The 57,671-nt window shown below is 37.4% G+C and carries 47 protein-coding genes and 1 pseudogene (1 of these 48 cut by a window edge); 32 read left to right on the top strand and 16 right to left on the bottom strand.

Features of this window, described 5'->3' with window-relative positions:
- The 12 genes from obgE to ACFIL3_RS04400 all read left to right on the top strand — a co-directional run.
- A protein-coding gene (obgE, locus tag ACFIL3_RS04455; RefSeq protein ID WP_375681872.1) for a GTPase ObgE crosses the window boundary here: on the top strand, positions 1 to 1,013 show its 3' portion. Its footprint begins 13 nt before the window's first position; only the last 1,013 of its 1,026 coding nucleotides appear in the window; its start codon lies beyond the left edge, outside the window; it ends in the stop codon at positions 1,011 to 1,013.
- A 1-nt stretch (position 1,014) separates the two neighbouring features.
- Positions 1,015 to 2,154: a glutamate 5-kinase gene (proB, locus tag ACFIL3_RS04450; protein ID WP_375627675.1), complete on the top strand. Its 1,140-nt coding sequence runs from the start codon at positions 1,015 to 1,017 to the stop codon at positions 2,152 to 2,154.
- A 45-nt stretch (positions 2,155 to 2,199) separates the two neighbouring features.
- Positions 2,200 to 3,456: a glutamate-5-semialdehyde dehydrogenase gene (locus tag ACFIL3_RS04445; RefSeq protein WP_375627674.1), complete on the top strand. Its 1,257-nt coding sequence runs from the start codon at positions 2,200 to 2,202 to the stop codon at positions 3,454 to 3,456.
- A gap of 29 nt (positions 3,457 to 3,485) precedes the next feature.
- Entirely contained in the window at positions 3,486 to 4,079 is a 594-nt protein-coding gene (locus tag ACFIL3_RS04440) for a nicotinate-nucleotide adenylyltransferase (RefSeq protein WP_375681871.1), read from the top strand.
- 111 nt (positions 4,080 to 4,190) lie between these two features.
- Positions 4,191 to 4,577 carry a ribosome silencing factor gene (gene rsfS / locus ACFIL3_RS04435; protein ID WP_273790636.1) on the top strand — a complete coding sequence of 129 codons (387 nt, stop codon included), beginning with the start codon at positions 4,191 to 4,193 and terminating at the stop codon, positions 4,575 to 4,577.
- A 1-nt stretch (position 4,578) separates the two neighbouring features.
- On the top strand, positions 4,579 to 5,061 hold the full coding sequence (gene rlmH, locus ACFIL3_RS04430) for a 23S rRNA (pseudouridine(1915)-N(3))-methyltransferase RlmH (RefSeq protein ID WP_375611861.1): 483 nt from the start codon (positions 4,579 to 4,581) through the stop codon (positions 5,059 to 5,061).
- Between the two features lie 133 nt (positions 5,062 to 5,194).
- Positions 5,195 to 6,439 carry a murein hydrolase activator EnvC family protein gene (locus ACFIL3_RS04425; protein ID WP_375611872.1) on the top strand — a complete coding sequence of 415 codons (1,245 nt, stop codon included), beginning with the start codon at positions 5,195 to 5,197 and terminating at the stop codon, positions 6,437 to 6,439.
- Complete coding sequence (locus tag ACFIL3_RS04420) at positions 6,429 to 7,739, top strand: S41 family peptidase (RefSeq protein WP_273790634.1); 1,311 nt, start codon at positions 6,429 to 6,431, stop codon at positions 7,737 to 7,739. Before ACFIL3_RS04425 ends, ACFIL3_RS04420 begins: the two co-directional genes overlap by 11 nt.
- Before the next feature lie 39 nt (positions 7,740 to 7,778).
- Entirely contained in the window at positions 7,779 to 8,306 is a 528-nt protein-coding gene (locus ACFIL3_RS04415; RefSeq protein WP_375611860.1) for an RNA pyrophosphohydrolase, read from the top strand.
- 99 nt (positions 8,307 to 8,405) lie between these two features.
- Positions 8,406 to 8,966 carry an invasion associated locus B family protein gene (locus ACFIL3_RS04410; RefSeq protein ID WP_273790632.1) on the top strand — a complete coding sequence of 187 codons (561 nt, stop codon included), beginning with the start codon at positions 8,406 to 8,408 and terminating at the stop codon, positions 8,964 to 8,966.
- A 327-nt stretch (positions 8,967 to 9,293) separates the two neighbouring features.
- The gene (locus ACFIL3_RS04405) at positions 9,294 to 9,587 is read left to right on the top strand and encodes a YggT family protein (RefSeq protein WP_273790631.1); all 294 of its coding nucleotides are present in this window, start codon (positions 9,294 to 9,296) and stop codon (positions 9,585 to 9,587) included.
- A gap of 22 nt (positions 9,588 to 9,609) precedes the next feature.
- A complete protein-coding gene (locus ACFIL3_RS04400; protein WP_375611858.1) occupies positions 9,610 to 9,924 on the top strand; it encodes a DUF167 domain-containing protein in 315 nt (104 codons plus the stop codon).
- A gap of 50 nt (positions 9,925 to 9,974) precedes the next feature.
- Here ACFIL3_RS04400 and ppa read toward each other — a convergent pair whose 3' ends face one another.
- The 3 genes from ppa to mgtE all read right to left on the bottom strand — a co-directional run bounded on the left by ppa (position 9,975) and on the right by mgtE (position 15,045).
- Positions 9,975 to 10,505 carry an inorganic diphosphatase gene (ppa, locus tag ACFIL3_RS04395; protein ID WP_375613276.1) on the bottom strand — a complete coding sequence of 177 codons (531 nt, stop codon included), beginning with the start codon at positions 10,503 to 10,505 and terminating at the stop codon, positions 9,975 to 9,977.
- Between the two features lie 68 nt (positions 10,506 to 10,573).
- Entirely contained in the window at positions 10,574 to 12,400 is a 1,827-nt protein-coding gene (gene typA / locus ACFIL3_RS04390; protein ID WP_375613277.1) for a translational GTPase TypA, read from the bottom strand.
- A 1,268-nt stretch (positions 12,401 to 13,668) separates the two neighbouring features.
- Positions 13,669 to 15,045 (bottom strand): magnesium transporter, encoded by a 1,377-nt coding sequence (mgtE, locus tag ACFIL3_RS04385; protein WP_375622953.1) that lies wholly within the window; start codon positions 15,043 to 15,045, stop codon positions 13,669 to 13,671.
- Between the two features lie 549 nt (positions 15,046 to 15,594).
- Between mgtE and ACFIL3_RS04380 the strand changes: the two genes are divergently transcribed.
- On the top strand, positions 15,595 to 17,619 hold the full coding sequence (locus tag ACFIL3_RS04380; RefSeq protein ID WP_375681870.1) for a M3 family metallopeptidase: 2,025 nt from the start codon (positions 15,595 to 15,597) through the stop codon (positions 17,617 to 17,619).
- A 162-nt stretch (positions 17,620 to 17,781) separates the two neighbouring features.
- On the opposite strand, the gene ACFIL3_RS04375 is transcribed toward ACFIL3_RS04380, so the two are convergent.
- Both ACFIL3_RS04375 and ACFIL3_RS04370 read right to left on the bottom strand, forming a co-directional pair.
- Positions 17,782 to 18,858 carry an SGNH family hydrolase gene (locus ACFIL3_RS04375; RefSeq protein WP_375668325.1) on the bottom strand — a complete coding sequence of 359 codons (1,077 nt, stop codon included), beginning with the start codon at positions 18,856 to 18,858 and terminating at the stop codon, positions 17,782 to 17,784.
- Positions 18,859 to 18,872: 14 nt separating this feature from the next.
- Positions 18,873 to 20,129, bottom strand: coding sequence for a lytic murein transglycosylase (locus ACFIL3_RS04370; protein WP_375613280.1), 1,257 nt, complete (start codon positions 20,127 to 20,129; stop codon positions 18,873 to 18,875).
- A 265-nt stretch (positions 20,130 to 20,394) separates the two neighbouring features.
- Between ACFIL3_RS04370 and ACFIL3_RS04365 the strand changes: the two genes are divergently transcribed.
- Together ACFIL3_RS04365 and ACFIL3_RS04360 are read left to right on the top strand one after the other, a co-directional pair.
- Positions 20,395 to 21,285 carry a UTP--glucose-1-phosphate uridylyltransferase gene (locus ACFIL3_RS04365; RefSeq protein ID WP_375613281.1) on the top strand — a complete coding sequence of 297 codons (891 nt, stop codon included), beginning with the start codon at positions 20,395 to 20,397 and terminating at the stop codon, positions 21,283 to 21,285.
- Positions 21,286 to 21,324: 39 nt separating this feature from the next.
- Positions 21,325 to 22,317 carry an SIS domain-containing protein gene (locus tag ACFIL3_RS04360; protein ID WP_375613282.1) on the top strand — a complete coding sequence of 331 codons (993 nt, stop codon included), beginning with the start codon at positions 21,325 to 21,327 and terminating at the stop codon, positions 22,315 to 22,317.
- 277 nt (positions 22,318 to 22,594) lie between these two features.
- On the opposite strand, the gene ACFIL3_RS04355 is transcribed toward ACFIL3_RS04360, so the two are convergent.
- Positions 22,595 to 22,954 carry a hypothetical protein gene (locus ACFIL3_RS04355; RefSeq protein WP_375611849.1) on the bottom strand — a complete coding sequence of 120 codons (360 nt, stop codon included), beginning with the start codon at positions 22,952 to 22,954 and terminating at the stop codon, positions 22,595 to 22,597.
- 253 nt (positions 22,955 to 23,207) lie between these two features.
- Here ACFIL3_RS04355 and ACFIL3_RS04350 point away from each other — a divergent pair, with 253 nt between their 5' ends.
- The 3 genes from ACFIL3_RS04350 to guaB all read left to right on the top strand — a co-directional run bounded on the left by ACFIL3_RS04350 (position 23,208) and on the right by guaB (position 28,217).
- Complete coding sequence (locus ACFIL3_RS04350) at positions 23,208 to 24,593, top strand: sigma-54-dependent transcriptional regulator (RefSeq protein WP_375611848.1); 1,386 nt, start codon at positions 23,208 to 23,210, stop codon at positions 24,591 to 24,593.
- A gap of 402 nt (positions 24,594 to 24,995) precedes the next feature.
- A complete protein-coding gene (locus tag ACFIL3_RS04345; protein ID WP_375613283.1) occupies positions 24,996 to 26,567 on the top strand; it encodes a phospholipase D family protein in 1,572 nt (523 codons plus the stop codon).
- A gap of 150 nt (positions 26,568 to 26,717) precedes the next feature.
- Positions 26,718 to 28,217 carry an IMP dehydrogenase gene (guaB, locus tag ACFIL3_RS04340; RefSeq protein ID WP_375613284.1) on the top strand — a complete coding sequence of 500 codons (1,500 nt, stop codon included), beginning with the start codon at positions 26,718 to 26,720 and terminating at the stop codon, positions 28,215 to 28,217.
- 178 nt (positions 28,218 to 28,395) lie between these two features.
- On the opposite strand, the gene ACFIL3_RS04335 is transcribed toward guaB, so the two are convergent.
- Positions 28,396 to 28,542: a hypothetical protein gene (locus ACFIL3_RS04335; protein ID WP_273722522.1), complete on the bottom strand. Its 147-nt coding sequence runs from the start codon at positions 28,540 to 28,542 to the stop codon at positions 28,396 to 28,398.
- A 466-nt stretch (positions 28,543 to 29,008) separates the two neighbouring features.
- On the opposite strand from ACFIL3_RS04335, the gene ACFIL3_RS04330 reads away from it, so the two are divergent.
- The 7 genes from ACFIL3_RS04330 (at position 29,009) to ACFIL3_RS04300 (ending at position 38,067) form a co-directional block, all read left to right on the top strand.
- Positions 29,009 to 30,295 carry an RsmB/NOP family class I SAM-dependent RNA methyltransferase gene (locus tag ACFIL3_RS04330; RefSeq protein ID WP_375627664.1) on the top strand — a complete coding sequence of 429 codons (1,287 nt, stop codon included), beginning with the start codon at positions 29,009 to 29,011 and terminating at the stop codon, positions 30,293 to 30,295.
- Between the two features lie 132 nt (positions 30,296 to 30,427).
- Positions 30,428 to 31,984 carry a glutamine-hydrolyzing GMP synthase gene (guaA, locus tag ACFIL3_RS04325; protein ID WP_375611844.1) on the top strand — a complete coding sequence of 519 codons (1,557 nt, stop codon included), beginning with the start codon at positions 30,428 to 30,430 and terminating at the stop codon, positions 31,982 to 31,984.
- 169 nt (positions 31,985 to 32,153) lie between these two features.
- The gene (locus tag ACFIL3_RS04320; protein ID WP_375611843.1) at positions 32,154 to 32,876 is read left to right on the top strand and encodes a glycerophosphodiester phosphodiesterase; all 723 of its coding nucleotides are present in this window, start codon (positions 32,154 to 32,156) and stop codon (positions 32,874 to 32,876) included.
- A gap of 965 nt (positions 32,877 to 33,841) precedes the next feature.
- Positions 33,842 to 35,176 carry a sn-glycerol-3-phosphate ABC transporter substrate-binding protein UgpB gene (ugpB, locus tag ACFIL3_RS04315; RefSeq protein ID WP_375618067.1) on the top strand — a complete coding sequence of 445 codons (1,335 nt, stop codon included), beginning with the start codon at positions 33,842 to 33,844 and terminating at the stop codon, positions 35,174 to 35,176.
- A 95-nt stretch (positions 35,177 to 35,271) separates the two neighbouring features.
- Positions 35,272 to 36,156 (top strand): sn-glycerol-3-phosphate ABC transporter permease UgpA, encoded by an 885-nt coding sequence (gene ugpA / locus ACFIL3_RS04310; RefSeq protein ID WP_375627662.1) that lies wholly within the window; start codon positions 35,272 to 35,274, stop codon positions 36,154 to 36,156.
- A 10-nt stretch (positions 36,157 to 36,166) separates the two neighbouring features.
- Positions 36,167 to 37,018 (top strand): sn-glycerol-3-phosphate ABC transporter permease UgpE, encoded by an 852-nt coding sequence (gene ugpE, locus ACFIL3_RS04305; RefSeq protein WP_375650897.1) that lies wholly within the window; start codon positions 36,167 to 36,169, stop codon positions 37,016 to 37,018.
- A 2-nt stretch (positions 37,019 to 37,020) separates the two neighbouring features.
- Complete coding sequence (locus tag ACFIL3_RS04300; RefSeq protein WP_375681869.1) at positions 37,021 to 38,067, top strand: sn-glycerol-3-phosphate import ATP-binding protein UgpC; 1,047 nt, start codon at positions 37,021 to 37,023, stop codon at positions 38,065 to 38,067.
- A gap of 1,924 nt (positions 38,068 to 39,991) precedes the next feature.
- Here ACFIL3_RS04300 and ACFIL3_RS04295 read toward each other — a convergent pair.
- From ACFIL3_RS04295 to ACFIL3_RS04285, 3 genes are read right to left on the bottom strand one after another with little or no spacing between them, the layout of a single operon-like run.
- Positions 39,992 to 40,909, bottom strand: coding sequence for a metal ABC transporter solute-binding protein, Zn/Mn family (locus tag ACFIL3_RS04295; RefSeq protein ID WP_375613291.1), 918 nt, complete (start codon positions 40,907 to 40,909; stop codon positions 39,992 to 39,994).
- Positions 40,910 to 40,919: 10 nt separating this feature from the next.
- Positions 40,920 to 41,789 (bottom strand): metal ABC transporter permease, encoded by an 870-nt coding sequence (locus ACFIL3_RS04290; protein WP_375681868.1) that lies wholly within the window; start codon positions 41,787 to 41,789, stop codon positions 40,920 to 40,922.
- 3 nt (positions 41,790 to 41,792) lie between these two features.
- Entirely contained in the window at positions 41,793 to 42,545 is a 753-nt protein-coding gene (locus ACFIL3_RS04285; protein WP_375613293.1) for an ABC transporter ATP-binding protein, read from the bottom strand.
- A gap of 680 nt (positions 42,546 to 43,225) precedes the next feature.
- On the opposite strand from ACFIL3_RS04285, the gene nrdH reads away from it, so the two are divergent.
- The 4 genes from nrdH to nrdF are packed head-to-tail and all read left to right on the top strand — an operon-like array spanning position 43,226 to position 46,966.
- Positions 43,226 to 43,450 (top strand): glutaredoxin-like protein NrdH, encoded by a 225-nt coding sequence (nrdH, locus tag ACFIL3_RS04280; RefSeq protein ID WP_005774163.1) that lies wholly within the window; start codon positions 43,226 to 43,228, stop codon positions 43,448 to 43,450.
- The gene (nrdI, locus tag ACFIL3_RS04275) at positions 43,450 to 43,848 is read left to right on the top strand and encodes a class Ib ribonucleoside-diphosphate reductase assembly flavoprotein NrdI (protein ID WP_375613294.1); all 399 of its coding nucleotides are present in this window, start codon (positions 43,450 to 43,452) and stop codon (positions 43,846 to 43,848) included. Before nrdH ends, nrdI begins: the two co-directional genes overlap by 1 nt.
- Positions 43,830 to 45,980 carry a class 1b ribonucleoside-diphosphate reductase subunit alpha gene (gene nrdE / locus ACFIL3_RS04270; RefSeq protein WP_375638354.1) on the top strand — a complete coding sequence of 717 codons (2,151 nt, stop codon included), beginning with the start codon at positions 43,830 to 43,832 and terminating at the stop codon, positions 45,978 to 45,980. Before nrdI ends, nrdE begins: the two co-directional genes overlap by 19 nt.
- Positions 45,981 to 45,991: 11 nt before the next feature.
- Complete coding sequence (gene nrdF, locus ACFIL3_RS04265; protein WP_273722534.1) at positions 45,992 to 46,966, top strand: class 1b ribonucleoside-diphosphate reductase subunit beta; 975 nt, start codon at positions 45,992 to 45,994, stop codon at positions 46,964 to 46,966.
- Here the strand turns inward: nrdF and prmC are convergent.
- The 4 genes from prmC to secA form a co-directional block, all read right to left on the bottom strand.
- Entirely contained in the window at positions 46,963 to 47,829 is an 867-nt protein-coding gene (gene prmC / locus ACFIL3_RS04260; protein ID WP_375613295.1) for a peptide chain release factor N(5)-glutamine methyltransferase, read from the bottom strand. The two genes, nrdF and prmC, sit on opposite strands and share 4 nt — an antisense overlap.
- On the bottom strand, positions 47,826 to 48,902 hold the full coding sequence (prfA, locus tag ACFIL3_RS04255; protein WP_375668321.1) for a peptide chain release factor 1: 1,077 nt from the start codon (positions 48,900 to 48,902) through the stop codon (positions 47,826 to 47,828). The genes prmC and prfA overlap by 4 nt, the downstream gene beginning before the upstream one ends.
- A gap of 222 nt (positions 48,903 to 49,124) precedes the next feature.
- Positions 49,125 to 49,616 (bottom strand): Fur family transcriptional regulator, encoded by a 492-nt coding sequence (locus ACFIL3_RS04250; RefSeq protein ID WP_375611830.1) that lies wholly within the window; start codon positions 49,614 to 49,616, stop codon positions 49,125 to 49,127.
- On the bottom strand, positions 49,555 to 52,272 hold the full coding sequence (gene secA, locus ACFIL3_RS04245; protein WP_375675750.1) for a preprotein translocase subunit SecA: 2,718 nt from the start codon (positions 52,270 to 52,272) through the stop codon (positions 49,555 to 49,557). The genes ACFIL3_RS04250 and secA overlap by 62 nt, the downstream gene beginning before the upstream one ends.
- 435 nt (positions 52,273 to 52,707) lie before the next feature.
- Here secA and ACFIL3_RS04240 point away from each other — a divergent pair, with 435 nt between their 5' ends.
- The 3 genes from ACFIL3_RS04240 to mutT all read left to right on the top strand — a co-directional run bounded on the left by ACFIL3_RS04240 (position 52,708) and on the right by mutT (position 55,562).
- Positions 52,708 to 53,661 carry a peptidylprolyl isomerase gene (locus ACFIL3_RS04240; RefSeq protein WP_375611828.1) on the top strand — a complete coding sequence of 318 codons (954 nt, stop codon included), beginning with the start codon at positions 52,708 to 52,710 and terminating at the stop codon, positions 53,659 to 53,661.
- A gap of 129 nt (positions 53,662 to 53,790) precedes the next feature.
- Positions 53,791 to 55,023: a bifunctional glutamate N-acetyltransferase/amino-acid acetyltransferase ArgJ gene (gene argJ / locus ACFIL3_RS04235; RefSeq protein ID WP_375681867.1), complete on the top strand. Its 1,233-nt coding sequence runs from the start codon at positions 53,791 to 53,793 to the stop codon at positions 55,021 to 55,023.
- A 125-nt stretch (positions 55,024 to 55,148) separates the two neighbouring features.
- On the top strand, positions 55,149 to 55,562 hold the full coding sequence (gene mutT / locus ACFIL3_RS04230) for an 8-oxo-dGTP diphosphatase MutT (RefSeq protein WP_375627652.1): 414 nt from the start codon (positions 55,149 to 55,151) through the stop codon (positions 55,560 to 55,562).
- Positions 55,563 to 56,460: 898 nt separating this feature from the next.
- On the opposite strand, the gene ACFIL3_RS04225 is transcribed toward mutT, so the two are convergent.
- Both ACFIL3_RS04225 and ACFIL3_RS04220 read right to left on the bottom strand, forming a co-directional pair.
- Positions 56,461 to 57,324 (bottom strand): NlpC/P60 family protein, encoded by an 864-nt coding sequence (locus tag ACFIL3_RS04225; protein ID WP_375681874.1) that lies wholly within the window; start codon positions 57,322 to 57,324, stop codon positions 56,461 to 56,463.
- A 153-nt stretch (positions 57,325 to 57,477) separates the two neighbouring features.
- Positions 57,478 to 57,671, bottom strand: a pseudogene (locus ACFIL3_RS04220) (leucyl aminopeptidase family protein); the annotation flags it as partial.

Here is a 57,671-nt window from a genome sequence, read left to right as displayed (position 1 = left end):
ATCAAGCTAAAGTTTATATTCGTTCTGGTAATGGAGGTTCTGGAGCAGTATCATTTCGTCGTGAAAAATTCATAGAATTTGGGGGACCTGATGGGGGGAATGGAGGACGGGGTGGTGATGTTTGGGCTCTTGTTGTTGATGGGCTTAACACGCTGATTGATTATCGCTACCAACAGCATTTTAAAGCAAAAACAGGGGGGCATGGCAAGGGGCGTAATATGACGGGTGAAAAGGGTAATGATGTCATCCTTAAAGTTCCGGTTGGGACGCAAATTTTTGAAGAAGATAATACAACGTTAATATGTGATTTAACGGAAGTGGGACAGCGCTATCGCCTTGCAAAAGGAGGGAATGGCGGTTTTGGCAATCTTCACTTTACAACATCGACAAATCGGGCACCGCGTCGTGCAAATCCAGGTTTGTCTGGAGAAGAGCGTGCAATATGGCTTCGTTTGAAGTTAATTGCTGATGCGGGGCTTGTTGGTTTACCAAATGCTGGAAAATCAACTTTTTTAGCTTCTGTAACGGCTGCAAAACCAAAAGTTGCAGATTATCCTTTTACCACTCTACATCCTCATCTTGGTGTTGTACGTATTGATGGTCGTGAATTTGTTTTGGCTGATATTCCAGGATTAATTGAAGGAGCGCATGAAGGTGTGGGAATTGGAGATCGTTTTTTAGGACATGTGGAACGTTGTCGCGTACTGCTTCATCTAATTTCTTCTCAAGAAGAAGATGTAGCAAAAGCATATCAAATTGTGCGTCATGAACTTGAGGCATATGGAAATAATCTAAGTGATAAAACTGAAATTGTTGCTTTAAGCCAGATAGATACTCTGACAATTGAAGAGCGTGAAGCTAAACGGGAAGCTTTGCAAAGAGCAGCGGATCAACCAGTTATGATGTTTTCTGCGGTTAGCCGCGAAGGTTTAGAAAATGTGCTGCGTGCTGGTGCACATATTATTGAAATGTCACGCAAAGAGGAGATCAGTGGGGATAGCAAGGTTGATTGAGATGGCTGTTGGATCGCAAAAACTTACACACTATAAACGTATTGTGGTCAAGATTGGATCTGCCCTTTTGGTTGATCCTCAGGCAGGTTTACGGGTTGAATGGCTTAAAAGCTTGATCAATGATGTTGTTGAATTACACAAAGGAGGCGTAGAGATATTATTGGTGTCTTCAGGTGCTATTGCTTTAGGAAGGACATTGCTACAGCTTCCTAAGGGGGCTTTGAAATTGGAAGAAAGCCAGGCATGTGCTGCTTTGGGGCAAATTGAGTTAGCAAAAACCTATGGTGATGCGCTTGCTCAACATGGGCTCAAAACAGGCCAAATTTTGCTCACTTTATTTGATACGGAGGAGCGAAGGCGTTATCTCAATGCACGTGCAACGATTGAGACGCTTTTATATTTGGGAGCTGTGCCTGTTATTAATGAGAATGATACTGTTGCAACAACTGAAATTCGTTATGGTGATAATGATCGTTTAGCTGCACGTGTGGCAACAATGGTGAGGGCAGATCTTTTAATACTTTTATCCGATATTGATGGTCTTTATACAAAGTCTCCCCATAGTGATCCTACGGCTGAATTTATACCTTTTGTTGCATCCATTACGCATGATATCGAAAAAATGGCAGATGTTGCTGCTTCAGAGTTTTCACGGGGAGGAATGAAGACTAAGCTTGAAGCCGGAAAAATAGCTAATGCTGCTGGAACGGCGATGATTATCACCTCAGGCAAGCGTATGAATCCTCTTGCTGCAATTGACAAAGGTGAACGCAAGAGTTTTTTTGCGGCAAGTAAGAAATCTGTCAATGCTTGGAAAACATGGATTTCTGGTCATTTAGATCCATCTGGTGTTTTGACGATTGATCAAGGAGCCATTAGGGCTCTTGAATCAGGAAAATCATTATTAGCTGCAGGGGTTATTGCCGTTGAGGGAAATTTCCAGCGTGGGGATACGGTTGCAATTGTTGGTACAGATGGAGTTGAGATTGCGCGTGGACTTGTAAGCTATGACAAAGATGAGGCTGTACGCATTATAGGACATAAAAGTGAAGAAATCGAAGCTATTCTTGGGTATGAGGCGCGCTCTGCTATGGTGCATCGTAATGATATGATTGTACGTTTCTTGATCAATTCTGTTTAAAAAAGTTACTTTTGTTTTTATTGTTTTGGCAGAGTGGATGTTACGATGACTTTAGAAGAAAAAATGAAAGATATGGGACAAAAAGCACGCTATGCCGCTGCAGCATTGGCTGTTGCTTCTTCTGAGCAAAAGAACAATGCATTAGAAATGATCGCTTTAAGTTTAGAGGCTCAGTCAGATGAAATTTTACGGGCGAATTGTCAAGATTTAGAGAATGCTGCTCAGAATAATTTGAAAGCTGCAATGATTGATCGGCTAAAATTAGATGATTTGCGTTTACGTGCAATGATAGACAGTGTTCGCCAAGTTGCTCGTTTATCTGATCCTGTTGGACAAGTGATGGATGAATGGACGCGTCCAAATGGGCTTCATATAAGTCGTGTACGAACACCTCTTGGTGTGATTGGCATTATTTATGAAAGTCGTCCCAATGTTACAGTTGATGCGAGTTCTTTGTGCTTAAAAGCTGGCAATGCTGCGATTTTGCGCGGTGGTTCGGATAGCTTTCATTCTTCTCATGCTCTTCATTTAGCTTTGGTACAAGGTTTAGAGCGCTCTGGTTTACCTAAAGATGCCATCCAAATGGTTGGAACGACAGATCGTGCTGCCGTTGGGGAAATGCTCAAAGGGTTGGATGGAGCGATTGATGTGATCGTACCACGTGGTGGAAAGAGCCTTGTTGCTCGTGTTCAGTCTGATGCACGTGTTCCAATTTTTGCTCATTTGGAGGGACTTTGTCATATTTATATTGATAAATCGGCAGATTTAGATATGGCACGCAATATTGTTTTAAATGCAAAGCTGCGGCGAACAGGGATATGCGGTGCTGTTGAGACAGTTCTCATTGACAGCCAAGCATTAAAAAAATTTCTTCCTGTTTTAACTGCTTTACAGGAAAAGGGGTGTGAAATTCGTGCCACAGAAGATATTGTTTTTCTTATGCCAGATGTCAAATTAGCTTCTGAAGAAGATTGGTCGCATGAATATCTTGATGCTATTCTTTCTGTTAAAACGGTTGAGGGTGTTGAGGGAGCCATTGCTCATATCAAGCGTTATTCATCAGGACATACGGAATCGATTATTGCTGAGGATTTGGAAGTGGTGAAGAATTTTTTTAATCATTTAGATTCAGCTATTTTATTGCACAATGCATCTACACAATTTGCTGATGGAGGTGAATTTGGTTTTGGAATGGAAATTGGTATCGCAACAGGAAAAATGCATGCACGTGGTCCCATAGGTGTTGAACAGCTAACATCATTTCAATATCACGTTAAAGGAAATGGTCAGGTTAGAGCTTGAGAACACCATTTTTTCCATGGAAAAATTGTATGCCACATGTTGAAAGATCTAATGTTGTGGGTCTTTTTGGTGGTTCCTTTAATCCACCGCATGCGGGGCATCTTCTTGTTGCAAAAATTGCCATTCGGCGTTTGCATCTTGATCAGTTATGGTGGATGATCACTCCAGGAAATCCTTTAAAGGATTGTACACAGTTGCTCCCTTTAGAGGAGAGAATGCGATTAAGTTTTAAACTTATTGACCATCCGAAAATTCGCTTGACAGGTTTTGAACAGGCTATAGGGAGCAAAGTATCAGTAGATACGATTTTTCATATTCTTACCCATTACAGTGGCGTAAATTTTGTATGGATTATGGGGGCAGATAGTTTTGCGACGATACATCATTGGTATCGATGGCATGATATCGTCTCTATGCTTCCTATTGCGATTATTGATCGTCCTTTAGGCAATTGGTCAGCACTTTCCTCTCCTATGGCACATATTTATCGCCGTTTTCGTTTGGATGAGAGAGAAAGTAAGCGATTACCTTTTATCAAGCCACCAGTTTGGACTTATTTGCATGGACCTTTATCTTTTCAATCTTCAACAAACCTTCGTTTGAAGAAGAATGATTTTTCTTGAACATTTCATAAGATTCTGTTTCTCTTTAGAGAAGTCTCTTTTTTAGATTCCACAACGATAAGAAAGGATATTGATCTGAAAAACATTGCACACAAACACTCTTACGATACTATGCCTTCAAAAGAAAAAAAAGTTTTTTCTGTTAGTGAGAGTCTTGAAGTTATTCTCAAGAGTTTAGAAGATACAAAAGCAGAAGATATTGTTGCTATTGATATTCGAGGGAAGTCATCTTTGGCTGATTATATGGTCATAGCTTCAGCAAATTCGCAGCGTCATGTATCGTCTGTTGCTGATCATTTATTACATACTTGGAAAGATAGTGGGCAGGGGCTTGCGCGTGTAGAAGGGCTTGCTGGAGGTGACTGGGTATTGATTGATACAGGTGATATTATCACTCATCTTTTTCGTCCAGAAATTCGTCTTTTTTATAATTTAGAAAAAATATGGATGACGCCGGATTTAAACGATACGGCTTTGCTTCTCTTCGGAGATCATTAAAATGCAAATTTCTATTTTTGCGGTTGGTCGTATGAAAAGTGGGGCGGAGCAAAAATTAGTTCAGCATTATTTGGATCGTTTTTCTAAAATTTCTGGAGATGTAGGCTTTCATTTAAAAAAGTTACAAGAGATACCAGAAAGTCGTGCTCAAACAGTTTATCAACGTATGGAGGAAGAGGGGAGAAAACTTATTGAATTTTTACCTGAAAAATGTCGATTAATTGTGTTAGATGAGCGTGGAGAATCGATTTCGTCAATTTCTTTTTCTGAAAAATTGAGGCGTTATCGTGATGAGGGCATTCGAGATGTCGTCATTGCTTTGGGAGGACCTGATGGGCATAATGAACAAATAAGGAAGCGTGCTGATTTTCTTTTATCTTTTGGTTTGATGACGTGGCCACATCAAATTGCACGTATTCTTCTTACAGAACAACTTTACCGCGCTGTAACAATTGAAAATAATCATCCGTATCATCGTTTTTAATATTTTTGTTCAATTTTTAGCACTTATTTATATGTTTATTAATATTGTTTTAGCTGACACCATTTAAAGCATCTCTAATGTATACGATGAGGTGTCATGGTTTTTGCAAATGAAAAAGCTTCTTCATAGAAAGATGCTATATTTATATGAGGAGTGCGTCATATTTGTCATTCTGCTCTTGAGTATATTTTTTTGCTTTTCTGTATCGCATGCGGAAGATACAATGAGGAGTACGGAAGTCCATAAAGAATTAGGAGAAATTCGCCAAAATATTTCACTTTCGCGTGAGCGTGTTGCTTTTCTTATGCATCAAGTTGAGCATTTAAAAAAAGATCAACGTGTTTTGAGTGATGCACTCATAAAGGCGGCTAAAGAAGAACGTATAGTAGCAGATGATATTGCTAAAAGGGAAGAAAAGCTTAAAAAAATGATAGAAAAGCGGGTACAAGTCTATCAACGTTTAAAAAATCGTCGTGCTGAATTTGCGGAAGTTCTTGCAATTTTGGAGCGTATGGGATTGAATCCGCCTCCTGCTCTTATGATACAGCCAGAGGACGCGTTGGCTTCTATACGTAGTTCTGTTTTATTAGGTACCGTTATTCCTCAGATGCAAGAGAAAACACGAGATTTAACAGAAAAACTCAAGGAGTTGACCAATTTGAGTAATTCCATTACTACGGAATATAAGGCATTAAAGACAAAGCTGCAAAATCAAGCAGAGCAGCGAAAACGTCTAGAGCTTTTATTAGACCAAAAAAACAAACTACAAAAAAAATCAGAAAAAGAACTTACAGAACAGCAACAAAAAAATATTGCTCTTGCTAAAAAAGCGCAGTCTTTAGAAGAATTGATTTTAGAGCTCGACCGTCAGTCAAAACTTAGCTCTGATGCATCAGTACAGGTACGGAAAAGTTTGCAATTGTTAGAACAGTCCAATTTTGAAAGCCGAAAAGGTTCTTTACTTTTTCCTGTTTCAGGAAAAAGAATACATCACTCTAACAAAAGTTCGCAGATTACGCGCTTTGGTGAAACGATAGAAACAGAGTCAGGAGCTGTTGTTATATCACCTGTGGATGCTTTTGTTGCTTTTGCTGGGCCATTTCGTTCTTACGGACATTTAATCATTCTCAATGTTGGAAATGGTTATCATATCATTCTTACTGGAATGTCGAGAATTAATGTAAAACAGGGGCAGTTTGTTCTTTCAGGTGAGCCTCTGGGTATAATGGAAATGCAATTTATTTCAAACAGTGTTGCATTGGATATAGGAAAAACTTCTCCAATGCTTTACATTGAGTTTAGAAAGCAGGGAAAACCTGTAAATCCAACTCCTTGGTGGCAGACTGAAAAAATAAGAAGGAGCCAAAATGATTCGTAAAGTTATTCTTTTGGTCGCTGGGGTATTGCTCGGCGCCTGTTCAATGATTATGGTGCAGTCTGTTGCTGCGAATAATGAAGATAATGCATATAAAAAGCTAGCTATATTTGGCGATGTTTTTGAGCGTGTGCGTATGCAATACGTTACAGTTCCAGATGATAAAAAGCTTATTGAAAATGCTATCAATGGCATGCTCACATCACTGGACCCTCATTCATCTTATTTGAATGCTGAAGAAGCCAAGGATATGCGGGATTCTACGAAAGGAGAGTTCGGAGGTCTTGGTATTGAGGTCACTATGGAAAAAAACTTAATTAAAGTTGTTTCACCAATGGATGATACTCCCGCTTCAAAAGCAGGTATTCTAGCAGGAGACCTTATTTCAAAAATTGATGATGTACAAACGAATGGTCAAACATTGAATGAAGCTGTTAATAAGATGCGAGGTGCTCCTGGAACACCAATTACCTTAACAATTATTCGTTCTGGCGTTGATAAGCCATTTGAAGTGAAGATTGTTCGTGATATTATCAAAGTAAAAGCGGTGAAATATCGGGTTGAAGGTGATATTGGATATTTAAGAGTTATCCAGTTTTCTGAACAGACATTAAATAATCTTCTAGCGGCAATTAAAGATATCCAATCTAAAATTCCTGAAGATAAGCTAAAAGGTTACGTCCTTGATTTGCGGCTTAATCCCGGTGGGCTTTTAGATCAAGCTGTTAATGTTTCGAGTGCTTTTCTCAATAAAGGTGAAATTGTGTCGACTCGTGGGCGCAAAAAGAGTGATGTGACAAGATTTGATGCGAAGCCAGGTGATGTCATTAATGGAAAACCGCTCATTGTTCTTATTAATGGTGGTTCAGCAAGTGCTTCTGAAATTGTTGCGGGTGCACTGCAAGATCATCGTCGTGCAACAATTTTAGGGACGCAGTCTTTTGGTAAAGGATCTGTTCAAACAATTATTCCTTTGGGTGAAAATGGGGCTTTACGCTTAACAACAGCACTTTATTACACGCCATCAGGCACTTCTATTCAAGGAACAGGGATCACACCTGATATTATTGTAGAGCAACCACTCCCTGAAAAATATAAAGGTTATGATGTAAAAGTTGGTGAGTCTGCATTAAAAGGACATATCAAAGGAAAACGAGAGAGTAATAAAGGATCTGGTTCAGCTGCTTTTGTTCCCAAAGACCCTAAAGATGATATTCAATTGAATGAGGCTTATAAACTGTTACGAGGTGAAATGGCAAATGCAGCATTTCCACCAGATCCCAATAAGGATGTGTTAAAGTGAGAATTGATATCTATAGCTTGCGATTTTGAGGAATATTAAATGGATGCAGATATTAATTTGAAGATTCTTCCATATCGCAAATGTGTTGGGATTGTTGTCTTTAATCATGAGGGGAAAGTGTGGGTTGGGCGTCGTTTAATGATGCCCATTCATGCAGATGCAGATATTGACATATCTCATCGTTGGCAGCTTCCTCAAGGAGGGATTGATGAAGATGAAAAACCATTAGATGCGGCATATCGTGAACTTTATGAAGAAACGGGTATTCGATCTGTAAAGTTGATTAAAGAAGCACAAAATTGGTTCCATTATGATTTTCCACAAGAACTTATTGGGTGCACATTAACAAATAAATATCGTGGGCAAATACAAAAATGGTTTGCTTTCCAGTTTACAGGAAAGCTTTCTGAAATTGCGATTAATCCGCCACCAGATGGCAATAAAGCGGAATTCGATCAATGGAAATGGATTGATCTAGAAACCCTTCCGTTGATTGCTGTTTCTTTTAAAAAGCACGTTTATACGAAAGTTGTCAGCGAATTTCGAGGTAGCCTTAGACCATTATAAAAGCTATATGATTACGAGAAAGCTTTTTTTATTAAGATGCTTTATATTATAATAAATAATAAACATGTTTCTCTTTTATGTAAAGAACAGGAATATAAAATGAAAAAGTTATTTAATTTACTTATAGTTTTTACTCTCTTGAGTATTTCATCTGTTGCATTTGCAACAAGTTCAAAACCTCCTGCATCAAAAGATGCGGCAGCGACATTGCCAAATGGAGCTTCTTCTTTGACTGAAACCTACGGTTTGTGGACTATTAACTGTGGTATACAAGAAGGGAAAAGAATTTGTTTTATGCACCGTCAAGAAGTGAATGAGCAGGGGCGTGTTGTTGTGGCTATGGGCCTTACTCTCGATGCTGAGGGTGTTGTATCTGGTAATTTAACAGTTCCTTTTGGCATTTTGGTTTCTAAGCCTGTTCGTTTACAAGTTGATGAGGGAAAAGCTGTTATCGAAACCGGTATCCGGACTTGTGTACCAGCAGGTTGTGTGGTTCCTGTCGTTTTTGACAAAAATCACGTAGCAGCTTTACGTTCTGGAAAACAGTTAAAGTTGGCGATGACAATTGCTGCTGCAGGTGAACCAGCTTTGAATGATTTATTTGTTCAGCTAGATGGTTTTAGCAGTGCTCTTAATCGTTTGACTGCTTTGCAGAAATAATTTTAAAACTAAAAGCGGCCTTTAAAAGGCCGTTTTTAGTTTGTTTGTTTTTTATATATTAATAATTAAGACGATGAGATTTAAGATTAATCCTATAAGGGATATTCAGATTTTTTGCCGTTTCTTCTATTGTATGTTCTATTTTTAATTTTGATATTTGTTTTCTAACTGCATCGTCATTAAATAGAGAGATGAAGAATTTAGATGTCTGGTTTTTATTCAAGAAAAAAGAGTATTGAAATATAAAACCATTTTTTGATACACAGACCTGCTTTAATGAAGGTTTTCTATACGCTCTTCTGTTTCCTTGATTGAAAGGGATGACGCATGATTTATGCATTGCTTCGAACGATTGATTTGATTTTTGAGATTTATATTGATATTTTAATCGCTAGTGTCATTTTTTCTTGGCTTTATGTCTTTAATATCATAAATTCACGCAATCGCTTTGTTGTTTTGATAGGAAGCTTTCTAGATCGTCTTACAAATCCCGTTCTAAGCCGTATCCGGAAAATTTTACCAAATTTGGGAACGATTGATATTTCACCTATTGTAGTGTTCATTATTATATATTTTATTCGTACTTTTATGTGGCGCGTTTACGCAAACATGTATGTATAGAAATATTACTTGAGGCGAATACATGTTTTATCAAGTTGATAAAAATAACTTGATTTTGTTTGTATATCTCATTCCAAAATCATCTGTTGACAAAATAATAGGGGTTGAATGTAGGGATGGTGAAAAACAATATCTGGTTATACGCCTTCGTGCTGTTCCTGAAGATGGAAAAGCGAATAAAGCTCTCATTAAATTTCTTGCGAAGCAGTGGAGAATCCCATCTTCTTCTATTTCTCTGAAAAACGGTGCAATATCTCGCTACAAACAACTTTACTTTTCAACACATTTAGAAGAGCTAAAACAGATATGGCAATCCTTTAGAGATTACATCTCGTAGAAAAAATAAATAACAAAGCCTATAAAAATAGGCTTTATTTTATTAAATCGTTATATTTTGTTATTGCGCTCAACAGCTTGCTTAATTAATTCATGAGCAAAGTTTTTATCACGCCATCCTTCAATTTTAGCCCATTTTCCAGGTTCCAGATCTTTGTAATGCTTGAAGAAATGTTCAATTTGTTTGAGTGTAATCTCGGGCAGGTCTGTATAGTCATGAATATTGATATAGCGTTTTGTTAATTTTGTAGTGGGAATGGCAATAATTTTTTCATCTTTACCACCATCATCTTCCATCATTAGAGCTCCGATGGGGCGAACATTGATAACACAACCAGGCATAAGTGGACGGGTATTACAGATAAGGACATCAATAGGATCACCATCATCTGAAAGCGTATGAGGGACAAAACCGTAATTTCCAGGATAAACCATTGATGTATGAAGAAAACGGTCAACAAATAATGCACCCGACTTTTTATCCATCTCATATTTTATTGGCTGCCCACCAAGGGAGACTTCCACAATAACGTTAATATCTTCTGGTGGATTTTTGCCTACGGGTATTTCCTTAATATTCATAGAGACATCCTTTCTGGAATATAGTGAGGCTCAATACAATTAAATATTTTACCAAAGAGATTATGAAATTAATTTGAAATTGATGCACGTGTTTTTTCAAAACGTTTACGTTCATTAGGATCAAGATAGAGCTTGCGGAGACGAATATTTTTAGGGGTTACCTCTACAAGCTCATCATCTTGTATCCACGATAAGGCGCGTTCTAACGTCATTTTAATGGGAGGCGTTAACTTTACGGCCTCATCTTTTCCAGAAGCGCGCATATTGGTGAGTTTTTTTCCTTTTAACACATTAACTTCTAAGTCATTATCTCGTGAGTGGATGCCAATAATCATACCTTGATAGACTTTCACACCCGCATCGATGATCATAGGTCCACGATCTTCAAGATTAAAAAGAGCATAAGCGACAGATTCACCGTTGTCATTTGAAATCATAACACCATTAACACGACCAGCAATGTCTCCTTTATAAGGTTCATAAGCATGGAAAAGGCGATTCATAATTGCTGTACCACGTGTGTCCGTTAAAAGTTCAGATTGATAACCAATGAGTCCTCGGGTTGGGGCATAAAAGACAAGGCGGACACGATTACCTCCAGAAGGACGTAACTCCACCATTTCGCCTTTACGTTCAGACATTTTTTGTACAACAATACCGGAATATTCTTCATCAACATCGATAACAACTTCTTCGATTGGCTCAAGAGTTATTCCATTTTCATCTTTTTGCATAACAACACGTGGGCGTGAAACACTAAGTTCAAATCCTTCACGGCGCATATTTTCAATGAGAACTGCAAGCTGTAATTCTCCTCGTCCTGAAACGTAGAAAGAATCTTTATCGGCTGATTCTTCAATTTTAAGAGCGACATTGCCTTCTGCTTCTTTTAACAATCGGTCACGAATGACACGGCTTGTTACTTTATCGCCTTCAGTTCCAGCAAGGGGACTATCGTTGACGAGAAAACTCATAGTAACAGTAGGAGGATCAATTGGTTGGGCAGTAAGGGGTTCATTGACAGTAGGATCACAGAAAGTATCAGCTACGGTACCTTTTTGCAGACCTGCAATCGCAACAATATCACCAGCACTTCCTTCTTCAATAGGTTGCCGTTCTAAGCCACGAAACGCTAAAATTTTTGAAATACGCCCAGTTTCTAAAAGTTTTCCATCTTGTCCAAGAACCTTGACATTTTGATTGGGTTTCAAAGAGCCAGAATGAATCCGTCCTGTAATAATTCGTCCCAAAAACGGATCCGCTTCAAGAATAGTTCCAATCATGCGAAACGGTCCTTCTGCTACACTAGGAGAAGGGACATGCTGCGTCACAAGATCAAATAAAGGACCTAATCCCTGATCTTTTGGTCCTTCAGGGGCTTCCGCCATCCATCCATCGCGTCCAGATCCATAAAGAATAGGAAAATCAAGCTGTTCATCGGTTGCGTCAAGAGCAGCGAAAAGGTCAAAAACCTCATTAATGACTTCATCAACGCGTGCATCCGGTCGGTCAATTTTATTAATAGCAACAATAGGGCGCAATCCTACTTTCAATGCTTTGCCAACGACAAATTTTGTTTGTGGCATCGGTCCTTCAGCAGCATCAACAAGTACAATGGCTCCATCAACCATATTGAGGATGCGTTCAACTTCTCCACCAAAGTCGGCGTGTCCTGGTGTATCAACAATATTAATTCGAGTATCTTTCCAAACAACAGATGTCACTTTCGCTAGGATTGTAATTCCGCGTTCTTTCTCAATATCGTTTGAATCCATCATACGTTCGCTTGTACGCTGATTATCACGGAAGTTTCCTGATTGCTTGAGAAGCCCGTCTACAAGCGTTGTTTTCCCATGGTCAACGTGGGCAATGATGGCAATGTTACGCAATTGCATAAATTTTCTTCTTTTCGTTTAATGAAATTTCATTTGAGGCAAAGTCTTTACATTCTTTGCCTGACTATTAAAAAACCTTTTACATGTTTTTTTATAGTTTTGGAAGATGGAGGCAATATTTTTATGACAAAACTATTTATCCAAGTCTTTAAGGCTCTATTAAGCTTCAATTGCTGGAGCTTCGTAAAAGGATTTTTATAGTGCGTATGTTCTATTCTCGAGCTAAGAATTATCCAAAAAATCACCGTCAACTTGATTTCTATCAATATGACACAAGGAGTTTATATGAGCTCTTGTAAGAGTAAGTAAGTATAAAGCTAGCCATATTATTGTTGTTGTTTTGCAAAGAGATTAATAAAAATCCGGAATATCTCTCAATCCATAGCCAATTTATTGACAACTGTACAACATTCTTATTCTAAATAAAGCTTTTTCTTATTCTATAACTTGTCAATCAAAATCCAGATCTAATGCAACCGTGTATTTGAGGTAAATATTGAGATGATTAAGAATTTTATAAGAAGTTCTAGCTTTTGTATGCCAGATTGGGGCAAGAGTTATATCTGTTTGATTTATTTATGAACCCGGAATACAGTTTTATTTAGAAAGAATATGAAGGCATCCAAAGAAAATGTCCATCTTTGCCGTTAATCTAATTTATGCTTTCAAAGGCATCTAAAGTAATATCTTTTAAACCATGGAGATAATGCTTTGCCCCTCACACTTTTGTTAATCGTATTCTCTAATAGGAGCATGCTTTTCATGCCAAACAGAACACTTTAAACAGAATATACTTGTTGTTACATATTCATGTACTTAAGAGAGATTGCTTAACGTACACTACATCCATTCCATGATAGGGCTCATAAATGATATAATATACGCGAATAGTATACTATTAACGCCTTTGTGAAAAAATATAAAGCTGTTGAGCATTATCATTATTATTCTTTCTCAGCTGTCAATATTGCGCCAGTTTTTGATACGAGAAAGAAGATATAAGAAGTATTTTATTTTTTCTTGAATAGTTTTTAGCCATACACCGATCTCGTTTGTGACTGGCAAGAAGATGACTTTAATCGATTTAATATGAGAAGCTTTATGATGAGGTAAATTTACGTCATTCGGAGCTGTTATTCAAAAAAAATAATAAATTATCTATGGAGCGGTGCGCTAGAAAATAAATAATAAAGCTTATTTTCTTATGGAAAGAATCTTAGGTTACATGACAAGATCTTTCCATAAGTAAGAGTTTTTACTTTACATGTTTAAAGAAGAGTTCCTGACAAAATGAGGGAAGCTACAGAAAAATAGATTATAATGCCCATGACATCTACTAAAGTTGCCACAAAAGGAGCAGAAGCACTTGCTGGATCAAATTTTAAACCTTTAAGAATAAAAGGCAACATAGATCCAGAAAGAGAACCAAAGGTAACGATTCCAACTAAAGCTGTACCCACTGTTGTCGAAATAGCAATCCAATGTTGTCCATAGTCGTAGATACCCAGTTTTTGCCAAAGAGCAATGCGCGTAACACCAATAATTCCTAGTAAGAGACCAAGGGATAGTCCTGTTGGAATTTCACGAATGATCACTTTCCACCAGTCTTTCAACGTGAGTTCACGTAAAGCCAATGCACGGATAATAAGGGATGTAGCTTGTGAGCCGGAATTTCCTCCTGAGCTCATAATGAGAGGTATGAACAGTGTAAGAATAATCGCTTTTTCGAGTTCTGTTTCGAAATGTTGCATAGCGCTTGCTGTCAGCATTTCACCGATAAAGAGTAAAGCGAGCCATCCGCCACGTTTTTTCATCATTTCAGGAAACTTAATTTGCATATAGGGCTTATTAAGCGCTTCCATACCCCCAAATTTATAGGCATCTTCATTCATCTCATCGACCATAGTATCAAGCACGTCATCAACGGTTACAATGCCAATGACATGGTTACTTTCATCAACTACAGGCACAGAGAGAAGATCATGGCGCTGGAAAAGGCGTGCGATATCTTCATGATGTGTGAAGGGCGATATTGTAATGGGCGAGTCATGGGTAGGGACATTAAGAATTAGTTCATCAGGTGAGGCAAGAATAAGGTTACGCAGGGAAACAGCTTTTAGAAGAGTACCTGTTTTAGGGTCAATTACATAGCTGGTATAAACTGTTTCACGTGTTCGCTCGACCTCACGGATGTGATCCAAAGTTTTTTGTATGGTCCAGTTTGAAGGAACGGCTATAAATTCTGTTGTCATCAGTGCCCCTGCTGTATGGTCAGGATAACTGGTGAGTTTTTTAAGTTCAGCGCGCGTTAAGGGGTTAAGCAAGGCATAAAGTCGTGTGCGGGTTTCTTTATCCATTTCTTGAAAGACGTCTGCAGCAGCATCGGCAGACATGCCATCAAGAATTTCAACAGCACGATTTATAGGGAGAAGTTCTAGGATGGCAGCAGGTTGCTCAAGCTCTGGTTTATCAAAAAGTTCGATAACATAATCAAGAGGCAGAAGACTAAGAATAGTTACACGTTCCATGATATCGAGGTCATTGATGATATCAATAGAGTCTGCAAAATGCTGGTTCTTTAACTTTTCAGCGAGAGCTTCAGGAGAAAAATTTTTGAAGTCGAAGGCCGTTTTGATTTCAGTCATGATAAAGTACCTCCTGAAGAGTTGGAGAGTTGTAAATCTAGATAATAGATGAGATAAAAACAAAAGTTTATGGAAGATTTAAAAAAAACTCCCCAGCTATATTCCCAATTGTTAATATTTGAAGTAAAGTCAAGGGTAAATTATAAGTTATAAACAAGTTTCTGAATCACTAAAACGAGAATACAGCTTAATTTGAGGATAATATAAAAACGTAAATGTAAAAATCAGTTCTGATTTTACCATCATTTCTTTAATGTAGTTTGCGATTTTCAAAAGAATCTAAAGCAATATTTTATAAAGAGTGGAGATTATGCTTTTCTCCAAGTGTTTTTGTTAATATGCAATTCTATTGTGATGTGCGAGCGAATAATCTTTATTGCTTCAATATAATATGGTTTGAATGAAAGAACTTTACGATTTTCAGGTTTTTTATTCAATAGGGTTTTGAAAGGTAGTTTTGAAACTCACGAAATAGTTTTAGTATGTTATCAATTTGTGTCGTAAAGATAATTGTTACAGTTTAAATTTATAATGGAGACATAAAGTATTATGACAAAAGCAGCAGTGCTGGACTGGAAGGGATTTTTAGGTCTTCCTGATTTTTCTTCTATAAGTGACGAAGATTTTAAACCCGCTTTTGAACAGGCACTTCAAGAAGCAGAAGAAGAACTAGAGGCAATTGCGATGGTGCAAGAACCACCAACGCTTGAGAATTTTTTGCAGCCTTTTGAGCTTTGCGGCAAAGCGCTTGATCGTGTCTGTTCAATATTTTTCTTACGCACCAGTGCTCATACGAATGTATTAATTCAACAGCTAGAGCAAGAGTTCGTTGTAAAACTTTCTCGTTATTCTTCAAAAATGATGATGGATGCGCGGATATTTGCGAAAATAGATATGCTTTATAAACAGTCGCAGTTGGGCACATTTGAGAGTGAAACAACACGTGTTCTTGAATTATGGTGGAAAAAGTTTGTTTGTCATGGGGCAAAACTCGATGAAAAAGCTAAGAAACGGCTTTTGGAAATTAATGAAAGACTTGCTTTTTTAAATGCTACTTTTGGACAAAATGTCTTAAATGATGAAGCTGAATGGATTCTGTTTTTAAAACAAACAGACTTATCTGGTTTACCGCAAGATCTCATTGCTTCAATGAAGGAAATTGCGTGTGAAAGAGGCAATGAAGAAGCGTATGCATTAACACTAGCACGTTCGATTGTTGAACCTTTTTTAAAATTCTCTGATCGTCGTGATTTGCGTGAGGTTGTATTCCAAGCTTGGGCTAAACGTGGTGAAAATAATAACAAGAATGATAATAAAACAATTATTGTAGAGATTGTTGCGCTTCGAGATGAGCAGGCTAAATTATTGGGATATAAATCTTTCGCAGATTTGAAGCTCGATAATACTATGGCTAAAAGTGTTGATTCCGTTATGGATTTGCTTATGCCTGTATGGAAGCGCGCAAGAGCGAAAGCTTCTACTGAGCAAATTGACTTACAAAATTTTGCCAACAATCAGGGCAGCAATGAATCTTTAGCTGCTTGGGATTGGCGTTATTATGCTGAAAAGCTTCGCACTGAAAAACTTTCTTTCGATAGCGCTGAGATTAAATATTATTTTCAGCTTGATCTTATGATTAAAGCGGCTTTTGGGGTAGCCGAAAAACTCTTTAGCATTACATTTGAAGAAAAAAACGCTGTTACACTTTGGCATCCTGATGCACGTTTGTGGGAAGTAAAAAAGTCTGATGGAAGTCTACTTGGGCATTTTATTGGTGATTATTTTGCACGTTCTTCAAAACGCTCCGGTGCGTGGATGAGTAGTTTGCAATCACAACATAAATTGGATGGCGGACAAAAGCCTATTATCTACAATATTTGTAATTTTGCTAAACCACCTAAAGGGGAAGTTGCTCTTTTATCACTTGATGATGCACGTACGCTTTTCCACGAATTTGGACATGCATTGCATGGTTTGCTTTCTGATGTCACATGGCCATCTGTGTCGGGAACATCTGTTTCACGTGATTTTGTTGAGCTACCTTCTCAACTTTACGAACATTGGTTAACAGTACCAGAGATATTAAAATCTTATGCTATACATACAAAAACAGGCCATCCTATGCCACAAGAGTTGATAGATAAAGTCTTAGTAGCACAGACATTTAATGCAGGATTTTCTGCCGTTGAATTTATCTCATCAGCTTTAGTGGATATGGCTTTTCATCAAGGCGAAACAGTCACTGATCCAACAGTGTTTGAACGCCAAGAATTAGAAAAGCTGCAAATGCCTGATACAATTATTATGCGTCATCGTCCCCCACATTTTATGCACGTGTTTGCGGGGGATGGTTACGCATCTGGTTACTATTCTTATATGTGGTCGGAAGTCCTTGATGCTGATGCTTTTCAAGCTTTTGAAGAAACGGGAGATGTTTTTAATTCAGAGCTTGCTGATAAGTTGAAACGTTTTATTTACTCCGCTGGAGGAAGTCGTGATCCAGAGGAGCTTTATAAAGCTTTTCGGGGACGAATGCCTTTACCAGAGGCAATGATTAACAAACGTGGACTATAAGATATAACGGTATGGTTAACACCATGCCGTTTTCATATTATTCGAAAGGTACAGTTGCGATTTATGCAAATTTTCTCTTCATTATAGCTCTGTAAACAGAGTTTTTTATCTTATTCGCTTTTTGTTTATAGAGGAAAATAGATTTTGTATTTTAAATAGACATTATGGGAAAGAAAAATTATCAGCTCGATCTTTTTGATGCCCATTTGGTGGAAACCATGATTTTTTTATAAAACTTGACTTTCTTTTGCCTAAAAGGTGAGTGTTTTTTTGTGCCATATCATCGAGGCTCATTGGAGGCTGACGCATAATTTTACTCCGCTCTTGATTCTCTGATTCTTGTATAAGTTTTTGAATAACTTGATCGGTTGAGTAAGAATTTTCATGAGAAAAGGCATAAAAATTTGAAATATTTTTCAATGGTTTTTCTAAATAAGAGGCAAGTTTTTTCTTTCCTTCAGGGGTGAAATGCATGCCATTATTGGTGCGTAATTTGGTTATTTTTCCATTAATATCATAGCCTGAAAAAGAAAAATTTCCTGTCTCATCACTAAAGCCGCTCCAGATATCGAGAAAATACCCTCCTGCTGTTTCTGTTTCTTGTTTATAGAGCGCATTAAAAATTTTCATTTTTTGTGTCAAAAGATCATTTCCAAAAGAAGGCTGACCTATCCATATCCATGATTTTCCAGAGGCGTGAAGACTTTCAGTAATTTCGATAATTCTTTGTTTGTAGATGCGTATCCATTCTGACTGATCTGTGTTAATCATGTTATGAGAGTCTGTGATGGGTTGATTATCATTTGCACCGATCATCATGATAATAACATCGGGGCTATTTTGATCAATGAGTTTAGAAATATTGCTTTGCCAAGAATAATAATCCGTTCGAACTAAGCCGGAAGCTGGCATTGTGTTGTTCATGATAACGATATCGCTATTATTTATAAAAAATTTCTTAAGTGCATCAGCAACAGCAGAAGCTGCAAAATCCCCTATGACAAGAATGCGCTTTGCATTCTCATTTTTTAGCTTTTGTATGTTTTTTTGTGTTACGATCTTTTTTTGCGGCTTGTCTATTTTTTGTTCTATAATTTGCGGTGGCTGCTGTGTCTGTTTGTTTTGTTGTGACAACCATTTGAAGAAGTTCGTTGCTTTACTTGGGGATGGCTGTAAGATCCCCACAATAGAAAGTGAAAACAGCAATAATGTCAAGTATATCAGGCGAAAAGAAGACAAAAATTTAGTCTCCCTTATTGTTTGCGAAGGAGAAAAAGCACTTGAGATGATGGATATCCATTTGCTTTTAGACCGTGACGCAGTTGAAAAGCTTTAATTGCTTTGCGAGAAGCTGTTCCGATTTTTCCATCAACATTCCCTTTATAATAGCCCAGTGCACTTAAGCGAGATTGTAGTTCTTTACATTCCTGGAAAGTAAGAGGTTGAAAAGGTCTTTGCCAATCATTTACCAATCTAGGATGTCCAGCAATGCGATCAGCAAGAAGGCCAACAGCAAACGCATAACGATCTGCATTATTATAATGTTTCAGAACAAAGAAATTTTTTGTGACTAAAAATATAGGTCCTTTTGCTCCATCTGGATATTTTAATATTGCTTGTTCAGCTGATGTAGGAAGAGGGTGCCCATTTGCGTGTTTTACACCTAATTTTTTCCATTGTTCAAAGGAATACCAGCCTTCAGGAAGGGTTTTCCCCTGCGGCACTTTTACCTCTACTCCCCAAATAAGATTAGGTTGCCAGCCATTTTTGTGGAGAAGGTTAGCAGCAGTAGCCAGAGCATCTGGAACAGAGTTCCAGATATCACGCCGTCCATCTTGGTCCATATCAACTGCATAGGCGAGATAACTGCTTGGAATAAATTGTGTATGCCCCAATGCACCGGCCCAAGATCCAGTGAGTTGAGAGCGTTTAATTTCGCCACTTTGTAGAATTTTCATAGCAGCAATCAGCTGTGTATATGCATATTTTGCACGTTTTTTATCAGCATAGGCTAAAGTTGCAAGAGAGCGAATGGTATCACGCATTACACTTTTATTAGCTAAAACCTTCCCATAGTTGCTTTCCATTGACCAAATAGCAAGCAGAATATTGCGATCAACACCAAAACGTTTTTCAATTTGAAGAAGCCATTTGTTCCATTTTTGAGTTTGGCGTCGTCCTTCCTCAATTGCAATATCATGGACACGATTATCGAAATAGTTCCATGAAGGAGCAACAAATTCCGGTTGGTATGCGGCGCTTTTTAGAACTTCTGGATCAATGGCATTAACACCTTTAAACGCCATATGAAACGTAGAGGGGGTAATATTGTGAGCAATAGCTATTTTTTTAAATTCTTTAATCCAGTGTTTAAATCCGCTATCAGCATATGAAAGGGGTGCAAAAAACATTAAAAAAGCAGAAAAAATAACGGCAGAGCCAGTGAGAAGAGTTCTCCAAGCTATTGACTTCTCTAAAAAAGAGAAAGTCTTCAATTCTGTTTTTTGCATTTTGAAATCCCCATTAATATTCAATTCATTAGATGTGCAATAACTTTATTTTGTATTTAGTTTAATCGATAATATGATCAAGAAGAGGAAAAAACTGAAATAAATAATACGTTTTAATCCCTTCAATAAATTCTCAGACTCTTTTTACATTTTTATTGCTCATTATAATGATAATCAAAACAATAAGATATCTTTTTTACCATTTCGTAAAAACATATGATAAATAAAACAAAAAAGTTATATGAATTCATTGAGGAGGGTGAGTGTGCGTAAAATCCGGAAAGCAGTATTCCCAGTAGCAGGTCTTGGTACGCGTTTCCTTCCTGCGACAAAAACGATTCCTAAAGAAATGCTAACAGTTGTTGATAAACCTGTTATTCAATATGTTATGGATGAGGCGAGGGAAGCTGGTATTGAGCATTTTATTTTTGTGACTGGACGTAACAAAGCAGTCATTGAGGATTATTTTGATGAGCAAGTTGAATTATATACGACACTTGCTGAATGTGGAAAGAAAGAAGATCTTGCACATTTATACCGTTTACAGCCATTACCAGGGTCAACTTCTTTCACTCGGCAACAACAACCTTTGGGATTAGGGCATGCTCTTTGGTGTGCACGTGAATTAGTTGCAGGGGAACCTTTTGCTTTGTTATTACCGGATATGTTGATACAAGCGAAAAAGGGCTGTCTTTCTGAAATGATGAGCCTTTATGAAAAGGTGGGTGGGGGAAATATTATAGCAGTTCAGGAATGCGATCCTAGAGAAACACATAAATATGGTATTGTTGGGAAAGGCAAACAGATTGCAAATGGTTTTGAAATCACAAAAATGGTAGAGAAACCAGCACAAGGTACGGCACCATCAAATTTGTACATCAATGGACGTTATATTTTGCAGCCAGAAATTTTTAATATTCTTTCCACTCAAGAACGGGGAACAGGAAATGAAATTCAATTAACAGATGCTATGATACGGCTTTCAAATGAGCAAGATTTTTGGGGTTTGCAAGTAAAAGGGCGCACTTTTGATTGCGGTTCTAAAGCTGGTTTTATTGAAGCCAACGTTGCATTTTCTTTGGCACGCGCTGATATGCACAGCCACGTTTCTGCTTCATTGAAAAATTTACTAGAAACCATTAATGTCGAAAAGTGATATAGATCTCTCACTTAATTTTATTGATCGAATTTGATTATGACAATATCGTCTCCTCATATGGCTTTGCAAGGTGCAGTAGCATCAGCGCTTAAAACACTTGCTAGTGAAAAGCAGGGGCTTGAAGCTCTTGAAAAAGCTCTTCTGGAAAGTCTTTCTTCTTCTTTTGAAGCGGCTGTTCAAACTATTAGAAATGCTCGTGGACATGTGGTTATTACTGGTCTTGGAAAAAGTGGTCATATAGGGACAAAAATTGCAGCAACCTTAGCCTCAACTGGAACACCTGCCTTTTTTGTTCACGCTGCAGAAGCCAATCATGGTGATCTTGGTATGATTGGCTCTGATGACGTTATTCTTGCTTTATCATGGTCTGGTGAAACTCAAGAGTTAAGTGGTATTATAAGTTATGCGGCGCGTTTTCGTATCCCCCTTATTGCGATGACATCAAGTAAGCACTCTGTGTTAGGACGACAAGCTGATATTGTACTATTATTACCAAAGATAGAAGAGGCGTGCCCCCATGGTTTAGCCCCTACAACTTCAACAATTATGCAATTGGCAATGGGAGATGCATTAGCGGTTTCTCTTTTAGAAATGCGTGGTTTTACCGCAACGGATTTCAAAATATATCATCCTGGTGGTTCTCTTGGTGCAAGCCTTAAATACGTGTGTGATATTATGCATGAGGGTGATAATATTCCTTTGGTTATGCAGGGAACAGCTATGACTGAAGCGATGAATGTTTTGGTGGAAAAACATTTTGGTTGTGTTGGTGTTGTGAATCAAGAAGGTGAACTAATCGGAATTGTAACTGATGGCGATCTTGCACGTAACATTCATTTTAATTTATCAAAATTTAATGTTGACGAGGTGATGACCAAAGCTCCTAAAGTTGTAAAGCCAAATACACTTGTTGGTGCAGCAACAGCTTTTATTAATGATCATCAGATTGGTGCATTTTTTGTGGTTGAAGATAAAAAACCGATAGGAATTGTTCATTTTCATGATCTTTTGCGCATTGGCGCTGCTTAGATTAAGCTTCCCTATCAAATAAAATGTTATTTTAGGTTGAAATAGATTGAATGATACAAAGTTACAATTTTATTGTGAGGTGGCTTTACTGATATTTTGTGGAAGAAAATGATTATTTTACGCATTTCATAATGTTTAGAAAATTTTCAGGGTAAAGATTATACTAGCCTCTTTGCGTATTTTAGAGAGGATTTTCTATCAGGAGGAGAAAGGATATCGCCTCCTGCTTAATGTGTGTGCTCCCTCTGTTCTTAAGAGAGGTTTCCCTTGTACTTTGTTAAGATTTCCGCTTAAGGAAAAACTGTGCTCCTGTATGTGAGGTGCAGAGAAGTTGTGTGGCGTCATATGACATTGTACAATTGACTCTAGAAATTGTTCCACGGAGAATAGAGCGTATTTCAATTTCTATATTTTGGGCATTGAGATAATTATATGCTCCTTCTGATAGTTTTTCTTCTGTATCTGCTGCATGCGTTTCAAAAACACCATTGTGGAAAGAAGAAATAATACCATTCTCATCAACCCATTTTCCATCAATTCCAGTTGGCATATTTGAGTTATAATATCGCGAAAAGTTACAGGCACTTAACAGCAAGGCGGTAATTGTAAGACATAAAATATGATAGGTATGTTTCATTTATTGCACTCTATTTAGATTATTTTGCTCTCTAGTTTCTATAACATTATTAAATTACCCCATGAGTCAATATGAAAAATTTGATAAAAATCAATGAAAAAGCAAAAAAATGGAAAAAAATGCCTTAATGTTGTATTTAATTGACAGCTTGATGAATTTCGTAAGTGAAACACAAGAGGTAAAATATTTCTTATGGTTTACAACAATTTTTATATTAAGCTGCTAAGTAGTCTCAAAGGAGATTATTGACATTATGGTTGGTCCCATTCTTGTTGCGAGTGAAGATTATGGAAGACGTATAGAACTTTCTTCTATGCTGCGAGGTTTTGGTTATCGTGTCATTGAAGCAGAAAATGGTCTCCGTACGATTGATCTTTTACACAGGCGTAAAAACATTGTGCTTGCACTCCTTGATGTCGTTATGAGTGATTTGAGTGTGAGCGATTTGATTAAAATGATTAGAGTTGCTGGTGTTTCTGTTCCTATTGTCGTTATAGCACAACAAGAGAATCAGCATTTACTCCAGAAAGCTTTAACAGCTGGAGCTATTGATTATTGGATCCATCCAGTAACATTATTACGTGTAAGAGTTACTTTGGATATCCTTGCTCTTATTTCTGCCTTGGAGCATGAGGTTCGAGATATTCGGCGAAAAAAAGAGAATCATTTACGGTTTTCTGATCTTTGCGTAAAAAGTAGAGCTATGCAGATAGTATTAGAACAATCGAGACAAGCAGCAACTTCTTTACAGAATCTTTTGATAGAGGGAGAAGCTGGAACAGGACGTGAGACATTAGCTCGGATTATTCATCATGAGGGATTATTTTCGGAGGGTGTTTTTGTTCGCTTTCAATGTTCAGCCATCGTTGATCCAGAAGAAGAAAATCAGCAGTGGTTTAAAGAATTCCTACCATTGGTTTCTTCTCTTGAAAAAGGGACACTTTGCCTTTGTGATATTGATCGACTTGAGCCCATACAGCAAAAACGGTTTGCTCATTACCTTAAAGAAAGGGAAAGGGATACAAAAGGAGATTTTTTTCCTTTTCGGATCATCGCTATTTCAACATCGCGTTTAAAGGACTTGGTTAATGAGAACTTTTTTTTGCATAGTTTGTTTGAACAATTTTCTCACTTGTCTATTAGCGTTCCTGCTTTACGAGAATTAAGGGATGATTTTCCAGAGATCACACAACGTTTGATTGATCGCATTATCACAGAAACAGGGCGATCACATGTCCATGGTTTAGCAGGCTCTGCTCTTTCCTTGCTTATGCAGTATGATTGGCCTGGCAATAGAAATGAGCTTGAAACCTTTTTATTTCGTGCGATTTTACTCAGTGAAGGACCGTTATTAACTGTTCGAGATTTTCCGCAATTAATGGGAAATTCATTAATGAATGTTCCCAATATCATTGAGGGTAATATGCAAGAAGATAATGAGCAAGAATCGATAAAATTTTTGAATACTGATGGGCATGTACGTACTTTTGCAGAAATGGAGCATGATATTATAGAGAAAGCGATTAAACATTATAAAGGACATATGAGTGAGATTGCGCGTCGCCTTCATATTGGTCGCTCTACACTTTATAGAAAAATGGAAGAATTGAGAGCAATAAGAAATCAAGAACGAAAGTAAATTCATAACAAATTTCTCTTCATGACAAGCAAGCGTTTCAAAAAATAGAGTGAATTTTGATAAAGTCCGTGGGGGAAAGCTGAAGAAAACAATCATTTATTGTAAAATTTATCTATAGTGGATGATTTTGTTGATTTAAATCAAATATAAATTTTATGTGACTATTTTAATCGTTTGTTTCAATTTATACAATTTTAGTTAAGTTTACATTTATTAAAACAGAGAAGCATTTTTAAAAACTTTTAAATACTACCGCTAAAATTTTTGTATCATCAATATTAAATTTATACTCTCTTAAGCAAGAAGTGGCATTTTATCTGCTATACGATTAAGATAAAGTGATTAGTGTTATCGTTTGCATTACTGATGATGTGATAGTTTAAAATAGAAAGTTTGCCCTCTTTGACTCTTTTACAGATTGTTATTGGTTTTGTCCTCTTTTTTTTTATTGCATCTATGTTGGCAATCTACACCTATGGGCGTTTTGTGAAAAATGCTAGGGGAAAATGTTCTTATGCGTTACCTCTTCAGAAAGATGAAACTAAGCTTGATCGTATCGTCAGTCAATTAGCTGAGAAAGAAAATGGATTGGGGATTGATAAAGATGCCCTTTCCCTCATTATCAGCAATTTGGATGCGTTTTGTGTTCGGGCAATAGGAGCTGCAGAGGCTGGGCGTAGCCTTGATCTGATGTATTATATTTGGGATGATGATTTAACGGGGCGCCTATTATTAAGTGAAATAGTTGAGGCAGCTGATCGAGGGGTTCGGGTACGGCTTCTTTTGGATGATATTAATGCTCAGGCACGTGATCCAGCTTATATTGCGCTAGATAAACATCCTCACATTGAGGTGAGAATGTTTAATCCAGGGCGATCGCGTAAAGGTGGTTTACGCCGTGGTTTAGAAATTATATTACGGGCAATTACTGTAACACGTAGAATGCATAATAAAGCTTTTATTGTTGATGGCAGGGTCGCTTTTGTAGGAGGACGTAATCTTGCAGATTCTTATTTTGATGCTGGTAAAGAATCCCATTTTCGAGATTTAGATTTGATGTTAATCGGTCCTTCTGTTAAAAAGGTAGAAAGTATCTTTGATGATTTTTGGAATAGTGCTGTTGTTTTGCCAATTCATACTTTGGTTGTTCCTAAAAGCGCAAGTGATCTTAGCTATTGGAAAGATAAATTACGAAAGTTTCGTGATTCCAAAGTTGCAAAAGTTTATTTAGATTATGTCAAAGAGCACATTAACTTTAATTGTTTTATCCAAACAGGAAAGCGGTTATTTTTAGCAGACAAAGTTGTTGTTCTTTCTGACCCTCCAGAAAAAGCATTGCGTAAAAAAGCAAGTAATTGGCTTATGAAGGCACTTTCAAAGGTTATTGGAAATGCCCAAAAAACGGTTCAGATTACGTCACCTTATTTTGTTCCTGGTAAGGTTGGCACGCAGAATTTTAGTAATTTGGTTTCAAAAGGTGTTGATGTCAAAATTCTGACAAATTCTTTAGCAGCTACTGATGTAGCATTAGTGCATGGTGGTTATGTACCTTATCGTAAGGCATTGTTGAAAAGTGGTGTTAATCTTTATGAATTAAAAGCGGAAGGCAATACTCATGGGTTACGATTGTTTCGATCGAGTAAGGCAAGTCTACATGCCAAAGCTTTTTTAATTGATCGTAAAACAGCTTTTATTGGATCTTTAAATTTTGATCCAAGATCAGCATCATTAAATACAGAAATGGGCATTCTTTTTGAATGTGCTCCCATTACAGCAAGATTAGATTTGTTGTTTTCTGAAGAAACCACAGGGGAAATGAGCTATCATCTGCGTCTTGGTGATAATAATCGTATTTATTGGGATTTTATTGAAAATGAAAAAAAATATAGCATTGACTATGAGCCAGAAAGCAATTTTTGGCGTCGCGCATTTGCAAAAATAATAAGTTGGTTACCTATTGAATCACAATTGTAAATTTTTATAAACCACACTTAAAAAAAATATTTATTTTTCTTTTCATTTTGTTTGTAGCATGGCATAATTTTTTGCCAATCTACCATGTATGAGAACCGCAGTTGTATTTTAAAGCTTCTTGCGGTGTTTTATTATAAAAGGAATTTTGATATGGCAAAGATTGTTGAAACGGGGACAGGTGCATTGGCACTGACTTTTGATGATGTACTTTTACAACCCGGTCATTCTCTTGTTATGCCTAGTCAAGTGGATCTCAGTACGCGCATTGCAGCGGATATTAAGCTCAATTTGCCATTGCTTTCTGCGGCAATGGATACGGTAACAGAATCGCGTTTGGCAATTGCTATGGCTCAAGCTGGTGGTCTTGGGGTTATTCATCGTAATATGTCTCCTGCAGAGCAGGCAGAAGAAGTTCGCCAAGTAAAAAAGTTTGAATCTGGTATGGTTGTTAATCCAGTCACCATTGGACCAGATGCAACACTTGAAGAAGCAAAATCTTTGATGCGCTCTCATGGTATTTCCGGTATTCCGGTTGTTGAAAATGGTGCTAAAGGTGAAACTGCTGGACGGCTTGTTGGCATTTTGACAAATAGGGATGTGCGTTTTGCATCGGATCCTAAACAAAAAATTTATGAATTAATGACGCATGAAAATTTAATCACAGTGCGTGAAAATGTTCAACTCAATGAAGCGAAGTATCTTTTACATCATCATCGTATTGAAAAATTATTAGTTGTGGATGAACAGAATCGTTGTGTCGGACTGATAACAGTTAAGGATATTGAAAAAGCAAAATTAAATCCAAACGCTGCCAAAGATTCACAAGGTCGCTTGCGTGTTGCAGCTGCAAGTAGTGTAGGGAACGATGGGTTTGAGCGGGCTGAACGATTAATTGATGCAGGCGTTGATATTCTAGTAATTGATACTGCACATGGACATTCTCAGCGTGTATTAGACACTGTTGAGCGTATTAAAAAAATGACGTTTTCTCCAGCTATTATTGCTGGTAATGTGGCGACTGCTCAAGCAACACAGGCTTTGATTGACAGTGGTGCGGATGCTATAAAAGTTGGGATTGGTCCTGGTTCTATTTGCACAACGCGAATTGTTGCAGGTGTTGGTGTTCCTCAGCTTGCAGCCATTATGAATGCTGCAGAAGTTGCTGAAAAAGCGGGCATTCCCGTTATTGCTGATGGGGGGATAAAAGCTTCGGGTGATTTTGCTAAAGCCTTAGCAGGTGGGGCTTGTGCTGCTATGATTGGCTCTCTTTTAGCGGGTACAGAAGAAAGTCCTGGTGAAGTTTATCTTTATCAAGGACGATCCTTTAAAGCTTATCGCGGCATGGGATCTGTTGGTGCTATGGCACGAGGATCGGCAGATCGCTATTTTCAAGATGATGTTCGTGATGAACTTAAGTTGGTTCCTGAGGGTGTGGAGGGGCAGGTGGCTTATAAAGGTCCTATAGCATCAGTTCTACATCAGCTTGCTGGTGGACTTCGTGCTTCGATGGGGTATGTTGGAGCAAAAGATCTCGTAGAGTTTCGTGAAAAAGCAACGTTTGTACGTATTACGAATGCGGGACTCCATGAAAGTCATACGCATGATGTTTCTATCACACGAGAGAGTCCAAATTATCGTGGGCCAGTTTAAAGATACAAGAGCCTAATATCATATTGCATAAATATAAAATTTGCCGAGAACAAGAAAGAGAGACTGCGCTTTTTCTGTTTGTAATTTGGTGTAATAATCCCAAAAAGGAAAGAATTAGAGGTTAAAACTCTAATTCTTTCTGTTAAGACTATATGAAATAAGTTATATAAAATTAGAATTAACTTTTTGTTGTCTTCCGTCCAGTCTTTGACGCACGTTGGCGAGTGTTTGTCTGATCACTTTGAACGGATTTCTTTCCGTTGTTTGAGGGCATTGTATTATGACGGCTTTTAGACGAAGTTGTTTTTCCATTATTATAAGTCATTATTTTCTCCTTTAAAATTGTCTGGCAGTTGCCATTAGAGTAAAAACGGTCATGCCAAATAGTGGTTCCAAGCATTTTCTAAAAAGTTAATTTTTTGTTGAACGTAAGATGAGCTTGTTTAATTTTATGAGAAGATTTTTTCTATTGTTCAGACAATCCTCGTAAACTTTATTTTACGCCAATAAATTAAAGAGTTTGTTTTTTTCGTAATGCATGGCGGAAATAAGTTTTTTATGGATGGCTACGTATCTTTTAGTATAAGAGGTAGAAGGATAAAAAACGAATGGGCAGAAGATGAAAGGAAAAATTTAGATACTCTAAATTGGATCTTATAAAAAAGTATGATCAGATCGTTTTAAGATTGAATGTAAATTTTTTATGGCGTTGAGAAGGTTTCATTGGCAAGAAGGCGATAATATTATTTTTTAGATGATTTAAAATTTTATTATTTTAATGGGAGAAATGAATGCGATTAGGTGGGCGTTTGCAAGCAGCAATAGATGTTCTCACAGAGATAGAAATGAAGCATCGCCCAGTAGGAGAAGCTTTAAAGGATTGGGGTCTTTCTCATCGCTTTGCTGGAGCAGGTGATCGTGCAGCTATTGGTACAATCGTTTATGATGTTTTAAGACGACGTTATTCTTTACAATGGCGTATGGAGAGTGATGATATCCGAGATATCGTTTTTGGTGCCTTATTAGATTCTGGAAAAATGACGCTGGAGCAAATTGACGGTGAGTTGACAGAAGATCGGTTTGCACCGCAGTTATTAGGGGCTAAACAGCGTAAATCGTGGCAAGGTCAGCAATTAGTGGATGCTCCAGACTATATTCGTGGTGATATTCCGCAATGGTGTCAAGCGCATCTGCGTCCTTTATTTGGTGATAATTGGATCACTGAAGCGGCTGCGTTAGCAACGCGTCCTTCTTTAGACCTACGGGTAAATAACCTAAAGGCAACACCAGAAAAGGTGCTGAAAGAATTAGCAAAAACCAAACTTAAATCTTTTCCATGGTTTGGGCAAGCTTTAAGAATTGCACCGATTGAAAAGTTTAATCGTCATCCCAATGTTCAAGTGGAACCAGCTTTTCAAAAAGGACACTTTGAAATACAGGATTTAGGATCTCAAATTGTTGCTCACCTTGTGGAAGCGCAAGAGAGCATGCAGGTATTAGATTATTGTGCAGGTGCTGGTGGCAAAACATTAGCTTTAGCTTCCGATATGAACAATCGTGGGCAAATTTATGCTTATGATTCCGATAAAGCGCGCTTAGCTCCTATTTTTGATCGTCTTCGACGCGCTGGTGTTCGTAATGTACAAACACGAGCACAAAAAGAAGAATTGAAGCCATTAATAGGCCAGATGGATAGAGTTCTACTAGATGCACCATGTAGTGGGACAGGAACATGGCGTCGTCGTCCAGATGCGAAATGGCGTTTAACATTAGAACAAGTGAAACAACGCCAAACAGAACAGAGGGATATTTTGAATGAAGCGATAGCTTATCTTAAGCCAAATGGGCGCTTAATCTATATTACCTGTTCTCTTTTTACAGATGAAAATGAGGAACAAATTTCCCATTTCCTTCAACAACATTCTCATTTTTCTCCAATAGATATGCCAGCGCTTTGGCAGAAACATTTTAGTTTTTCTCCTGTGCAACCAGTTTTTTCAAATTATGGACTTACTTTGTCGCCAGCCACAACACAAACAGATGGGTTCTTTTTATCTGTGTTGCAAAAAAAACATTGATCCATATTTTTGCACTTTTTATCATAAACTTTACGAGAATAATCTTTTTCGTAAGAAAATAGGCTTGTGAAAAGAGAAAGATTAAATCATAACTCTCATGAGTTTTCTTTTACAATTGTTGATTGGTTTTCTATGAGCATATCACATCCAGACACTGTTCTTATTATTGACTTTGGTTCACAAGTTACACAACTTATTGCACGACGGGTACGAGCAATGGGGGTATATTGTGAAATTGCTCCTTTTCAATTGGCTTTAGAAGCTGTGCGCCGCATAAATCCTAAAGCTATTATTTTATCAGGGAGTCCTTATTCCGTTATTGATGAGGGCTCTCCGCGTGCACCAATGGAAATTTTTGAGGCGGGTGTTCCGATTTTGGGTATTTGCTATGGTGAACAAGTCATGTGTGTTCAGCTTGGAGGAAAGGTTGAAGCTGGACATGAGCGTGAATTTGGGCGTGCTTTTTTGGAAGTTCAAGAAGAGAGTGCCCTTTTTGATGGAGTGTGGGAAAAAGGTTCTCGTTATCAAGTATGGATGAGCCATGGTGACCGTGTGGCAGCTTTACCAGAAGGTTTTCGTGTCATAGGAACCTCAAAAGGAGCTCCCTATGCGGCTATTGCGGATGAAAAAAGACATTTTTATGCGGTACAGTTTCATCCTGAAGTTATCCATACACCGGATGGTACAAAACTTTTGCAAAATTTTGTTCATAAGATCTCTGCTATTAAAGGCAATTGGTCAATGGCTTCTTATCGTGAGCAGGCAATTGCTACGATACGACAAAAAGTTGGGAAAAGTCGTGTGATTTGTGGTCTTTCAGGGGGAGTGGATTCATCTGTTGTAGCGGTACTCCTTCATGAAGCTATAGGAGATCAACTGACATGTATTTTGGTAGACCATGGGCTGATGCGCAAGAATGAAGCTGAAGAAGTTCTCACGCTCTTTCGTGATCATTATAATATAGAGCTTATTCACGTTAATGCTGCTGATGTGTTTCTTAATGCTTTAAAAGGTGAGACAGATCCAGAAAAAAAACGCAAAACAATTGGTCGCCTTTTTATTGAAGTTTTTGAAGAAGAAACGAAAAAAATAGGAGGTGCAGAGTTTTTAGCACAAGGAACACTTTATCCAGATGTTATTGAGAGTGTGTCTGCTATTGGTGAAACGGTAACCATTAAAAGCCATCATAATGTGGGTGGGTTACCAGAACAGATGAAGATGAAACTTGTAGAACCGTTACGTGAGCTCTTTAAGGATGAGGTTCGCTCGCTAGGACGAGAGTTAGGGCTACCGGAGCAGTTTATTGGTCGCCATCCTTTTCCAGGTCCCGGCCTTGCAATTCGGTGTCCAGGTGCTGTAACACGTGAAAAATTAGAAATTTTACGCGAAGCAGATGCTATTTATCTTGAGGAAATCCGTAAGGCCGGTCTTTATGATGAAATTTGGCAAGCTTTTGCTGTTCTTCTTCCAGTTCAAACTGTTGGTGTTATGGGGGATGGTCGCACTTATGAATTTGTTTGTGCTCTTCGCGCCGTCACATCTGTAGATGGAATGACTGCTGATTTTTATCCTTATGATATGGCGTTTTTAAGTAAGACAGCAGCACGTATTATTAACGAAGTTAGAGGGATTAATCGTGTTGTATATGATGTAACCTCAAAGCCTCCTAGTACTATTGAATGGGAATAATTAAAATGAAGGATAAGTCTTTTAAGAATAAAATATGACTGAGGGTTTGATATTCGAAAAGTGTAGAAAAAATCATTTAAAAATGATTGTGTATTTTCATATGATATAAGCTTTTATCTGGCAATCTGTACGTCAATATCGTTTAAAATTGAGAAGTGTGGGATTTTGCATGTCTGAGAAAAAAATTGTTGCACACCGTGGAGGAGCTCATCTTTATCCTGAAAATACCCTTTCGGCATTTAATAATGCTATAGCGTTAGGTGTTGATGAAGTTGAATGCGACGTTCATTTGCTAAAAAGCGGTGAAGTGGTTGTCTTTCACGACTTCCGTCTAGACCAATTGGTTGGAAAAAAGGGGTATATTCACGACATTGATAATGAAACACGCAAACAACTCTGCGTAAAAGGAAGCCAAGAAGCACCTCCCTTATTAGAAGAAGTGCTTGATCTTTTAGCACCAACGAATGTTGCATTGCATCTTGAAATCAAGACATGCGGTGAAGTGGAGCGCGAAACAATATTATCCCAAAAAGCGCTTGCGCTAATAAAAAGCCGAAATTTATCAGAACGGGTTTCTGCTATTAGTTTTGATCCTTTTATCCTTCGTCCTTTTATTGAAGCAGGAATACCATCTGGTCCATGTGTTGATAATTTCGAAGGTGATATGTACCGTCATTTTTCTGAATGGAAGCAATTAGGTTATTCTGATCTAAGTTTAGATGGCTCTATTGTTTCACAGAACTTTATTGAATCAGCTCTTGAGGCTGGTTTTACTGTAGGGGTATGGACAATTAATGGAAAAGCTCGGTTATCATATTGGCTTGATATGCCTGTACATTATATTACGACAGATCAACCTGATCTCGCATTGCAATTGTGTGCACAAAGGTAAAAATACATCAACACAAAAGGAACTATATATCTTCATAAAGTTAGCGTAATGAAAGAAGAAAAATTATCTAATATACGACAATAATACATTGATTTATAATCATAATTAATATTTTATTCATGTGAGTAAGAGACCTTAATACGTAAGATTCTCTTATTTCAAATATTTTTACAATGAATCAATCAAAATCATTCGTTTGCACATTACAAGCAGGGTTGGTGTGTGGATAAAAAATGATTGAGAAAAGAATAAAAATATTCATTTAACGTATTTTAAATGCAAGATTTGTTGAAGCATTAGGATCGCACATGATGATGTCGTTTTGCACTTTTATGAAGTGTAAAAATGATGGCATACAAAAAGTCTTATATACTTTAATGGAGAGGCTTTAGGGCTTATTTTATAGGTGCTATCATGAAATGTAGATGTATTGAAAGATTTTTTAACAGCATGGAAATTGGTTATACAGTGTCATTTTGTTTTGCGTGAGGGGTGTGATCTTGTTACAGGGAAAGAGACTATTAAGCGCTTCAAAATGATTTTCTTAATTTTAAAAAAATTCTATTTGTCTCTTCTTTAAATTCAGTAGCAACATCGTGTTAAAGTTATAAGCCGAAAGTTATAAGACAAATAATAAAAGAATAAACAATTCTTTTTAAAAAAGTAAATCCAGATATTGAAATAGTCATTGAAATGATATTTACGATCTATATCTTTTTACCAAGTGACTTTTCTTATTTAAGCCATCTCACTTTTTTCAGATAGTTACAAACGCGTATTTCGTGAATACATAAGAAAGCTTATAAAAGAAAATAAATAAATTTAAACAAATTCATTTGACCTTTAGGTGGTTCCTGTTTAAATGAGAGAATATGTTTCTGAAATAAAACTGTCATAGCATGTTCATGTGTAATACTATAAATTTAGGGGTAGTTTGTATTCCATCACTTCAGAAAGGGTGAAGCATGAGTCGTTTTTATCTTTCCATAGCGGCCACGGTTGCTATCATAATGTCCACAGCGGGGATGACAGAAAGTTTTGCACAGACAAAAATCAGCTTTTGGCATTCTATGAGTGGTGAATTAGGAAAGCAAACTGAAAGTCTCATTAACGATTTTAATGCAAGTCAATCTGAGTATAAAGTTGTTTCTTCATTTCGCGGTGAATATGAAGAGGGATTGATTTCACTCATTGCAGCATTTCGTGGAAAGAAACAGCCAGTACTTGCTCAAATTTATGACGTTGGTACTGGAACTATGATGGCTGCAAAAGGTGCAATCTACCCATTTTATCAACTTATGGCTGATACAAAACAAGAATTTGATCCTACAGATTATTTCCCTGCTATTAGTGGTTATTACTCCGATGAACAGGGACGTATCGTCTCTATGCCATTTAATATTTCAACACCCATCCTTTATTATAACAAAGATATCTTTAAAAAAGCAGGGCTTGATCCAGAACAGCCTCCTAGAACGTGGCAAGATATAGAAAACTTTTCCAAGAAAATTCTTGAGACTAAAGCGGCAACTTGTGGTTTTACAATGGCTTATGCCGCTCAATGGATTGGTATAGAAAATTTTTCAGCGTTGCATAATGTTCCTTTTGGAACGAAGGAAAATGGCTTTAAAGGACTTGATTCAGAACTTACATTTAATGGACCTTTACAAGTGCGTATGTGGACTGACCTGAAAAAGTGGTCTGATCAAGGTATTTTCCGTTATGGTGGTCCAGCAGGTGCATTAGATTCAACACCAATGTTTATGGCACAAAATTGTGCAATTTTTATGCAATCTTCAGGATCACATGCTGGAATTGTTTCTGAAGCTCAGTTTAATGTGGGGGTTGGTATGCTACCGTACTATAAGGATACAGAAGGAGCACCACAAAATTCAGTTATTGGGGGAGCTTCTATTTGGGCGTTTAAGGGCCATACTCCAAAGGAATATGCAGGGGCAGCCGCTTTTCTTAAATTTCTTTCAAAAACAGAAAATCAAGCAAAATGGCATCAGGAAACAGGTTATCTCCCAACCACAAAAGCGACTTATGAATTGAGCAAAAAACAACATTTCTATGAAAAAACGCCAGGTGCGGATATAGCTATCAAACAGATTAATCTTAATCCACCAACAGTTAACTCAAAAGGGATAAGATTTGGTAATTTACCACAAATTCGTGCCATTCTTGATCAAGAGTTGGAAGCTGTTCTTAGTGGTTCAAAAACGCCGAAAGATGGTTTAGATGAGACCGTTGAACGTGGAAATAAACTCTTGCGTGAATTTGAAAGATCTAATCATTAATTTCGTTTTATTGTTAAACATTAAAGACTCAACAAAAACGGTTGAGTCCTTTTTGTTTACTTTTTTAAAGTCTCTACATTTAAAGAGCCCTATGAATGCAAGAAAAACATGCATATTTTAAAAATAGTCTACTTTCTTACGGACTGCTTTTTCCTCAGCTTCTTGTGACTTTTTTGTTTTTCTTTTGGCCTGCTGCTCAAGCAATAAAATCATCTTTTGAGCGTGAAGACCCTTTTGGCTTTACAACAACCTTTATTGGTTTTGAGAATTATCTAACCGTTCTTTCTGATCCTACTTATCGGCAATCGCTTTTTACAACCGCAGTATTTTCCATCTCAGTTACTGTCGCTTCAATGACAATATCACTTCTCTTAGCTGTCTGTGTTGATCGTGTCATCCGTGCAAAAAAGGCTTATACAATGCTTTTGCTCTGGCCCTATGCTGTTGCTCCAGTATTGGCAGGTATATTGTGGCTGTTTATCTTTCATCCCACCATCGGAATTATCCCTTTTTTTCTCGAGAAAATAGGGGTGCTATGGAATTATCGTATTAATGGCACTCAAGCAATGATTCTTATTGTCATTGCGGCTAGTTGGAAACAAATTTCTTACAATTTTCTCTTTTTTCTTACAGGTCTTCAATCTGTTCCGCGTTCTCAAATAGAAGCAGCCGCCATTGATGGTGCTGGTCCCTTTAAACGATTTTGGACAGTGGTTTTCCCGCAAATTTCACCAACGACGTTTTTCCTTCTTATTGTCAATGTCAATTATGTTATGTTTGATACTTTTGGTATTATTGATAATACAACTTCTGGAGGTCCTGCGCGTGCAACGAGCATCCTCGTCTATAAAGTATATGACGATGGCTTTAGAAATCAAATAATCGGTGCATCAGCAGCACAATCAACAATATTGATGTTGATGGTTATTGTCTTAACGTTTATCCAGTTTCGCTGGATTGAGCGCCGTGTACAATATTAGGAAACAAATTATGGTTGAAAATCGCCCTGTTTTGAAATTTCTAACCCATATTATTCTCATTGTTGGTATTATCATTATTTGCTTTCCAGTTTATGTTGCTATCATTGCATCAACTCATAGTTCAGCAGCATTTAACTCAGGAACACTTCCTCTTTTGCCTGGGAAATATGCTCTGGAAAATTATAAAACAATCTTTGGTGATGGCCTTGCACAGCTGGGTTTGCCCAACCTCTGGCCACTCTTAATGAATTCATTCATTATGGCTCTTGGGATTAGCGTTGGAAAAATTATTATTTCACTTTTGTCTGCTTATGCAATTATTTACATGCGCTTTCCCTTCCGAAAAACTGCTTTTGTTCTTATTTTTGTTACATTGATGCTCCCTGTCGAAGTTCGTATTCTTCCAACCTATGAGATTGTTGCAAAATTGGGGATGGTCAACACCTATAGTGGAATGATTATTCCACTTATTGCATCTGCGACCGCTACATTTTTATTTCGCCAGTTTTTTTTGACTGTTCCAGATGAACTCTTAGAGGCGGCACGTGTTGATGGTGCAGGTCCAGTTAAATTTTTTATGGATATTCTTCTTCCTCTTAGTAAAAGCAATATTGCTGCTTTATTTATCATTATGTTCATTTATGGATGGATACAATATCTCTGGCCTCTTATCATCACAACGGATCAAAATCATCAAACGATCCTTATTATTTTAAAACAGCTTATTGTCGAATCACTTCAACATGATCCTCAATGGAATATACTCATGGCAGTATCGGTTGTTGCCATGGTTCCCCCTGTTCTTGTTGTTATCTTCATGCAGCGGCTTTTTATCAAAGGCCTTATTGAAACGGAGAAGTAATTGTGGCCATAATCCAGTTATCAAATATAAAAAAACAGTATGACAACGGCATTCTGGTCATTGATGATTTAAACTTAACTGTTGCCGATAAAGAACTTCTTGTTCTTGTCGGTCCTTCAGGGTGCGGAAAATCGACCTTATTACGTATTATAGCAGGACTTGAACAAGTTACCTCAGGTGAATTATGCATTGATAACGAATGTATCAATGATCGTGAACCAGCTGATCGTGATATCGCTATGGTTTTTCAAAATTATGCCCTTTATCCCCATATGACAGTTCGTGGAAATTTAGAATATGGTCTTAAAAATCGTAAAACTCCTAAAGAAGAAATTAAAAAACGTATCGCACATGCTGCAAAGCTTTTGGAGATAGAACCATTTCTTGATCGTAAACCACGACAATTATCAGGAGGACAACGTCAGCGTGTTGCAATGGGGCGTGTGATTGTACGTCAACCCCGTGTTTTTCTCTTTGATGAACCTCTTTCAAATCTTGATGCAAAATTACGGGCGCAAATGTGTATTGAAATAAAAACACTACAGCGTTCATTAGGAACAACGAGCCTCTATGTTACCCATGATCAACTAGAAGCTATGACATTAGCTGATAGAATAGTCGTTTTGAATAAAGGAGCTATCGAGCAAATTGGAACACCAATGGAAATTTACGATACTCCAGCAACAACATTTGTTGCTGATTTTATTGGTTCTCCTCCTATGAATTTTCTTGATCGCTATGTCTTAGAACAACATTTAGGGCATTCATTTTCTTATGGTGAAGAAACTGATATTTTAGCATTCAGACCTGAAATAATCTTATTGGGCGAACATCCAGATAAAGGGCCTGTCTTTCACACAAAAATTGAGCTTATCAAGCTTATTGGAACAGGTTGCCATGTTTTAACGCGTTGGAATGGTATCATCTTTACGATTGAAATAAAAGAACGCTTGACACACGACTATGGTCAAAAACTAAGTTTCACTGTTGCTCATCAGAATTTTCATACTTTTAATAAAAACACAGGAAAGCGCACAAATAATAAGTAAGCATTAATTGATGTGATACGACTCTCTTTTATGCTGCGTCATGATAATGGTGTGTTTTGACTTGCTCAATTACATTTACAAACTCAGGTTGTAACCGATGGGATTAAAAACAAAATTTTAACAGTTTTGGTAATGATCTATTGTCCCATAGCGCTGAGAATGTCAAAACATTTATATGAAGAAATTTTGCATTTTCACGGTCTGTAAGAAGAATATAATTTTCAAACATCATTTTCATTATAAAAAAATATCAATATAGAATAAATCTTTATTAACCATATTTTTACTCATTTATAATTTTGTTATAAAAAAACAACATATTATAATATGTTTCTTGATGTAATAATTTATGTGTATTATAAAAGCAAATGAGAGAAATAGAGAGAAAAAATGAGTTACAGATAAGGAAGGATGCGCCCCATATCTGAGCTTTGATCCCTAACATAAGAAGTCTATTTGATGCACAAAATACGACGCTGTTCTAAATAATCTCTACGAGAATAGGCGCATTCTATCTTACCGCTGGCCATATGATCTAAAATAGTTTCAGAGCTCCTATAAGAAGCATTTGTTTTTTTTACCAATCACATAAATTAGAGAGAAACCTATGCGCGCATGCTGCAAGTTTATTTTTTCTCATGTAAATCACTATGCAATTCTCAGCAAGGGTATCTGATAAGTTGCAAAAAATCACTGAGAGATAGAAGGCGTGCTTGTTTTAGAATTTTCATTACTTTTAGCGATAAAAGCAGATGAAACACATCTGTAACATCTCATCGATCTTTTCTATATTCTTGAGTTAAAAATTGCCTGTAGATCATCCTCAAACAGATCTTTATGAATATAACATAAGGGATCGATGCGAATACCTATAAGAATCAGCAGGGACAAAGGCAGTTATGTTATTGTTTTACAAAGCATTCTATAAAAGCTGGTATATTTTTTCAATATATTGCCAGTTTATTAATGGTTTTATGATATTACTTTCTTATAAAGCGCGTGCTTTTTGTTGCTTATAAATCAACCTAAACTTTATACAGCAGTATGTTTGAGACAAATATGAAGACGGTTCAGTGCTGTATTCAGTTTTGTATGCCAAAGTAGAATAAGCTTATCTGCTTGTGTAATTTCTAAAATGAGGAGACAGCTTAATTTAGGGAGAATATGAAAGCATCAAATAAAAAATAGATTCTGTCTTTAGCATCATCTTTTAATTTAGTATTGCAATTTTCAAAAACATCTGAGCCAGTGTCTCTTACATAATGGCGATTAAGTATTGCCGAACACATTTTTTTACGTAATAGAATTGCATCTCTCATACAAAACAGAATACCTAAACAGAAGGCTATTGGGTTGCCAATTTACGCACTTTTTTTAAAAAATATCTTGCAAGGTTGTTCCAACTATTTTTTCACGCAGTCGTTTATAAGTAGTATAACATAAAATCCATTGTGTATCGCCATCTTTATGCTTATAAAAATGCAAGCTGGGGCCATTATCATACTCTCTTTCAGTCTCCAACATTGCAACAATTATTGTGTTGAGACTCTTCATAAGAGGTATTTTTTCTTCAAGTGGTTTTTATTCATACACTAATTCTACTTGCATGTTATAAATGAAGTTGGATAGATAAAAATACTTTAAGAAAGAGACACCAAATTCTTCTTATGAATCGTTTCAAGTGTCGAGAGTTATTGTAAAAAAAGCATTGAAAAATAGAATGCTACTGCTGACAGTTTGGGCACCATGAGGCAATAAATCCACTTACTTTATCTATCTTAGAATCTATAGAGTATAAATTTCTCTGTAAAAGTAACTTTATTTCATATCAATGTTATCAATTATAGCTGTTGGGGCATCATTAGTAACATAATCATAGACTTACGATTTTATGAACTCTTTTTTATCTCTTTTATAGAAGATCTTAATGTTTTGTGATAGCATCAATGATGGTATTCACATTATGTTCCATCATATCGAGATAAGTTGCTGCAGGGCCATTTTTGTTTGACAATGCATCAGAATAAAGTGTTCCACCAATTGTTAAGCCTGTTTCTTTTGCAATCTGTTTTATGAGACGGGGATTAGAGATATTTTCAACGAATAGGGCAGTTGCTTTATTCGCTTTAATTTGTTTTATAAGTTTAGCAACATCGGCTGCGGTTGCTTCAGTTTCTGTTGAAGCACTTTGAGGGGCAAGGATAGTAAAACCATATTCCTTGGCAAAATAGCCAAAGGCATCATGAGATGTGATAATGATACGTTTATCTTTAGGAATGGTAGCAATTTTTGTTTTCAGGGTATCTTGTGCTATTTTAAGTTTTTGGATGTAGGTTTCAGCATTTTTTTTGTAGCTGGTACAGGATTGTGGATCGATTTTACAAAAAGCAGCAGCGATATTCTTCACATAGATTTTGACATTGGGAATTGTTTGCCAAGCGTGTGGATCAATAACGCTGTGGTGGTGATGGGCATTATGTTCTTGATTTTTCATTTTGAGGGAGGGAATGTTAGCGCTAACTTCGACAAGAAGTGCTTTTGTACCACTTGCTGTAATGAGGCGATCAATAAATCCTTCTAAATGAAGCCCGTTGATGAAAATAATTTGAGCATTTCTAAGAGCCTGAGCATCATGGGGGGTAGGTTCATAAGTGTGAGTATTCGCATTGGGACCTACAAAAGTGGTCATAGAGATATGGTTGTCTCCTACATTTTTTACGAGATCTGCAAGAATAGAAAAGCTCGCAACAACTTTGATTTTATTGTGTGCAGAAGCAGAAAATGGAGAAAGGGCAAGCAATAAAGCTCCAAGAAGAACAAATTTTTGAGCAAACTTAGGCACATTTTTTTCCTTAAAGTGAGGAGGTATAAAAGAGGTGGGGAAACCATGTTACAATAAAGCCACGTGGACTTATCAAACAGGAAACAAGATAAATAAATCCTGCGGCAATGATGATAGCAGGGCCGGAGGGAAGTGAAAGATGAAAAGAAAGCAGGAGACCACATACGCTAGAAATGATTCCAAAAAGAGTGGAAAGCGCGCAAATAGGGCCTAGCCGTGAAAACCAAAAACGGGCTGTAATGGCTGGAATCATCATAATACCAACGGAAAGTAATGTTCCTAGTGATTGAAAGCCTCCAACCAGATTCAGCACCACAAGTCCAAGCAATGAAATATGAATATATTTACTCAATGGAGAGAGTGATTTAAAAAAGAGGGGGTCAAAGCTTTCTAAAACGAGTGCACGCCAAAAAATACAAAGGCTGCAGAGTGTAATCAGCATTATAGTAGTGATTAACCAAAGGGCTTGTGCATCAAGTGCAAGAACCGATCCGAATAAGAGATGAAGCAGCTCAATTGTTGAGTCTTTCAGTGAGATAATAATAACACCTGCCGCGAGTGCAATAAGATAAAAGACGGTCATGGATGCATCTTCTTTCTGAAAGCTGTTTCGTGAAATCAAAATGGTTGCTAAAGCAACAATAAGACCAGCGAAGATACCACCAAGTGTCATAGATATGAGGGAAAAGCCACAAATCAGAAAAGCAATTGCAACACCAGGAAGAATGGCATGAGAGATAGCATCTCCTGTCAAGCTCATTCCTCGGAGCATCAAAAACACACCAACAGGACAAGCGCTAATAGACAGAAAAATAGAACCGATAAGGGCGTTTCGCATAAATTGGAAATCAACAAAGGGGGCAAGAAAAAATGCATACACGTCTTATAACCTAAGAAAGAGAGGATCATTGATGAGAAGATTTTGTTTTTGTGCGCTAATAGGGAAAGAATTGGATGTGAGAGGTGGCATAACGTGATGAAGGGTGTTGTTTAAAAACTGTGTTGTTTCTCCATAAAAGGCGTTTTGTTGATCAATTTGAATCATTTGGGGGAAAAATTCTTGCACGATGAGAGGGTTATGGAGTGCGGTGAGAATTGTGCGTCCTTGCTGTTGCCAGTATGTGATCAGAGCAAGAAGGTCTTTTTGGGTATTATGATCTACACCATTGAAAGGTTCATCAAGTAAAATAATATTGGCATCTTGTACAATGATACGTGCAAAAAGAGCGCGTTGTAATTGCCCGCCTGATAATGTTTCAAGCGAACGGGGTGCGAGTTCTGTAAGCCCAACCATTTTAAGAGCATTTTGAATCTTAGAATCATAAGGGCGCTGATTCTTCCATAATCCACAAAAAGACCACAGTCCTGTTTTTACAAGCGTTTTCACATCAATTGGAAATGTTTGATCTATATTACATTGCTGAGCAAGATAAGCAATGCGGCTTTTTTTTGGTTTTGTAATTTTTCCTTTAAGAGGTTTAATCAATCCGGCGATGGCTTTTAGCAGTGTCGATTTTCCAGCGCCATTATCACCTGTTATTGCAACCAATGAACCAGCTTTTAACTTTGCTGAAAAGTTCTTTATTGCTATTCTATTCCTATAGCCTAATGTTGTTTTATTGAAGTGCAGATCCATATTTTTTACCATCGTTGCTTATTATTTTGGAAACTATGTAATAATATAACGTTTGTCAACAAAATGTTATATTATTACATAGTTTTGAGTACTGAAAATTTTAGTGGGAAGATCGTGGAAAATTAAAAATAATAATTGAATTCACCTTGACGAAAGAGAGAGAGTATATACTATATATAGTATCAAAATGATTGGTGATTCTAAATAAGCACAAGAGAGGGTGTTAGTGTGTTTCGTTTGGTATCTAAGTTATTTCCATTATTGTAAAGAGTTTATTGGCCAAAGGTATAGCAGTATTTTTACTGAAGGGTCTCTTTTGGAAGGATTTCCTTTCGTTTTTGTAATTGATTTTTGCCGTAAAAGAGCAAACAGAGCTCTTGAAAAACGGTAGTTTAGAACATTAGTTTTTTAGACAGCAGGAGGGAATTGTAATGCAAGCAAAAGATTGTTTTATAACTAGGGGGCTTTGCCATTTAAGTTGTAGAATAATCGCTTATTCTCATCATAGTTTTTGAAGTTATTTGATGAGGAATTCTGTTATGTTCAGGAAGCTGTGTATTATTTGAAAATAACCACATGTTTTGCGTACAATTTCTATTTTTTGTTATTCTTGAGTACCTATAAAATTATTAGATTGACCTTTCAGGGTTGATTGTTTGGAATTGTGAAAGTTGAAGAAAATGTCGATCACTATTTATAGCAAACCATCTTGTGTCCAATGTGATGCTACACGCCGCGCTTTTGATGCAAAAGGCATTCATTATCGTGTTGTTGATATTTCCTGTGATGAACAAGCATACAGTTTTGTTCAATCTCTGGGGTATCGTCAGGTTCCTGTCGTTGTTTGTGGTGAAAATCATTGGTCTGGTTTTAGACCAGATATGATTAGTGGTCTTTGTGCTTAATGGGGCTTATTGTTTATTATTCGAGTGCAACGGGTAATACAGAACATTTTGTCTCGCAGCTTGGGCAAAGACTCTTCAAAATTGATAAAAGAAAGCCTTCTGCATTGGTTGGTGAACCTTATGTATTGGTTGTTCCTACATATGCAGATGGTGAAGGAAGAGGGGCCGTGCCGAAAGCCGTTGTCCAGTTTCTTAATGAAGCTGAGAACCGAAAATTAATTTGTGGTGTTATTGGCGGTGGGAATCGTAATTTTGGTCGCTATTATAATCTAGCAAGTAAAATTATTGCTGAAAAATGTTGTGTACCTTGCCTTTATCGTTTTGAGCTGCGTGGAACTGATGAAGACGTTATTTATGTAAAAAAGGGATTGGAAAGATTTTGGAAACAATTGGTATAGGACAATCGCAGAAATCGGATCAGATTACTGATTATCATGCGTTGAATGCAATGCTTAATCTTTATGATGAAAATGGTCATATTCAATTTGATATGGATCGGCTTGCTGCGCGGCAATATTTTCTTCAGCATGTTAATCAAAATACAGTTTTTTTTCATAACCTGAAGGAAAAAGTAGATTACTTAATAGAGGAAGGTTATTATGAAAAAGCTTTATTTGAGCTTTATGATTTTTCTTTTATTAAAAAGCTTTTTAAACGTGCTTATGCATTTAAATTTCGTTTTCCTACCTTTTTAGGCGCATTTAAGTATTATACCAGCTATACACTGAAGACTTTTGATGGGAAACGTTATCTTGAACGTTATGAAGATCGCGTTTGTCTTGTAGCTTTATATTTGGCACAAGGGAATAAAGCTCTTGCTGAAAGTTTTGTGGATGAAATTATTACAGGACGTTTTCAACCGGCAACACCAACATTTTTAAATGCTGGGAAAAAACAACGAGGTGAATTGGTTTCGTGTTTTTTGCTACGTGTTGAAGATAATATGGAATCGATAGGTCGTTCGGTTAATTCGGCTTTGCAGCTTTCAAAACGTGGTGGAGGTGTGGCGCTTTGTTTAACGAATTTGCGGGAAGCAGGGGCGCCAATTAAGCAAATAGAAAATCAGTCCTCAGGTGTTTTACCGGTGATGAAACTCTTGGAAGATTCTTTTTCTTACGCCAATCAGCTTGGGGCACGACAGGGGGCTGGAGCTGTTTATTTGCATGCTCATCATTTAGATATTATGAAGTTTTTGGATACAAAGCGTGAAAATGCTGATGAAAAAGTTAGAATTAAAACGCTTTCGCTTGGTGTCGTTATTCCTGATATTACTTTTGAGCTTGCACGGAATAATGAGGATATGTATCTCTTCTCATCGTATGACATCGAGCGTGTGACAGGTAAGCCCTTTAGCGATATTTCTTTAACGGAGCATTATCGTTCTTTTGTTGATAATGCAAAGATTCGTAAAAAGAAAATAAGTGCACGCGTTTTTTTCCAGACATTAGCGGAAATTCAATTTGAGTCGGGTTATCCCTATATTTTATTTGAGGATACTGCTAATCGATCGAATCCGATAGCTGGGCGCATAAGTATGAGCAATTTATGTTCAGAAATTTTGCAGGTGAGTGAGGCGAGTGAACTGGAGACAGATTTAACTTATCGCACGATTGGAAGTGATATATCCTGTAATCTTGGATCCATGAATATTGCCAAAGCAATGGAAAGTCCTGATTTTGGACAGACCGTGGAATCTGCTGTTCGCGCTCTGACTGCTGTTTCGGATATGAGCAATATTGATTGTGTGCCTTCCATTGCGAAAGGCAATGCTGAAAGTCATGCGATTGGTTTGGGACAAATGAATTTGCATGGGTTTCTAGCGCGTGAGCAGATCTATTATGGGTCTCCAGAAGCGATTGATTTTACCAATATCTATTTTTATATTGTGACATATCACGCCATACGTGCTTCCAATTTAATTGCGCACGAACGTCAAGAAATGTTTGCAGGGTTTGAAAAATCAGCTTATGCAGATGGACGTTTTTTCGAGAAATATATTGAAAAAGAATGGAAACCGCAATTTGCGCTTGTGCAAGAGCTTTTTGCACGGAATAATATTGTTATTCCAGATCAAAAGGATTGGCAGGAACTCAAAAAATTAGTTATTGAGTACGGGCTTTATAATCGCAATCTACAGGCAGTTCCTCCCACGGGATCTATTTCCTATATTAATCATGCCACTTCCTCCATTCATCCGATTGCTTCAAAAATCGAAATTCGCAAAGAGGGAAAAATTGGGCGCGTTTATTATCCTGCTCCTTATATGGATAATACGAATTTGAATTTTTACCAAGATGCTTATGAGATTGGCCCTGAAAAAATTATAGATACCTATGCTGCGGCAACACAGCATGTTGATCAAGGTCTTTCATTAACATTATTTTTTCCTGATACGGCTACTACACGTGATATTAATCGCGCACAAATTTATGCCTGGAAAAAGGGGATAAAAAGTATTTACTATGTACGATTACGGCAAGTAGCATTGAGTGGAACAGAAGTAGATGGCTGTGTTTCGTGCAGTTTATAGGAGATCATCATATGACAAAGATTACAACCAAAAATCCTGTTGTGTGCGCTGTTAATTGGAATAGATTACATGATGAGAAAGATCTTGAAGTATGGAACCGCTTAACTGGGAATTTTTGGTTACCTGAGAAGGTTCCACTTTCCAATGACATTCCCTCATGGTCAAGCTTAACGGATGAAGAACGCAAGCTAACGATTCGTGTTTTTACAGGACTAACGCTTCTTGATACAATTCAAAACACTGTAGGAGCCATTTCGCTTCTGGCTGATGCGATAACAGAGCATGAGGAGGCAGTTTTGACGAATATTGCCTTCATGGAAGCGGTTCATGCACGTTCTTATTCCTCTATTTTTTCAACCCTTTGTTCGACGGTAGAAGTTGATGATGCGTTTAGATGGTCAGAAGAAAATATTCATTTGCAGAAAAAGGCTAGATTAGTACTTGAGCGTTATGAAGCAAATGATCCACTTAAGAAAAAAATTGCTTCGACTTTGCTGGAAAGCTTTTTATTTTATTCTGGTTTTTATTTGCCCATGTATTGGGCCAGTCGCGCTAAGTTGACCAATACAGCAGACCTCATTCGACTAATCATTCGTGATGAAGCAGTCCATGGTTATTATATAGGTTATAAATTCCAATTGGGCTTTGCAAAGCTTGATGAAGCCAAAAGACAAGAAATTAAAGATTTTGCTTTTAACCTGCTCTTTGATCTTTATAACATCGAGTGCAAATATACTGAAGATCTTTATGATGCGCTTGGATTGACAGAAGATGTTAAAATTTTTCTTCATTATAACGCTAACAAGGCTTTAATGAATTTAGGTTTTGAAGCTCTTTTCCCCCCTGAGGTTTGTCGTGTTAATCCCGCTATTTTGGCAGCTTTATCACCAAACTCTGACGAAAATCATGACTTTTTTTCAGGGGCAGGTTCTTCTTATGTCATTGGCAAGGCGGTTGCTACCACGGATGATGATTGGGAATTTTAATGTTTGCATGCAAATAGAAGTGCGCGGGGTATTCCACTGAGGTCTTTGCGCATTTCTAAACATTGGAAGCCATTTGTTTCAAACAAATTGCAAACTTCTTTTTCTTGAGAGTAACCAATTTCAACAGCGATAGTGCCGTTTTCTTTTAAGTAGTTGGCTGCTTCATGGGCGAGCTTTCGATAAAAATCAAGACCATCTTTTCCACCGACAAGAGCGCGCAATGGATCATGTAAGCGCACTTCTTTTGCAAGTTTTTTGATATCTTTTGCGGGGATATAAGGTGGATTGGAAACAATAAAATCAAAGCGATCTGTGACAGAATCAAACCAGTCGCTAAGAAGGGGTGTGAAGCGGTGTGCTACTTCAGCATTTTTTGCATTTTTTGTCGCTGTTTTAAGGGCATCTTCAGAAATATCGACAGCGACTGCATAGGATTGGGGAATTTGTTTAAGAATGGCAATGGCAATGGCGCCACTTCCTGTTCCCATATCAAGGAATGTTGTTCTTCTCGAATTTTCGATCTGTTTTTGGAGAAAAGGGAGAACAAGATCTATCAGCGTTTCTGTATCAGGGCGTGGTTCTAACGTCTCTTGAGATAATGTAAAAGATATACCATAAAATTCTCGTGCTCCTATAATACGGTAAACGGGTTCGCCTGCAATACGCCGTTGTAAAGCCTGTTCTATTTGTATAATATGCTCAGAAGATAGATGCATATCTGGTTTAGAAACTCTTTCAGCAGCATTTATTCCTGTTATCCATTCAATGAGTATTTTCGCATCGAGATTGGCTTCAGAAATTCCTTTCATGCGCAATTTTTCTTGAGTTTGTTGGATGACATTTTTGAAAGAATATTTGTTCAATTATTGTCCATTTCCATCAGGAGTGCTGTTTGGTGATCTGAGATGAGTGCATGAATAAGCTCATCAAGATCTCCCTCTAGAATGCGATCAAGCTTATACAAGGTTAGATTAATACGGTGATCCGTGACACGTCCTTGTGGAAAATTATAGGTACGAATACGTTCTGAGCGATCACCAGAACCAACTTGGCTTTTACGAGAAGCTGAACGTTCACTTTCCGCTTTTTGTCGTTCGATATCGAATAAGCGTGCCCGTAAAATTTGAAGGGCTCGTGCTCGGTTTTGATGTTGTGATTTTTCTGCTTGTACGACCATAATTCCTGTTGGAATATGCGTGATACGAACAGCTGAATCCGTTGTATTAACATGCTGTCCTCCTGCTCCAGATGCACGCATTGTGTCGATACGAATATCTTCAGGACGAATATCAATATCAATATCTTCAGCTTCTGGAAGCACAGCAACGGTAGCAGCAGATGTATGGATACGCCCACCTGTCTCTGTTTCTGGGATACGTTGCACACGATGAACCCCTGATTCATATTTCAATTTAGAAAAGACACCTTTTCCTGAAATGGTAGCAATAATCTCTTTATATCCGCCAACTTCCCCCTCACTAAGTGAAATAACTTCTACTTTCCAATTGTGAGCATGGGCATAACGTTCATACATGCGGAAAAGATCACCGGAAAAAAGTGCTGCTTCTGAGCCACCCGTTCCTGCTCGAATTTCAACAATAGCGTTTTTTTCATCAGCAACATCTTTAGGTAAAAGCAGAATCTGGAGTTCTTTTTCAAATTGCTCTACTTTTTTATATAACGATGGTAGCTCTTCCTGGGCAAGATTACGCATCTCTATATCTGTTTGTTTATCGTTGATAATCGTTTCTAATTCTGTAATCTCTTCGTAAAGAGCATTTAATGCGCGTATAGAGGTAATAACGGGTTGTAGTTCTGCATATTCAGAAGCTAATTTGACATATGTTTCAGCATTTGGATTCGTCGTCATTTGGTTTTCAATTATTTCAAAGCGCTTTTCAAGCTGTCTCATACGATCTTGTGGCAAGGAAACCATGATAATATTGGCCTAATTTTTCATAATACAATTTTTATAATATTTTGTTGCAATGATTGTTTGTTATAATATTGGCAATGAATTACCGTATAGCATCATACAAAGAGGGGTAATAAAGCAATTCTTTTTTTTTGCCAATGAAAACTATTATATTTTAAAGGTAAATTTTTATAAAATTTGATTTGCCTGAGGTATTTTATCTAATGATATATGATCACTTTTTTAAGAGTTTTTTTTTCCGTAAAGTTCAAGGCGGTGATGAATAATATCATAGCCAAGGGATTTTGCAATTTCCTCTTGCAGCTTTTCAATAACATCAGAATGAAACTCGATAACTTGTCCTGTTTCTATATCAATTAGATGATCATGATGTTGCCCATCTGCTTGCTCAAAACGAGATGGACCACCACTAAAGCTATGGCGATGAATTGTTCCATTTCCTTCTAATATTTTCATGGTTCGATAAACAGTTGAGAGTGAAATATTCGAATCTATTTTGTTTGCACGCTGAAAAATTTCAAATGCATTAGGATGATCATTTGTATCAGTCAAAATATCAAGAATAACTCGTCGTTGACGTGTTACTCTTAAACCAGCTGTGCGCAATTCTTGCTCATAATTTCGCTTTTTATTCATTTGCATAGTTTGCTTTTCAAACAAAGGCTCCATGACAGTGTTTGTATTTTTTCTCTGAACCGCAAGGACAACGCTCATTACGTCCAACTTTTCCCCATGTGGTTATATCGTTAGGGTCACGATCTTGTGGATTAACAAATCTATTTTCTTGTGATCGTGCCCATAAGGTGGGAGCATTTTCTTGACTTTGATCATTAAAGACAGAAGAAGCAGCATCAGTTTGCTCAGGTATGGTCGGTTCTGTGGGGTGTTGAATGATTTCAAAGCGCATAAGCTTAGAAGTGACAATTCGGCGCAAATTTTTCAACATACTTTGAAAGAGTTCAAATGATTCTGTCTTATATTCATTGAGCGGATCCCGCTGCGCATAACCACGAAAACCAACAACAGAACGCAAATGGTCTAAACTCACCAGATGTTCACGCCATAACGTGTCAATAGTTTCGAGCAATACTGCTTTGTGAAAATAAGCCATAACTTCTGGAGAATATCGTTCAGTACGCTCATTTTCAAGTTTTGTAACAGCATTTGATACACGCTCTAGAATTTGCTCCTCGGCAATTCCATCTTCTTTTGCCCATTCTTCCACTGGAAGCTCAAGATTAAAGAGTTGTTGAAGCTCTTCTTCGAGAGTTTTTGCATCCCATTTTTCAGAATATGTCCCTGATGGAATATAAGCCTCTACGAGATCCTCTACGACTTCATTACGCATTTCAAGGATCATTTCTGATAAATCATCTGCATTCATGACCTCCATACGCTGTTCAAAAATAACCTTGCGTTGATCATTCATGACATCATCATATTTTAGCAGATTTTTACGAATTTCAAAGTTTCGTGCTTCGACCTTTTTTTGTGCTTTTTCAAGGGCTTTATTAATCCATGGATGGATAATAGCTTCATTTTCTTTCAATCCAAGTTTTTGCAGCATACCATCCATACGGTTAGAGCCAAAGATACGCATAAGATCATCTTGAAGAGAGAGAAAGAATTTTGAGCGACCAGGATCGCCTTGGCGACCAGAACGTCCACGAAGCTGGTTATCAATACGACGGCTTTCATGACGTTCAGTAGCGATAACGTAAAGCCCTCCAGCCGCTAAAGCTTTTTCTTTAAGCTTCTGAACATCTCTTTTTATTTCTTCAATTTTAGCTGTCCGCTCTGGACCTTCCGGGATATCCTGTAACTCTTGTCGGATGCGCATTTCAACATTACCACCAAGCTGTATATCCGTACCGCGTCCTGCCATGTTGGTTGCAATGGTGAGAGCTCTAGGAACTCCTGCTTGCGCAATGATATATGCTTCTTGTTCGTGATAGCGAGCATTTAAGACTCTAAAATCGGTAATGCCTTCTTTTCGCAAACGCTCTGCCAATTGTTCTGACTTTTCAATAGAGGTTGTTCCAACAAGAATAGGCTGTTCTTTTTCATGAGCTTGACGGATATCACGCACAATTGCCCGATATTTCTCTTCTGCTGTTCGATAAATCTCATCATCTTCATCAATACGTTGTATTGGCAAATTTGTAGGGACTTCGACAACGTCAAGACCATAAATATTTCTGAATTCTTCGGCTTCTGTTGTTGCAGTTCCAGTCATGCCAGATAATTTTCTATACATACGGAAGTAATTTTGGAAAGTGATGGAAGCAAGTGTCTGGTTTTCTGGTTGAATAGCAACATGCTCTTTAGCTTCTAACGCTTGATGAAGTCCTTCAGAATAACGCCGCCCAGGCATCATTCGCCCTGTAAATTCGTCAATAATAACGATTTCATCATTGCGAACAATATAATCTTTATCGCGAGCAAACAGTTTATGAGCTTTTAGAGCATTATTGACATGATGAACGATAGCGACATTTTCTATGTCATAAAGACTCTCACCTTTAAGATGTCCAGCTTGTTCGAGCATTTTTTCAATTTTTTCAGTACCAACTTCGGTAAAGGTCGTTGTTTTTTGTTTTTCGTCTATTTCATAGTCTTCTGGAGTTAAGGCAGGAATAAATGTATCAATAAGGTTATAGAAGTCAGTACGATCTTCTAGAGGACCAGAAATAATAAGGGGGGTACGGGCTTCATCAATAAGAATCGAATCAACTTCATCAACAATTGCGTAATGATGTCCACGTTGGACCATTTGACTATGATCGAAGGCCATATTATCACGCAAATAATCAAAACCTAGTTCATTATTTGTGGCATAGGTGATGTCGCATGCATAGGCCTCTCGGCGGGCATCACTATCAAGATCATGAAGAATCACGCCTGTTGTAAGCCCTAGAAAACTAAAAATTTTCCCCATTGTTTCAGCATCACGACTGGCGAGATAATCGTTTACTGTCACAACATGAACGCCTTTACCTTCCAATGCATTGAGATAAATTGGTAGAGTTGCCATTAATGTTTTACCTTCACCAGTACGCATTTCAGCTATGCCGCAGTCGTGAAGGACCATTCCACCAATAAGTTGCACGTCAAAAGGACGCATGTCATAAACACGTTTTGCGGCTTCACGAACAGTCGCGAAAGCTTCTGGTAAGAGCAAATCAACACTCTCACCTTCACTAAGACGTTTACGAAAGGCATCTGTTTTTTGGCAAAGCTGCTCATCACTTAATTTTACGAATTGTTCTTCCAAAGCATTAATTTGTGCAACTTTTTGGCGGAGTGCTTTGAGATGTCGCTCATGAGCTGAACCAAAAAACTTACGGGCAAAAACACCTAAACTGACCATCTCTGGCCCTTTCTTTTAATTGTTGTCACTCTTGTTGGGTAATTCATACGCTCTCCCCATACTCTACATTTTCTTCAAATTATCTGATATCATTAGTGACATCATGAAATGCAGATGGTACCATTATACTTGCTGGTGTGCAATTTTTCACTCTAATTGTAAAGTAGAGATAAGAGGCTAAGCGCTTTATGTCAACTTTAAGTATGCTATTTAACTGATACAATACAAAGTAATTTAAGATACAATATGTCATTTTTCTCTATTATCATGTTTTTCATCTGCATTAGATAGGATTGGAGAAACTGAGATAAAAGGATAATTTTATACTTTTTTTAAATAAAATTACTAATTTATTTCTCTATGTTTAAAGATTAAAGTGTTATGGTAAAGAAAATTGGAATCTTGAACCTGCCTTCATTTTTAAGGAGTATATTTATGAAATTTAACTTTATCACGCTTTTTTTAGCATCAACTTTATTGGCAAGTACAAGTTTAGGGGTGAGTGCTCAAGAAGGTTTGAATTCATCGTCGAGTGATTTAAAGACTTTAGAGAAAGCTTCTGAAAAAGCCGTTTCTCCTTCTCATGTTATGGCGGTTATTGATGGGAAAAATATTACAGCAGGCCAATTGGATGATTTAGCGCTTGAAATAAATCCTAATTTAGCACGTTTTCCTGATGAACAACGCCGTATGATGGTTCTAAAAGCTTATTTAGATATGCAGGCCCTCGCAAAAGCAGCAAGAAGCAAAGGTCTTGATAAGACAGAAGCTTACGATAAACGTATGGCAGTCATGCGTGACAATGTTCTTCAACAGCTTTATTTTAAACAGGCGATTGTTGATAAAATATCGGATACTGATTTGGAAGCTCTTTATAAGCAAGAAGTTGCTGCTTTACCTAAAGAGGATGAGGTTAAAGCGCGTCATATTTTGGTCAAAACGAGAAAAGAAGCAGAAGCTATCATTAAGCATTTAAATAAAGGCGAAAATTTTGAAGAGATTGCAAAGAAAAGTTCAACAGATGGTTCTGCTGCCGTTGGGGGTGATCTTGGTTATTTTAGCCATGGTCAAATGGTCAAGCCTTTTGAAGATGCCGCATTTGGTTTGAAAGTTGGCGAATACACAAAACAACCCGTTGAAAGTCCTTTTGGTTGGCATATTATTAAATTAGAAGATCGTCGTGTAAAACAACCGCCTGCATTTGATGATGTTAAAGAGATGTTGCGGACACAGCTGATAAAAAAGCGCTATCAAGAACTGATTGTTGATTTGCGTAGCAAGATAGATGTGAAATACCCTGATCCTAATGTTACAAAAATCATGGAATCGCTTCATCAAAATGGGACGCTACTTCCCGATGAGACATCTGATGAAGAAGATACGGAATAGCTAGTAAAAATAAGTAGATAGCCTCTTTAATAGATAATTTGCTAGGTTAGTTTTGTTCAAAAAGCCTAGCAGTTTTCTATGAGAGGTTATTGATCTGCAATCATTTCATTTTTTTATAGAAAGCATATTGTGGTTTTGAAAATCTCTCCTTTGTCGCCTCAAAAGATCCAAGAGCTTTCTCCATTATCTGGTGTACGGATAGCAACAGCTGAAGCTGGGATTAAATATAAAGATCGTACAGATCTTCTTTTCATCATATTCGATAAGCCAGTGAGTGTGGCCGGTGTTTTTACCCGTTCAAAATGTCCATCTGCACCTGTAGAGCATTGTCGTGCATCGCTTCCTCATGGGGTTGCAAGGGGTGTTGTTGTGAATTCTGGAAATGCAAATGCTTTTACAGGAAGCAAAGGAAAGCACACAACCGATGCAATTATTTGTGCAGCAGCGAACGCTTTAAAGGTTAGAGAAGATGAAATTTTTATAGCTTCTACGGGTGTTATTGGTGAGCCAATGGATGCATCGGGTATTGTCAATCTTTTACCAAGTATGACAGAGACAGCAGAAGAGGGAAATTGGTTGGAAGCTGCAAAAGCCATAATGACAACGGACACATTTCCAAAACTTGCGACCCGCACTTTTGACTGTGGGGGAGAGCGTGTTACCATTAATGGAATTGCAAAAGGTGCTGGTATGATTGCACCCGATATGGCGACAATGCTGTCATTTGTGGTTAGTGATGCTACCATTTCTTCGGATGCACTCCAATCCATGTTATCAGAGGCAGTTGAGGGTTCTTTCAATTCAATTACTGTTGATAGCGATACCTCAACTTCAGATACGCTTATGTTGTTTGCGACAGGAAAAGAACATGTTCCATGTCTTACAAGTAAATCTGATCCGCGTTATGGGGTTTTTGTGAAACAATTGAGTGCACTTCTGCATGAACTTGCACTACAAGTTGTTTGTGATGGTGAAGGTGCTCGTCATTTAATTGAGGTTAATGTGGTGGGTGCTACAACAAATAATGCAGCTAAAACTATTGCTTTATCAATTGCAAATTCACCGCTCGTAAAAACGGCTATTGCCGGTGAAGATGCGAATTGGGGGCGGGTCGTTATGGCAGTTGGGAAGGCCGGTGTTGAAGTCGATCGTGATCTATTGACGATTTGGTTTGGTGAGCATCGTGTGGCCGTGAATGGCGTACGAGATCCTGAGTATTGTGAAGAGACAATAGGTACTTATATGCAAGGTAAGCACATCACGATTCGTGTTGATATCGGTTTGGGTAAGAGTACGGCGACGGTTTGGTCTTGCGATTTAACAAAAGAGTACGTTATGATCAATAGCGATTACAGAAGTTAATGGATGCACTTTATATTTAACAGTTTATTATTTTTCAGAGCAAATGGGGTATGTGAGCTCTTTTAGGAGCAGAGGGGATATGATAGAAAAGTCAGTTATCTTTATGTTCCCTATTGGGGAGTGATATGTGTATGAAAAGTTCCATTCTTCTTGTTGTTGCATGTGCACTGTTAGATCAGAATAATCGTGTTTTGCTTACACAGCGTCCTGAAGGAAAATCATTGGCTGGTTTATGGGAGTTCCCTGGTGGCAAGGTTGAGCAAGGTGAAACTCCGGAAGCATCATTGATTCGTGAATTAGAGGAAGAGCTTGGTATTTATGTTCAACCAAATAATTTACACCCTTTAACATTTGCAAGTCATAGCTATAAAACATTTCATCTCTTAATGCCATTGTATCTTTGTGACCATTATGAGGGCGTTGCGCAAGGACGAGAGGGCCAAAATTTAGAATGGGTTTTTATTAATGATCTTGATAAATACCCTATGCCTGATGCTGATAAACCATTGGTTCAGGTATTGAAAAATCATCTTCTTTAATGTGTTATAAGAAGAAAATATAATTCAATATATTGATTTAAAATAATAATTTATATTTTTTATGTTGAATGGGAAAGTCCAGGGTCATAAAAATTTTCTCATTTCAAATCTGTTTTATGTTAAATTAGTCAAAACCATTCTTTTGCACGTTCCAAGCGGGGCGGGTCATGTGGATAAAATTATTTAAGAAAGAAATAAAATACGTGTTGAAAGAATACTCTCCAATAGCCAAGGGTTATCGCAACATTGAGAATTGGCAAAGTGTATAATGATGCCTTTGCACGCTTCATAAGCATAAAAATGGTGGTAGATAATGGATTTATACTTTTCGCGATTATTATTGAGAGATTGTCTTGGATGCACCGAGAGATATTAGGAGTATTTCTTTCATAAGATATCGATAATAGGAAAAATTTCAAAAAATGTTGCTTTTGATTAAGAGGGGCATATCCCTTACGTAATATAGAACGCCATTGTGTTGCATATTTGCGGGGTTGTTTAAAAGAGGCATCTCGCAATATTCCAAAGCCCATTTCGTGCCGGCACTCGTGAATGGTATAATGGTAGAGCTTTATAAGATAAAATCTATTGAGCGCCACTATCTTTACGCTTGTGAAGGAGTAAGCTGGTTCCAATGTTAGTTATGATAGCTCTTGGCATTTGAGAGCATTCAGAAGGGATATTTTTCTTTTCGTAATCATTTTTACTTATACATCAATTTCGCTTGTGATGAACAAGCAAGCGATTTTGATTGATTCAACATAAAAACAGATTTGAAATAAGAGAATTTTACGATATTTAGAATGCTTGATGCAGAGTGAATGATGGATAATTATCCTTATAAATCAATCTATTGCATAATAAAAACATTCAATTAATTTTTTATAGGAGGCATGTATTAAGTTTCTTGAATTGGACGGCGTTTTGCGATAGGATATTGATTTTTTTTAGCGATACGCGTAATTGCTTTTTCCAATGGCTCAATCATAACGTCCATAGAAAAACCATTTGCGTGAATAATATTTGCGTGATCGACCATAATAGCAACATGATCTTTCCAAAAAATTAAATCACCTCGTTGAAGTTTATCAATATCTGTAAGAAGACTGCCTATAGTTTCTTGCTGCATATCGGTATCACGTAAGACTATTTGATCGGTCATCATCATAGAGAGCTGAATGAGTCCCGAACAATCAATTCCAAAACCGCTGACACCACCCCAAAGATAAGGTGTACGGATAAAGGTTTCTGCAACTGTGACATAATCTTCATATACGCGTCCAATGGGGCTGAGATGGCTCGTAATGATTGCTGTTCCATTTTCAAGAATAGAATACATTGTGTCACGGACTTCAATTTCATCAACAACACTGACTTTGCTTCCCATAGATAATGGGGATACTATTGGTCCACGTAAGTCAGCGTGTAAATATTTAAATGTGCGTGGTACTGAAACCACATGTGTTTGTTTTATGGTTGATGTACAAAGAACTTTTGTATCAATATAACCGACATAACCATCTTTGAGTGATTGTCCCCACGACAATGTTTCCCCTTGTTCAAAAATGAGAAGTTCTTCTCCCAATAAGCATTCTGTTTGTCTTTCACTTTTTTTACTATTTTCTTTAAAAAGTCCAGCGACCGCTGTATTAACACGTCTTTTTTCACCTTGAACAAAGCGTTGAGCTGTAATTTCTGTTTCAAGACGTTGATCTGCTAGATCATCTCTGAATGCATGAAGTCTTGGATCTTTAGAGATCATCTTTTTGCTTTCCATTTTGTTACTCCTTACCTTTAAACAAACTCATGAAAACTGTATTGGTAAGGTTTTTATCCTCAAACAAAACTAAGAACACAGTGTAAGACCAATTACTCTTTAAGCTGCAAAATTGTCCATTTTTTGTGGATATTTGTGTCAAAATTCATTTTTAAAAATATTATAAAGGGCACGAATAGTTTGTGCTGATCCACCAACAGGGTATCCTGGTTTTTCTTTTGGAACCCATCCATAAAGGTCAAAATGCGCAAAATATTCAGCTTTTTCAACAAAAGAATTAAGAAATAAAGCAGCCGTTATAGAACCAGCAAAGCTATTTCCAGTTACATTGT

The organism is Bartonella sp. CE47NXGY (genome assembly GCF_042195415.1).
Classification (GTDB): domain Bacteria; phylum Pseudomonadota; class Alphaproteobacteria; order Rhizobiales; family Rhizobiaceae; genus Bartonella.
Note: the sequence above shows the minus strand (reverse complement) of the source record. Positions and strands in the feature narration are given on the sequence as shown.

What these genes read in the sequence shown, in the direction of transcription:
- proB (WP_375627675.1), top strand. Translation starts at nt 1,015, where the DNA reads ATGGCTGTTGGATCGCAAAAACTTACACACTATAAACGTATTGTGGTC.
- ACFIL3_RS04445 (WP_375627674.1), top strand. Translation starts at nt 2,200, where the DNA reads ATGACTTTAGAAGAAAAAATGAAAGATATGGGACAAAAAGCACGCTAT.
- ACFIL3_RS04440 (WP_375681871.1), top strand. Translation starts at nt 3,486, where the DNA reads ATGCCACATGTTGAAAGATCTAATGTTGTGGGTCTTTTTGGTGGTTCC.
- rsfS (WP_273790636.1), top strand. Translation starts at nt 4,191, where the DNA reads ATGCCTTCAAAAGAAAAAAAAGTTTTTTCTGTTAGTGAGAGTCTTGAA.
- rlmH (WP_375611861.1), top strand. Translation starts at nt 4,579, where the DNA reads ATGCAAATTTCTATTTTTGCGGTTGGTCGTATGAAAAGTGGGGCGGAG.
- ACFIL3_RS04425 (WP_375611872.1), top strand. Translation starts at nt 5,195, where the DNA reads ATGCTATATTTATATGAGGAGTGCGTCATATTTGTCATTCTGCTCTTG.
- ACFIL3_RS04420 (WP_273790634.1), top strand. Translation starts at nt 6,429, where the DNA reads ATGATTCGTAAAGTTATTCTTTTGGTCGCTGGGGTATTGCTCGGCGCC.
- ACFIL3_RS04415 (WP_375611860.1), top strand. Translation starts at nt 7,779, where the DNA reads ATGGATGCAGATATTAATTTGAAGATTCTTCCATATCGCAAATGTGTT.
- ACFIL3_RS04410 (WP_273790632.1), top strand. Translation starts at nt 8,406, where the DNA reads ATGAAAAAGTTATTTAATTTACTTATAGTTTTTACTCTCTTGAGTATT.
- ACFIL3_RS04405 (WP_273790631.1), top strand. Translation starts at nt 9,294, where the DNA reads ATGATTTATGCATTGCTTCGAACGATTGATTTGATTTTTGAGATTTAT.
- ACFIL3_RS04400 (WP_375611858.1), top strand. Translation starts at nt 9,610, where the DNA reads ATGTTTTATCAAGTTGATAAAAATAACTTGATTTTGTTTGTATATCTC.
- ppa (WP_375613276.1), bottom strand. Translation starts at nt 10,505, where the DNA reads ATGAATATTAAGGAAATACCCGTAGGCAAAAATCCACCAGAAGATATT.
- typA (WP_375613277.1), bottom strand. Translation starts at nt 12,400, where the DNA reads ATGCAATTGCGTAACATTGCCATCATTGCCCACGTTGACCATGGGAAA.
- mgtE (WP_375622953.1), bottom strand. Translation starts at nt 15,045, where the DNA reads ATGACTGAAATCAAAACGGCCTTCGACTTCAAAAATTTTTCTCCTGAA.
- ACFIL3_RS04380 (WP_375681870.1), top strand. Translation starts at nt 15,595, where the DNA reads ATGACAAAAGCAGCAGTGCTGGACTGGAAGGGATTTTTAGGTCTTCCT.
- ACFIL3_RS04370 (WP_375613280.1), bottom strand. Translation starts at nt 20,129, where the DNA reads ATGCAAAAAACAGAATTGAAGACTTTCTCTTTTTTAGAGAAGTCAATA.
- ACFIL3_RS04360 (WP_375613282.1), top strand. Translation starts at nt 21,325, where the DNA reads ATGACAATATCGTCTCCTCATATGGCTTTGCAAGGTGCAGTAGCATCA.
- ACFIL3_RS04355 (WP_375611849.1), bottom strand. Translation starts at nt 22,954, where the DNA reads ATGAAACATACCTATCATATTTTATGTCTTACAATTACCGCCTTGCTG.
- ACFIL3_RS04350 (WP_375611848.1), top strand. Translation starts at nt 23,208, where the DNA reads ATGGTTGGTCCCATTCTTGTTGCGAGTGAAGATTATGGAAGACGTATA.
- guaB (WP_375613284.1), top strand. Translation starts at nt 26,718, where the DNA reads ATGGCAAAGATTGTTGAAACGGGGACAGGTGCATTGGCACTGACTTTT.
- ACFIL3_RS04335 (WP_273722522.1), bottom strand. Translation starts at nt 28,542, where the DNA reads ATGACTTATAATAATGGAAAAACAACTTCGTCTAAAAGCCGTCATAAT.
- ACFIL3_RS04330 (WP_375627664.1), top strand. Translation starts at nt 29,009, where the DNA reads ATGCGATTAGGTGGGCGTTTGCAAGCAGCAATAGATGTTCTCACAGAG.
- guaA (WP_375611844.1), top strand. Translation starts at nt 30,428, where the DNA reads ATGAGCATATCACATCCAGACACTGTTCTTATTATTGACTTTGGTTCA.
- ACFIL3_RS04320 (WP_375611843.1), top strand. Translation starts at nt 32,154, where the DNA reads ATGTCTGAGAAAAAAATTGTTGCACACCGTGGAGGAGCTCATCTTTAT.
- ugpB (WP_375618067.1), top strand. Translation starts at nt 33,842, where the DNA reads ATGAGTCGTTTTTATCTTTCCATAGCGGCCACGGTTGCTATCATAATG.
- ugpA (WP_375627662.1), top strand. Translation starts at nt 35,272, where the DNA reads ATGCAAGAAAAACATGCATATTTTAAAAATAGTCTACTTTCTTACGGA.
- ugpE (WP_375650897.1), top strand. Translation starts at nt 36,167, where the DNA reads ATGGTTGAAAATCGCCCTGTTTTGAAATTTCTAACCCATATTATTCTC.
- ACFIL3_RS04285 (WP_375613293.1), bottom strand. Translation starts at nt 42,545, where the DNA reads ATGGATCTGCACTTCAATAAAACAACATTAGGCTATAGGAATAGAATA.
- nrdH (WP_005774163.1), top strand. Translation starts at nt 43,226, where the DNA reads ATGTCGATCACTATTTATAGCAAACCATCTTGTGTCCAATGTGATGCT.
- nrdI (WP_375613294.1), top strand. Translation starts at nt 43,450, where the DNA reads ATGGGGCTTATTGTTTATTATTCGAGTGCAACGGGTAATACAGAACAT.
- nrdF (WP_273722534.1), top strand. Translation starts at nt 45,992, where the DNA reads ATGACAAAGATTACAACCAAAAATCCTGTTGTGTGCGCTGTTAATTGG.
- prfA (WP_375668321.1), bottom strand. Translation starts at nt 48,902, where the DNA reads ATGGTTTCCTTGCCACAAGATCGTATGAGACAGCTTGAAAAGCGCTTT.
- ACFIL3_RS04250 (WP_375611830.1), bottom strand. Translation starts at nt 49,616, where the DNA reads ATGAGCGTTGTCCTTGCGGTTCAGAGAAAAAATACAAACACTGTCATG.
- secA (WP_375675750.1), bottom strand. Translation starts at nt 52,272, where the DNA reads ATGGTCAGTTTAGGTGTTTTTGCCCGTAAGTTTTTTGGTTCAGCTCAT.
- ACFIL3_RS04240 (WP_375611828.1), top strand. Translation starts at nt 52,708, where the DNA reads ATGAAATTTAACTTTATCACGCTTTTTTTAGCATCAACTTTATTGGCA.
- mutT (WP_375627652.1), top strand. Translation starts at nt 55,149, where the DNA reads ATGTGTATGAAAAGTTCCATTCTTCTTGTTGTTGCATGTGCACTGTTA.
- ACFIL3_RS04225 (WP_375681874.1), bottom strand. Translation starts at nt 57,324, where the DNA reads ATGATCTCTAAAGATCCAAGACTTCATGCATTCAGAGATGATCTAGCA.